Source organism: Vibrio sp. DNB22_10_4, assembly GCF_052879755.1.
The window spans coordinates 1-57,671 of sequence record NZ_JBNNXW010000003.1; the positions used below are offsets into that span (position 1 = coordinate 1).

The 57,671-nt window shown below is 45.3% G+C and carries 54 protein-coding genes (1 of these 54 running past the window's edge); 20 read left to right on the forward strand and 34 right to left on the reverse strand.

The genetic code is table 11. The features are described 5' to 3' along the window. Positions 1–282: 282 nt before the first annotated feature. The 3 genes from nrfD to nrfB are packed head-to-tail and all read right to left on the reverse strand — an operon-like array spanning position 283 to position 2,520. Positions 283–1,239 (reverse strand): cytochrome c nitrite reductase subunit NrfD, encoded by a 957-nt coding sequence (gene nrfD / locus ACVA6Q_RS10965; protein WP_353496095.1) that lies wholly within the window; start codon positions 1,237–1,239, stop codon positions 283–285. After that, a complete protein-coding gene (gene nrfC / locus ACVA6Q_RS10970) occupies positions 1,236–1,925 on the reverse strand; it encodes a cytochrome c nitrite reductase Fe-S protein (protein ID WP_353496094.1) in 690 nt (229 codons plus the stop codon). Before nrfC ends, nrfD begins: the two co-directional genes overlap by 4 nt. A 1-nt stretch (position 1,926) precedes the next feature. Then, on the reverse strand, positions 1,927–2,520 hold the full coding sequence (nrfB, locus tag ACVA6Q_RS10975) for a cytochrome c nitrite reductase pentaheme subunit (protein ID WP_353496093.1): 594 nt from the start codon (positions 2,518–2,520) through the stop codon (positions 1,927–1,929). Between the two features lie 504 nt (positions 2,521–3,024). On the opposite strand from nrfB, the gene nrfA reads away from it, so the two are divergent. Both nrfA and ACVA6Q_RS10985 read left to right on the forward strand, forming a co-directional pair. Beyond that, the gene (nrfA, locus tag ACVA6Q_RS10980; RefSeq protein WP_420884599.1) at positions 3,025–4,440 is read left to right on the forward strand and encodes an ammonia-forming nitrite reductase cytochrome c552 subunit; all 1,416 of its coding nucleotides are present in this window, start codon (positions 3,025–3,027) and stop codon (positions 4,438–4,440) included. A 146-nt stretch (positions 4,441–4,586) separates the two neighbouring features. Continuing rightward, positions 4,587–5,018, forward strand: coding sequence for a hypothetical protein (locus ACVA6Q_RS10985; RefSeq protein WP_418642249.1), 432 nt, complete (start codon positions 4,587–4,589; stop codon positions 5,016–5,018). Between the two features lie 20 nt (positions 5,019–5,038). On the opposite strand, the gene ACVA6Q_RS10990 is transcribed toward ACVA6Q_RS10985, so the two are convergent. After that, complete coding sequence (locus tag ACVA6Q_RS10990; protein ID WP_446647504.1) at positions 5,039–5,812, reverse strand: ferredoxin--NADP reductase; 774 nt, start codon at positions 5,810–5,812, stop codon at positions 5,039–5,041. A 184-nt stretch (positions 5,813–5,996) separates the two neighbouring features. On the opposite strand from ACVA6Q_RS10990, the gene ACVA6Q_RS10995 reads away from it, so the two are divergent. Together ACVA6Q_RS10995 and ACVA6Q_RS11000 are read left to right on the forward strand one after the other, a co-directional pair. Next, a complete protein-coding gene (locus ACVA6Q_RS10995; RefSeq protein WP_446647505.1) occupies positions 5,997–6,677 on the forward strand; it encodes a hypothetical protein in 681 nt (226 codons plus the stop codon). 1 nt (position 6,678) lies between these two features. Next, complete coding sequence (locus ACVA6Q_RS11000; RefSeq protein ID WP_446647506.1) at positions 6,679–7,737, forward strand: 3-oxoacyl-ACP synthase III family protein; 1,059 nt, start codon at positions 6,679–6,681, stop codon at positions 7,735–7,737. A gap of 70 nt (positions 7,738–7,807) precedes the next feature. Here ACVA6Q_RS11000 and ACVA6Q_RS11005 read toward each other — a convergent pair whose 3' ends face one another. Both ACVA6Q_RS11005 and ppsR read right to left on the reverse strand, forming a co-directional pair. Continuing rightward, entirely contained in the window at positions 7,808–8,428 is a 621-nt protein-coding gene (locus ACVA6Q_RS11005; protein WP_446647507.1) for a TPR domain-containing protein, read from the reverse strand. Positions 8,429–8,562: 134 nt separating this feature from the next. Then, positions 8,563–9,396, reverse strand: coding sequence for a posphoenolpyruvate synthetase regulatory kinase/phosphorylase PpsR (ppsR, locus tag ACVA6Q_RS11010; RefSeq protein ID WP_418642254.1), 834 nt, complete (start codon positions 9,394–9,396; stop codon positions 8,563–8,565). 154 nt (positions 9,397–9,550) lie between these two features. On the opposite strand from ppsR, the gene ppsA reads away from it, so the two are divergent. Next, complete coding sequence (gene ppsA, locus ACVA6Q_RS11015; RefSeq protein WP_446647508.1) at positions 9,551–11,938, forward strand: phosphoenolpyruvate synthase; 2,388 nt, start codon at positions 9,551–9,553, stop codon at positions 11,936–11,938. Between the two features lie 97 nt (positions 11,939–12,035). On the opposite strand, the gene ACVA6Q_RS11020 is transcribed toward ppsA, so the two are convergent. Beyond that, a complete protein-coding gene (locus tag ACVA6Q_RS11020; RefSeq protein ID WP_353496085.1) occupies positions 12,036–12,689 on the reverse strand; it encodes a thiopurine S-methyltransferase in 654 nt (217 codons plus the stop codon). Positions 12,690–12,920: 231 nt separating this feature from the next. Between ACVA6Q_RS11020 and ACVA6Q_RS11025 the strand changes: the two genes are divergently transcribed. Then, positions 12,921–13,697, forward strand: coding sequence for a RelA/SpoT domain-containing protein (locus tag ACVA6Q_RS11025; protein WP_353496084.1), 777 nt, complete (start codon positions 12,921–12,923; stop codon positions 13,695–13,697). 105 nt (positions 13,698–13,802) lie between these two features. On the opposite strand, the gene ihfA is transcribed toward ACVA6Q_RS11025, so the two are convergent. The 6 genes from ihfA to ACVA6Q_RS11055 form a co-directional block, all read right to left on the reverse strand. Beyond that, the gene (gene ihfA, locus ACVA6Q_RS11030; protein WP_006074250.1) at positions 13,803–14,096 is read right to left on the reverse strand and encodes an integration host factor subunit alpha; all 294 of its coding nucleotides are present in this window, start codon (positions 14,094–14,096) and stop codon (positions 13,803–13,805) included. 467 nt (positions 14,097–14,563) lie between these two features. Beyond that, entirely contained in the window at positions 14,564–16,951 is a 2,388-nt protein-coding gene (gene pheT, locus ACVA6Q_RS11035) for a phenylalanine--tRNA ligase subunit beta (RefSeq protein WP_446647509.1), read from the reverse strand. 18 nt (positions 16,952–16,969) lie between these two features. Continuing rightward, the gene (pheS, locus tag ACVA6Q_RS11040; RefSeq protein WP_112461716.1) at positions 16,970–17,953 is read right to left on the reverse strand and encodes a phenylalanine--tRNA ligase subunit alpha; all 984 of its coding nucleotides are present in this window, start codon (positions 17,951–17,953) and stop codon (positions 16,970–16,972) included. Positions 17,954–18,145: 192 nt separating this feature from the next. After that, positions 18,146–18,844 (reverse strand): class I SAM-dependent DNA methyltransferase, encoded by a 699-nt coding sequence (locus tag ACVA6Q_RS11045; RefSeq protein WP_446647510.1) that lies wholly within the window; start codon positions 18,842–18,844, stop codon positions 18,146–18,148. A gap of 98 nt (positions 18,845–18,942) precedes the next feature. Beyond that, positions 18,943–19,410 (reverse strand): GNAT family N-acetyltransferase, encoded by a 468-nt coding sequence (locus ACVA6Q_RS11050; protein WP_446647511.1) that lies wholly within the window; start codon positions 19,408–19,410, stop codon positions 18,943–18,945. Beyond that, complete coding sequence (locus ACVA6Q_RS11055) at positions 19,407–19,880, reverse strand: N-acetyltransferase family protein (protein ID WP_446647512.1); 474 nt, start codon at positions 19,878–19,880, stop codon at positions 19,407–19,409. The genes ACVA6Q_RS11050 and ACVA6Q_RS11055 overlap by 4 nt, the downstream gene beginning before the upstream one ends. Before the next feature lie 150 nt (positions 19,881–20,030). On the opposite strand from ACVA6Q_RS11055, the gene ACVA6Q_RS11060 reads away from it, so the two are divergent. The 6 genes from ACVA6Q_RS11060 to ACVA6Q_RS11085 all read left to right on the forward strand — a co-directional run bounded on the left by ACVA6Q_RS11060 (position 20,031) and on the right by ACVA6Q_RS11085 (position 28,560). Next, positions 20,031–20,669 carry an NAD(P)H-dependent oxidoreductase gene (locus ACVA6Q_RS11060; RefSeq protein ID WP_353496081.1) on the forward strand — a complete coding sequence of 213 codons (639 nt, stop codon included), beginning with the start codon at positions 20,031–20,033 and terminating at the stop codon, positions 20,667–20,669. After that, on the forward strand, positions 20,666–22,579 hold the full coding sequence (locus ACVA6Q_RS11065; protein WP_446647513.1) for a monovalent cation:proton antiporter-2 (CPA2) family protein: 1,914 nt from the start codon (positions 20,666–20,668) through the stop codon (positions 22,577–22,579). The genes ACVA6Q_RS11060 and ACVA6Q_RS11065 overlap by 4 nt, the downstream gene beginning before the upstream one ends. Before the next feature lie 147 nt (positions 22,580–22,726). Next, entirely contained in the window at positions 22,727–24,007 is a 1,281-nt protein-coding gene (locus tag ACVA6Q_RS11070) for an MATE family efflux transporter (RefSeq protein ID WP_446647765.1), read from the forward strand. A gap of 94 nt (positions 24,008–24,101) precedes the next feature. Continuing rightward, positions 24,102–24,398: a ribosome hibernation-promoting factor, HPF/YfiA family gene (hpf, locus tag ACVA6Q_RS11075; protein ID WP_353496079.1), complete on the forward strand. Its 297-nt coding sequence runs from the start codon at positions 24,102–24,104 to the stop codon at positions 24,396–24,398. Positions 24,399–25,073: 675 nt separating this feature from the next. Then, positions 25,074–26,282 carry a multidrug efflux MFS transporter EmrD gene (emrD, locus tag ACVA6Q_RS11080; RefSeq protein WP_446647514.1) on the forward strand — a complete coding sequence of 403 codons (1,209 nt, stop codon included), beginning with the start codon at positions 25,074–25,076 and terminating at the stop codon, positions 26,280–26,282. Positions 26,283–26,508: 226 nt separating this feature from the next. Further along, positions 26,509–28,560 (forward strand): diguanylate cyclase, encoded by a 2,052-nt coding sequence (locus ACVA6Q_RS11085; RefSeq protein WP_446647515.1) that lies wholly within the window; start codon positions 26,509–26,511, stop codon positions 28,558–28,560. A gap of 51 nt (positions 28,561–28,611) precedes the next feature. On the opposite strand, the gene ACVA6Q_RS11090 is transcribed toward ACVA6Q_RS11085, so the two are convergent. Further along, complete coding sequence (locus ACVA6Q_RS11090; RefSeq protein ID WP_446647516.1) at positions 28,612–30,702, reverse strand: methyl-accepting chemotaxis protein; 2,091 nt, start codon at positions 30,700–30,702, stop codon at positions 28,612–28,614. A 310-nt stretch (positions 30,703–31,012) separates the two neighbouring features. Here ACVA6Q_RS11090 and ACVA6Q_RS11095 point away from each other — a divergent pair, with 310 nt between their 5' ends. Beyond that, on the forward strand, positions 31,013–31,552 hold the full coding sequence (locus tag ACVA6Q_RS11095; RefSeq protein WP_446647517.1) for a DUF3124 domain-containing protein: 540 nt from the start codon (positions 31,013–31,015) through the stop codon (positions 31,550–31,552). 71 nt (positions 31,553–31,623) lie between these two features. Here the strand turns inward: ACVA6Q_RS11095 and ACVA6Q_RS11100 are convergent, their stop codons facing one another. Further along, positions 31,624–32,706 carry a TRAP transporter substrate-binding protein gene (locus tag ACVA6Q_RS11100; protein WP_353496072.1) on the reverse strand — a complete coding sequence of 361 codons (1,083 nt, stop codon included), beginning with the start codon at positions 32,704–32,706 and terminating at the stop codon, positions 31,624–31,626. 282 nt (positions 32,707–32,988) lie between these two features. On the opposite strand from ACVA6Q_RS11100, the gene ACVA6Q_RS11105 reads away from it, so the two are divergent. Further along, positions 32,989–33,609 carry a LysE family translocator gene (locus tag ACVA6Q_RS11105; protein ID WP_353496071.1) on the forward strand — a complete coding sequence of 207 codons (621 nt, stop codon included), beginning with the start codon at positions 32,989–32,991 and terminating at the stop codon, positions 33,607–33,609. A 31-nt stretch (positions 33,610–33,640) separates the two neighbouring features. On the opposite strand, the gene ACVA6Q_RS11110 is transcribed toward ACVA6Q_RS11105, so the two are convergent. Both ACVA6Q_RS11110 and ACVA6Q_RS11115 read right to left on the reverse strand, forming a co-directional pair. After that, positions 33,641–35,851 carry a hypothetical protein gene (locus tag ACVA6Q_RS11110; protein ID WP_446647518.1) on the reverse strand — a complete coding sequence of 737 codons (2,211 nt, stop codon included), beginning with the start codon at positions 35,849–35,851 and terminating at the stop codon, positions 33,641–33,643. Then, positions 35,838–36,008, reverse strand: coding sequence for a hypothetical protein (locus tag ACVA6Q_RS11115; RefSeq protein ID WP_446647519.1), 171 nt, complete (start codon positions 36,006–36,008; stop codon positions 35,838–35,840). Before ACVA6Q_RS11115 ends, ACVA6Q_RS11110 begins: the two co-directional genes overlap by 14 nt. Before the next feature lie 415 nt (positions 36,009–36,423). Between ACVA6Q_RS11115 and nirB the strand changes: the two genes are divergently transcribed. The 4 genes from nirB (at position 36,424) to cobA (ending at position 41,149) form a co-directional block, all read left to right on the forward strand. After that, the gene (nirB, locus tag ACVA6Q_RS11120) at positions 36,424–38,982 is read left to right on the forward strand and encodes a nitrite reductase large subunit NirB (protein ID WP_446647520.1); all 2,559 of its coding nucleotides are present in this window, start codon (positions 36,424–36,426) and stop codon (positions 38,980–38,982) included. A gap of 2 nt (positions 38,983–38,984) precedes the next feature. Beyond that, on the forward strand, positions 38,985–39,308 hold the full coding sequence (nirD, locus tag ACVA6Q_RS11125) for a nitrite reductase small subunit NirD (protein ID WP_446647521.1): 324 nt from the start codon (positions 38,985–38,987) through the stop codon (positions 39,306–39,308). 118 nt (positions 39,309–39,426) lie between these two features. Further along, a complete protein-coding gene (locus tag ACVA6Q_RS11130; RefSeq protein WP_446647766.1) occupies positions 39,427–40,284 on the forward strand; it encodes a formate/nitrite transporter family protein in 858 nt (285 codons plus the stop codon). A 112-nt stretch (positions 40,285–40,396) separates the two neighbouring features. Beyond that, the gene (cobA, locus tag ACVA6Q_RS11135; protein WP_446647522.1) at positions 40,397–41,149 is read left to right on the forward strand and encodes a uroporphyrinogen-III C-methyltransferase; all 753 of its coding nucleotides are present in this window, start codon (positions 40,397–40,399) and stop codon (positions 41,147–41,149) included. 26 nt (positions 41,150–41,175) lie between these two features. Here the strand turns inward: cobA and ACVA6Q_RS11140 are convergent, their stop codons facing one another. The 14 genes from ACVA6Q_RS11140 to ACVA6Q_RS11205 form a co-directional block, all read right to left on the reverse strand. After that, positions 41,176–41,856: an OmpA family protein gene (locus ACVA6Q_RS11140; protein WP_446647523.1), complete on the reverse strand. Its 681-nt coding sequence runs from the start codon at positions 41,854–41,856 to the stop codon at positions 41,176–41,178. A 20-nt stretch (positions 41,857–41,876) separates the two neighbouring features. Beyond that, positions 41,877–43,454, reverse strand: a complete 1,578-nt coding sequence (locus tag ACVA6Q_RS11145) for a TadE/TadG family type IV pilus assembly protein (RefSeq protein ID WP_446647524.1) — start codon at positions 43,452–43,454, stop codon at positions 41,877–41,879. 1 nt (position 43,455) lies between these two features. Further along, entirely contained in the window at positions 43,456–43,992 is a 537-nt protein-coding gene (gene tadF, locus ACVA6Q_RS11150; RefSeq protein ID WP_446647525.1) for a tight adherence pilus pseudopilin TadF, read from the reverse strand. 2 nt (positions 43,993–43,994) lie between these two features. After that, complete coding sequence (locus ACVA6Q_RS11155; protein ID WP_446647526.1) at positions 43,995–44,561, reverse strand: TadE/TadG family type IV pilus assembly protein; 567 nt, start codon at positions 44,559–44,561, stop codon at positions 43,995–43,997. A 5-nt stretch (positions 44,562–44,566) separates the two neighbouring features. After that, the gene (locus tag ACVA6Q_RS11160) at positions 44,567–45,280 is read right to left on the reverse strand and encodes a tetratricopeptide repeat protein (protein ID WP_446647527.1); all 714 of its coding nucleotides are present in this window, start codon (positions 45,278–45,280) and stop codon (positions 44,567–44,569) included. 2 nt (positions 45,281–45,282) lie between these two features. Next, a complete protein-coding gene (locus tag ACVA6Q_RS11165) occupies positions 45,283–46,134 on the reverse strand; it encodes a type II secretion system F family protein (RefSeq protein ID WP_446647528.1) in 852 nt (283 codons plus the stop codon). After that, positions 46,131–47,033 (reverse strand): type II secretion system F family protein, encoded by a 903-nt coding sequence (locus ACVA6Q_RS11170; RefSeq protein WP_446647529.1) that lies wholly within the window; start codon positions 47,031–47,033, stop codon positions 46,131–46,133. Before ACVA6Q_RS11170 ends, ACVA6Q_RS11165 begins: the two co-directional genes overlap by 4 nt. After that, positions 47,030–48,307 (reverse strand): CpaF family protein, encoded by a 1,278-nt coding sequence (locus ACVA6Q_RS11175; RefSeq protein ID WP_446647530.1) that lies wholly within the window; start codon positions 48,305–48,307, stop codon positions 47,030–47,032. The genes ACVA6Q_RS11170 and ACVA6Q_RS11175 overlap by 4 nt, the downstream gene beginning before the upstream one ends. Then, on the reverse strand, positions 48,304–49,542 hold the full coding sequence (locus ACVA6Q_RS11180) for an AAA family ATPase (RefSeq protein ID WP_446647531.1): 1,239 nt from the start codon (positions 49,540–49,542) through the stop codon (positions 48,304–48,306). The genes ACVA6Q_RS11175 and ACVA6Q_RS11180 overlap by 4 nt, the downstream gene beginning before the upstream one ends. Then, positions 49,542–50,021 carry a hypothetical protein gene (locus tag ACVA6Q_RS11185; protein ID WP_446647532.1) on the reverse strand — a complete coding sequence of 160 codons (480 nt, stop codon included), beginning with the start codon at positions 50,019–50,021 and terminating at the stop codon, positions 49,542–49,544. The genes ACVA6Q_RS11180 and ACVA6Q_RS11185 overlap by 1 nt, the downstream gene beginning before the upstream one ends. Continuing rightward, positions 50,018–51,310: a type II and III secretion system protein family protein gene (locus ACVA6Q_RS11190; protein ID WP_446647767.1), complete on the reverse strand. Its 1,293-nt coding sequence runs from the start codon at positions 51,308–51,310 to the stop codon at positions 50,018–50,020. Before ACVA6Q_RS11190 ends, ACVA6Q_RS11185 begins: the two co-directional genes overlap by 4 nt. A 68-nt stretch (positions 51,311–51,378) precedes the next feature. Then, positions 51,379–52,221, reverse strand: a complete 843-nt coding sequence (gene cpaB, locus ACVA6Q_RS11195; protein ID WP_446647533.1) for a Flp pilus assembly protein CpaB — start codon at positions 52,219–52,221, stop codon at positions 51,379–51,381. An 11-nt stretch (positions 52,222–52,232) separates the two neighbouring features. After that, positions 52,233–52,712, reverse strand: a complete 480-nt coding sequence (locus ACVA6Q_RS11200; protein ID WP_446647534.1) for an A24 family peptidase — start codon at positions 52,710–52,712, stop codon at positions 52,233–52,235. Positions 52,713–52,738: 26 nt separating this feature from the next. Continuing rightward, positions 52,739–52,990, reverse strand: a complete 252-nt coding sequence (locus tag ACVA6Q_RS11205) for a Flp family type IVb pilin (protein WP_446647535.1) — start codon at positions 52,988–52,990, stop codon at positions 52,739–52,741. Between the two features lie 314 nt (positions 52,991–53,304). Between ACVA6Q_RS11205 and ACVA6Q_RS11210 the strand changes: the two genes are divergently transcribed. Together ACVA6Q_RS11210 and ACVA6Q_RS11215 are read left to right on the forward strand one after the other, a co-directional pair. Further along, positions 53,305–54,156, forward strand: a complete 852-nt coding sequence (locus ACVA6Q_RS11210) for a LysR family transcriptional regulator (protein WP_446647536.1) — start codon at positions 53,305–53,307, stop codon at positions 54,154–54,156. 113 nt (positions 54,157–54,269) lie between these two features. Further along, entirely contained in the window at positions 54,270–55,037 is a 768-nt protein-coding gene (locus tag ACVA6Q_RS11215) for a transglycosylase SLT domain-containing protein (protein WP_446647537.1), read from the forward strand. A gap of 127 nt (positions 55,038–55,164) precedes the next feature. Here ACVA6Q_RS11215 and ACVA6Q_RS11220 read toward each other — a convergent pair whose 3' ends face one another. From ACVA6Q_RS11220 to ACVA6Q_RS11230, 3 genes are all read right to left on the reverse strand, one after another. After that, the gene (locus ACVA6Q_RS11220) at positions 55,165–56,613 is read right to left on the reverse strand and encodes a hypothetical protein (RefSeq protein WP_446647538.1); all 1,449 of its coding nucleotides are present in this window, start codon (positions 56,611–56,613) and stop codon (positions 55,165–55,167) included. Between the two features lie 192 nt (positions 56,614–56,805). After that, positions 56,806–57,426 (reverse strand): OmpA family protein, encoded by a 621-nt coding sequence (locus ACVA6Q_RS11225; protein ID WP_446647539.1) that lies wholly within the window; start codon positions 57,424–57,426, stop codon positions 56,806–56,808. An 8-nt stretch (positions 57,427–57,434) separates the two neighbouring features. Beyond that, positions 57,435–57,671: the 3' end of a pilus assembly protein TadG-related protein gene (locus ACVA6Q_RS11230; protein ID WP_446647540.1), read on the reverse strand. Its footprint extends 1,350 nt past the window's final position; 237 of the gene's 1,587 nt are visible here — the last part of the coding sequence; the start codon falls outside the window, past its right edge; the stop codon is at positions 57,435–57,437.

The following is a 57,671-nucleotide window of genomic DNA, read 5'->3' on the forward strand; positions in this document are numbered from 1 at the left end:
ACGGTTGTTGAGAGTCTTGTGCTCTCTACTCATTCCTATTAAAGAAGCCGTCACCCCTGCGTAGGCAGGGGTCTACTCAAAGCGTGCACCAAGCCTCCAGAAAATTCCTGTCTGCACAGGAATGACGGTTGTTGAGAGTCTTGTGCTCTCTACTCATTCCTATTAAAGAAGCCGTCACCCCTGCGTAGGCAGGGGTCTACTTAAAGCATGCACCAAGCCTCCGGTAGATTCCTGTCTGCGCAGGAATGACGGGGGTTAGGAGTCCGCATTAAACATCCCCCCCTAAACCACCGTCATCTGCCCCGCATACAAAACAAACGTACGCAGCATCAACACCCCAATCAAACTCAAAGTAGTGACCACAAGAATAAATCCGTGATTCAACTTCACTTCTCCTGGGCTAAAGTAGTTTAGCGCCAATGGCAACAACATCCCGATACCAATCACGCCATACCAGAACCAGCTAGACCAAAAACCACCGCCGATGGCACTCCATGCAGCGACTTCGTTTTGACCACCGCTGAAGATAAGGCCAGTAAAGAAGGTCACGATCACAAACAGCTCAAACAACACCACTGGACGCTCAAAGCTGTGCACCCACTTCACACTTGGGCTATGTGAATCTTCTTTGAACACTAGAATGCCGAACAGCAAACTCGCTGCAGCACCCGAAGACAAGCTCGAGAACAAGAACAAGATTGGCAGTACTGGGTTATTTAGCATCGGATACGTTTTTAGTGCGGACAGTAAGAAGCCCGTATACGCCGCCAATACGATAGCCAGAAAACCCAAAAACAGCTCTAGTCCGTTTTCAATTTTCTCAAGCTTGAGCAAAATGGTTTCAACAAAATCGAATTTGCTTCCCAACACATCCATGATTGGCTTTCTGAAGATCATACCAATCCAGACAAACAACACCGCCATATAAACTTGGAATAAGATGACACCCATCGACATCACCGAGGATGGGTTGTAGTAAATCATGATTTTCCAGAACTCTAACGGTTTGGTCAGGTGGAATACCAAAATAAGCAAACCAACAATGATGCCAAAAGGCGCGAGCCAAGCCATCGCCTTCATAATGCCGTTTTGCGCTGGGTCGCCTTCGATAACCTTACGCTTGAGGTAAATGGCAATTAGAGCGGAGCCTGCAGACATGCCTGCCAAGAAAAGATAGATCGCAATGATCCAGTCCCAAACAAGGGAGTCGAAATGAAAGGCTGTTTCCCACGTACTCATACTACACCTCCCTTATGGAATGCGGCTTTGAACAACTTAGGTTTCGTGCCTAGATGCTCCTTATCGCGATAAATCACTTTAATGCTCAGCATTTTGTTGATATCGCTATTGGGATCATTCAAATCACCGAACACCAATGCCTTGGTTGGACAGCTCTCTACACATGCCGGCAGTTTGCCCTGCGCCAAATTAGTATCACGGCAGAAATTACATTTGTCTGCAGAGTGATCCTCAGGGTGGAAAAAGCGCACTTGATAAGGGCAAGCTGCTAAACAGTAACCACAACCCACGCACTTCTCTTTGTGTACGTCGATAATGCCTGTCTTCTCATCTTTGTATGCAGCGCCCGTTGGACACACATAAACACAAGGAGGGTTCTCACAATGCTGGCAGGACTCACGAGTGAATCGGTACTCCACATCAGGGTACTCGCCGATAGGCTCTGAGCGGTGGATTTCCAGTCTGGATACCCCTTCAGGCACTTTATTGACCTCACGACAGGCATCGGTACAAGCAGTACAGCCAATACAAGCATTTTCGTCATGAAGCATGCCATAACGCACTGCTTTCTCAGTTTCTTCACTTGCCACTGAACTACGTGCAGTGATGACTGAAGTTGTTGCCACACCCGTGGTGAATATCACAGCGCCCGTGCCGGCAAGGAAATTTCGTCTTGAACAACTCATATTACTTGCCCTCCTCTTCACGTTTTTCGTTGAAGTCTTTATGGCAATCGACACACATCTTAATTTTTGCTTTGTGGTCGTAAGAGAGCACTTTGGCTTTCTCAGCATGAACTGAATGACAATTGGTACAGGTTAGATTCTTTGCGTGAACGTCATGCGTCCAACTATCTTTTTGTAGATATTGCGGTTGATGACAATCCGTACATCGACTGTTTGCTTTGAGAATGGCTTCTGGATCTAACCAGGTTTTATCTGTGCCAGGTTGAGACTGTGCAGCATGATATTTAATCACCGTCGACGCGCCATCACGATGGTCTGGGCCGATATTACTATGACAGTCTGTACAGCTTGGCGCCGTACCTCTGATCTCGATAACATTCTCTCCATGAGAGCCTGCCAGAGTTTGTTTCGAGTCTTTGTGACATTGAATACATTTGTAGTCCTTATCACGTATCAACTCCACCTTATGCCGTGTAGAGTCCCCTTCTTGCACGAGGGCTGCATCGTCGGCAAAGGCATTGAGTGAATAACCACAGAGAGTAAATGCTAGGAGGGCCTGAAGCATTATCACCATGGTCAATTTAACATTGCCCATTGTATCCTTTCCTTAAACCCAATATTGCGAACCTAAACATTCACTTATCGGATTAATAACCAATGACTTTTCCTTTCAATCAGCGAACTATTTAAAATAAGTCCGAAATTACTCAGAAATGAAATCAATTCTTATTTAGGATGAGCCACAACGCTTCACGAATATATAATAGTACGACTATCTGTATTCCCCTAACAGCCAACGTTTAATTAGTGAGCAATATCACTATTATTGCTGTGTGAATTTTTACATAACCCATTGTTTTTAATGGATATGAAATTCATCCCCGAACCAAAAAACACTAACCCTTTAGGGTTAGATGGATGTAGATGTGAGCTTCATCACCTAGTTAAATTGATCTAAAACAGTAAATAGGTCGAGCTGTAATAAAATATTTCTATCTATGAGTTAATATGAATACGTCTATCATTAGACATCTCCAAATCTTGTTTGGGAAATTTGCCCCACAACGCATTTCAAAAATTAGAATATGGAGATACCATCGTGAACAAGCACTGGATTATAAGTTCCGTTGCTGCATTAGCAATATTAGGCACCGCAAGTGTGCCCGCTTTTGCTGCCTCTGAAAAAGAGTTAATGGATCCAAGAAATCAGGCCTACGAACAAGACCATCCTGACCAATACCACTCTTGGAAACAAACGAGCGAGAGTGTCGAAATCGAAGACGCCCTTGCCCACGATCCTAACATGGTGATCTTATGGGCAGGCTACGGCTTTGCCAAAGATTACAACAAAGCTCGTGGACACTTCTATGCACTTGATGATGTACGTCAAACACTTAGAACGGGTGGCCCAACCGACCCTAAATCAGGCCCAATGCCAATGGCCTGTTGGAGCTGTAAAAGCCCGGATGTTGCGCGTGTTATCGATGAGCGCGGCGAAGACGGATACTTTGAAGGAAAATGGGCACGTTTAGGCGCTGAAATTTCAAACCCTATCGGCTGTGCAGATTGCCACGACACCCGCAGTGAAAAATTCAAGAACGGCGAACCTGAACTCGCGCTGACCCGCCCTTACGTTGAACGCGCCTTTGAAGCAATTGGTAAAAAATTTGATGAGCAATCGCGTTTAGATAAACAAGCTTCGGTTTGTGCTCAGTGCCACGTTGAGTATTACTTCACAGGGCCAACGAAAGCCGTGAAATTCCCTTGGGATATGGGCACCACCGTTGGAGAGATGGAACAGTATTACGACGCGCTCAACTTTAAAGACTGGCAACACGCCGTCTCTAAAGCACCTATGCTAAAAGCTCAGCACCCAGGCTATGAAACTTGGCGTGACGGCATCCATGGCAAAAACGGCGTTGTTTGTGTCGACTGTCATATGCCGAAAGTAACCAAAGAAGATGGTACTGTTTATACTGATCATAAAGTCGGTAACCCGTTTGACCGCTTCGAAGACACCTGTGCAAACTGCCATACTCAGAGCAAAGATCAGCTACAAGGCATCGTATCGACTCGAAAAGCACAAGTACTGAACATGAAACTCACAGCAGAAAAGCAAATCGTAGCCGCTCACTTTGAAGCTGGAGCTGCATGGGATGCAGGTGCAACCGAGGAAGAGATGAAGCCAATCCTAACGGATATTCGTCATGCGCAGTGGCGTTGGGACTACGCAATCGCATCTCACGGCGTGCACATGCATGCACCGGAAATGGCGCTAGAAATTCTAGGTACATCAGTCGACAAAGCGGCTGACGCTCGTGCAAAACTGATTCGCTTACTCGCGAAAAAAGGCATCACCGACCCTGTCGAGATCCCAGACATTTCCACTAAAGAGAAAGCGCAAGCGGCGTTAGGGATGGATATGGATAAGATGAACGCAGAGAAAAAGCACTTCTTAGAAACAGTAGTGCCAGAATGGGATAAAGAAGCGGCTGAGCGTGAGGCGAACTACTAGGTTTACTCACTATTGAATGTGTGATCCATTCGAGATTAACGTAAGCCCCAACCCATCGGTTGGGGCTTTTTGCTAGAATCGTAAGTAGCTGAAACTACATTGTGTTTCCAAAAACACAAACGGCACACATACACAAAAGGGATCTCATGAAAAAACGTCTTCTGCTTGGTCTATGTTTAGCCTCTACTTTCTCATTCGCCGGTACCTACAATAGTGTTTCGGTCGGTACCACCAGCGAAGGTGGCTTTGGTGTGGGCCTGTATTACGATAGAAATCTTAGTTATGGTTTCTACGCTAACTTGGCTGGAGGGACTGGGCCGAATAATGATGATTTTGGCCTTAATGTTGGATTGGTTAAATCGCTCAGCGATAACTTTGTTGGTTATGCTGGTATAGGCGTAGCGAATCGAAGTGAAGAAAAAATTACAGACGCGCCATTTAGAACCTATGAATCGGATTTGCGATTCAACGGTAATGTAGGCTTGCTGTTTAAAACTAGCGTTACAGGCTTCACCGCAGATATCGGTTACAACACCGGCTTAGAAGCGGCCTACTTTGGCCTTGGTTATACCTACTAGTTGTCACCAACAATTAATTATCACCAATAGTTTTCACTTGAAAAATGCCCTGGTTTTCTTCGCAAATGTTTTGTTAAACCAAGCTCTGTTAGCGCAGAGCTTGTGTCTTTTACCATGGCAGGGTTACCACACATAAAGACAAAGCTATGAGGTGCATTAAGTTCCATCTCCACATGCTTTTGTAACCTACCTTCCAGCAACAATTGAGGAATGCGCCCAGACAAGCTGGTTTGGTGATTTTCTCTGGAAACTACCGAGATAAACTCAAACTGCTTTCCCATCCGAGCCTGTGCATCTTGAACGGTCTTAGCATAAACAAGCTCTTCCGCTCGTCTCACTGCATGAACCAATACAATCTTATCAAACCGATCTACCAAACTGTCATCATCTAACATCGATAGAAATGGGCCAACGGCAGTGCCCGTCGACAACATCCACAAGTCACGCGCGTGCTCCGGTACCTCTTCGAGTGTCATAAAGCCGGAAGGTTGTTTACCTACATAAATAGTGTCTCCTGAAACAAGCTGATTAAGCTTCGGTGATAACTGACCATCACTATCTGCAATAATCAAAAACTCCAAATGTTGATGACCATAATCATGATTGGGATGATTGACCATCGAATAGGCTCGGCGTACCCACTCCCCGTTAGCATTGAGCAAACCGAGTTTAGTAAATTGCCCAGCCACGTACTCCTCAATTGGAGCGGTTACTTCAAGACTGAACAAGTTCTGAGTCCACTGCTTCTTTGCCAAAACTCGTCCTTCTATCAGTCCATTTGGAACGTCTGTCATGTCTCATCTCCGATAAGTAATGCAATTTGACACTTTCAGCATAGAAGTAAATTCATCAGGATATAAACTAAGATTTAGATAAGAAGAATATGAATTTCGTAAAAAACTTTACGTAAAAGAAAGGAATTCGGCTTTACCTCGGTCTTGGTATGGTGTGTGTTGTAAAAGGATTTTGAGAGTGCCCATGAAACCATGTTTTCCCGCTGTTCCTTTTGAAGGTGTCAGTGAAAGTCCGGTTAAATACTGGCTTCACGAATATCGAAATACGATATTCGAATTTACACAGCCACAGCAAATTGCGCTGTCTAGACTACTCCCTTTATTGGTGTGTGGAGAACAAAGCTCGCAATGGGTGTTCTACAACGAGTCACAACGTGAACTTCCACAAACACTCTCGTCAGCCCAAAGTGACTTTGAACGCATTGTCGCTGATGAGCAATACCATGAAGATGCACTTGAGTTTGTACAATCTCAATTGGCGCAACCTTCTGATGTCGTCGCGATAAAACGCCGTAGTCAGCGCTTTTTTGCTTCACTGGGTTCTAGAAACACTTTCGAAGAGCATTTTGCTCAAATCGCATGTCTTGACGCTTTGGTTTGTAAAATCATGCTGAACCTGGAGAAAGGTCGACTTGACCCGCATCATCCGTTTGTTTTGTTATGCCGCTCCATCAAACAAGACGAAGCACGTCATGTTACTGCCGCAAAAAAGCATGCTCTCGCTCTAGGATACGACCGTGCAAGATGGCAAGCACTCAACACACTGATTTCACAAAAGCTGTTTAAATTACTCAATACTGAACGAGAAGCGTTTGAAACGCTTGGTATTACGCTTGAGCACATCTTTGAAGCCAGGGAGAGCTAATATGAATGCAACGTTTCTGCCCGGTAGCGTATCACTGCTCGCCGCACACCATTTATTCCCAGAACAACATCTGAACAACGCACAACTGTTAGATGCGTTGGAAAGATTAGCAGGAAAACGCTACGCAAAAATCGCGTCTCGAATCGCACCATTTTTAGGTATTGAGGGACGCCATTTCTCGCGCAGCATCTATTCCCATACCAGCGCACCGACGCCAAGTAACTCTGATCTTGTGGTTAGTGTGGCGACACAACTGCTTGAACAATCGAACACTAGTTTAGACGCCGTCGACTACTTAATTGGCCACACCACGACACCGGACACTCAACTCCCCCCTAGCATCGCTTGGGTAGCAGAGAAGCTTCGCTATCACGGTCCTTTCATGGAGTTAAGACAAGCCTGTACTGGGTTTTCAAGCGGCTTACAAATCGCCATCCCACGAATGGCGATGCTAAACAAGCCTGTAATGATTGTCGGCAGTGAAACAGGGTCCGTGTACTTTGATTATCACCCAGAGTTTCTCGACCAATCACAGTTGGTCAATTACATGCAAATGGGTGATGGTGCCGGCGGGGTCATCATCGCTCCAGAAGACGTACCGGGAGTAGGTAAGATTTCAGACTGCTTTACAGGTCAAATTGGGGTTGAACAGTCACCGGGGTTATCGCTAGATGGCGGCTCAATGTCAGTATATACCCAAGACGGTAAAGCACGTTTTCACCATGATGCCAGCAACGTCAGAAAAAGCGGCGAAGCGTTATTTCAAGCCAGTATTCTAGCTTTGAGAAGCCGTGGCTATGAGCTCAACGACTTTGACTACATCATTCCCCATCAAGCAAGCGGCCACATCGACACCATGCTGGCCGAAGCACTAGACATTGATCCAGCCAAGATCATTAACGACGCCAAACACTGGGGAAACCTAGGTTCTGCTGCTATTTGGTGCAGTTTTTCTAAACTCGTTAATAGCGGAGCGCTATCAAAAGGAAGCAAGGTGGTAATTCTCGGCGCCGAAGCAACCAAGTACATGTATGGTGGGTTTGTATATACGCACGCTTAGAAACGAAACCAACTTTATTAGCCGCTAGCGCCTTTAGCGGCTGTCGTTTATGGCCTTAAGTGATGAACTATCACATGCCTTTAGCTTGGTTAATTTTTTCAATAATCGCCGCTCTATCTATCCCCACTCTATTCGAATCTAAGATTTGAGTCCAAACGCGAATAGCCTCATCGTATTCTGCATTTAAGAAATAGTCCGAAGCAATAAGTTGCAATGCCGTGTCATTGTCACTGTCGAGCTCTAGCGCTTTGTCTAGGTAGCGCTGAATGTCAGGCGTTATCGTTTGTGAGGTTTGATAGTAAAGCGCTGTCGCTAAGGCGGCATACTGCCCTGCATACGGCATGTTCGATAGGCGAATCGAGTAATTAAAACACGTTGCGGCGGAATCAAACTCCAGACTCTGCATATACAGCTGACCTAGCTTAAACCAAGACTCGGCATCGTTTGGAGATTCTGCTAGTGAATTTTGAAGATCAAGCATGACGCTTTGATGGTCTTGTACATTACTGAGAGCTGCTGGCTCTGGTAACGGTGTGCGAAACTGGCTCCATAGCAATAATGATATGCCAACAATGCTCGCACTCAACGCCGTGGAGTATCCAACTCTTTTTTTAAGTTCAGATACTTTGCTCAAACTCGCATAAGCGACAACAAAAACGACAGTGATGCTTAGCAACACGAAAATCAACATAGTAGGGCTGGGTTCTTATTCGAATGAGGTTAAGCACTATTGTAACGGCTAGCCGCAAACAGCGCTGTGAGTCAGAGCGCTGTTTGAAGTCTTGTCATCGGTAACTTTTGGGGTTGGAAATGGGTCCTCTATTCCTAGAACACCCGGCGCTTCAATCCCGCTCGCTCTAATACCCGTGTTGAGATCTCCTCCACCGACAGTGACGTCGTATTGATATAAGGGATCGCTTCGCGTCTAAACAGCGCTTCTACACTCGCAAGTTCCTGCAAGCACTGTTCAGTACTAGCGTATTCACTGCCTGCTAAACGGTTTTCACGAATCTCAGTTAGGCGCTCTGGGTTGATAGTCAGGCCAAACAACTTATGACGGTGGATTTCAAACTCCGGCATTAGACGCAAGCGTTTAATATCGTCATCGATAAATGGATAGTTCACGACTCGCAAACCAAACTGCATAGCGAGATATAGGCTGGTTGGTGTTTTACCACTGCGAGACACGCCGAGTAAAATTAGGTCGGCTTCCTCAAGATTTTTGAGCGAGACGCCATCATCATGCGCAAGGGTATATTCAACCGCCGCGATACGATCAAAGTACTTCGCAGAATCTTTGCCAACACTGTGTGAGCGCTGAAGTTTTGGCTTAGGTTCCAATTGTAAATCGGTTTTAACCTGAGCCACTAAACTTTCTAACACATCGTAACAAAACGCTTGTGACTCCAGTAATCCTGCACGAATTTCAGGCACAACAATGGAGAAAAAAACCAAAGGTTTTACTCCATTACGTTCATAGGATTGATTAATTTCCCTAATGAGTTCATCGAGCTTATGAGCGCTCTCTACAAAGGGAAATGTCTTTTCTTTGGCTTTGAATGGAAATTGACCGAGCACCACGTGCCCCAATGTCTCACAAGTAATCGCTGTACCGTCAGAAACGTAGAATACGTCACGACTTTGACCTAAAATATTCATTTTCTATTTAATTTTTCAAATTAATTTAAGTAGGATGCTTTACATAATATCGATAACAAACCCTAGCATTCAATCACGTTCCCCCACAGTTTGTAAAAATAGTTAAATATTTTTTCACTGAATACGTAATCGTTTGCTATATCCTACAGCTGCAATGTTTCTGGAGAAAGACATGCAAAACAACACCCTTTGGTTCAATGGTCTGTCAATGGACGATGTCGATAAGGTCGGCGGCAAAAATGCTTCGCTTGGCGAGATGGTATCTAATCTTGCTAACGCGGGTGTTTCCGTGCCAAACGGCTTTGCGACAACATCCCATGCCTTCAACCAATTCCTCGATTTCGAAGGATTGGATGAGCGCATTCACGGGCTATTAGACGAACTTGATGTTGATGATGTTGACGCACTGCGTAAGACAGGCGCGACCATCCGTCAATGGGTATTAGAAGCCCCCTTCCCTGCTGATTTAGAGCAGGACATTCGAACTAACTATCAAGAACTCATTGAAGGCAATGAAGAGCTTTCTGTGGCAGTGCGCTCCTCCGCAACTGCTGAAGATCTTCCTGATGCCTCCTTTGCGGGTCAACAAGAAACCTTTTTGAACGTAAAAGGCATCGATGCGGTTCTAGAAGCCACTAAGCATGTCTACGCGTCTCTGTTTAACGACAGAGCGATTTCCTATCGTGTGCACCAAGGGTTTGACCATCGCGGTATCTCGCTATCTGCGGGCATTCAACGTATGGTTCGATCGGACAAAGCGTCTTCAGGCGTTATGTTTACTCTGGACACGGAATCTGGCTTCGACCAAGTGGTATTTATCACTTCGGCTTGGGGTCTAGGTGAGATGGTAGTACAAGGTGCCGTGAACCCAGACGAGTTCTATGTTCACAAGCCACTACTAGAACAAGGTCAAGCGCCTATCGTTAAGAAGACGTTTGGTTCTAAGCAAATCAAGATGGTTTACTCTGACAACCAAGAGATTGGCAAACAGGTAGATATCATTGATACGTCTGATGAGGAGCGCAACCAGTTCTCTCTAAACGACGAAGAAATCAAAGAGCTTGCGAAACAGGCGATGATCATCGAGAAGCACTATCAACGTCCAATGGACATTGAGTGGGCAAAAGATGGCATCGACGGCAAGCTGTACATTGTTCAGGCTCGTCCTGAAACCGTGTGCTCTCAAAGCGAACAAAACGTCATTGAACGCTTCCAACTGAACAACAAAGCAGATGTGTTGGTTGAAGGCCGTGCTATCGGTCAGCGCATTGGTACTGGTAAAGTGCGTCTTGTTGATTCATTGGATCAAATGTCGCTTGTTCAAGAAGGCGACGTCCTAGTAACAGATATGACCGACCCTGATTGGGAACCGGTAATGAAGAAAGCAGCGGCGATTGTGACCAACCGTGGCGGCCGTACTTGTCACGCAGCGATCATCGCTCGTGAACTTGGTATTCCAGCTATCGTAGGCTGTGGTAACGCAACCGACAGCTTGGAAGATGGCGCTGTTGTTACTGTGTCGTGTTCTGAAGGTGAAACGGGCTATGTGTATCAAGGTGAGCTGGACTTTGAGATCCGCCGCTCTGCTGTCGATGAACTGCCACTGCTGCCAACGAAAGTCATGATGAACGTGGGTAACCCAGATCGTGCGTTCGACTTCGCTCAGATTCCTAACGAAGGTGTGGGTCTTGCGCGTCTTGAGTTCATCATTAACAAGATGATTGGTATTCACCCGAAAGCGCTACTGAACTTTGACCAGCAGTCTCCGGAGCTACAAGCCGAAATCACTCAGCGCATTCGAGGCTATAAAGATCCAATCGACTTCTATGTGAGCAAGCTTACTGAAGGCATTTCAACCATCGCTGCGGCATTCTGGCCTAAGCGTGTAATTGTTCGTATGTCGGACTTTAAATCAAACGAGTACAGCAACCTAGTGGGCGGTAAAGAGTTTGAACCACACGAAGAAAACCCAATGCTTGGTTTCCGTGGTGCGTCTCGTTACATCTCACCGGTGTTTGAAGACTGTTTTGAACTTGAAACGCAAGCGATTAAGCGCGTTCGTGATGAAATGGGTCTGAAAAACGTTGAAATTATGATCCCGTTTGTTCGTACGCCAAGCGAAGCGGCACAAGTTATCGACCTACTTGCTAAGTTCGACCTTCGTCGTGGTGAGCAAGGCCTTAAAGTCATTATGATGTGTGAACTGCCATCAAACGCCGTTCTTGCTGAAGAATTCTTGAAGTACTTCGATGGATTCTCGATTGGCTCAAACGACATGACTCAGCTAACGCTTGGTCTTGACCGTGACTCTGGCGACGTAGCTCACCTATTTGATGAGCGTAACCCTGCTGTGAAAGCGATGCTGAAAATGGCGATAGACGCTGCAACCAAAGCCGGCAAATACGTTGGTATATGTGGTCAAGGACCATCGGATCACGATGATCTAGCAGAATGGCTGATGGAGCAAGGCATTAGCTCTGTATCACTTAACCCAGATACAGTGATCGATACATGGCTGAAGCTTGGTAACGTCGCTAAGTAACGACTGAATATCACCACTGTGGTAAAGAAAATGCCAGAGCACTCGCTCTGGCATTTTTATATTCATTTATTGGAATGACATCCCGTGTCTACTTTTATTAACCTTTATGGCTAATAAGCCAAGCTTCTTCTGCAAAACGAGTTAACCCTTGCTGAATTCGGCGGTGATTGCTGTCTGCATCATCACGCTCTAACAGGGTTACATCAAAGTCCTCTCCAAAATACTTTATCACTTCTGTGCTCGGAACGCTGTATGGTGGTCCTGTCATCTCACTTTGAACGTAATCCAACGTGATAAGAAGAATACGGCCGCCCGGTTTCAGCGTTTGTTTTAGCTTTTCAACGTAGAGCTCTCTCACCTCTTTAGGCATGGCAATCATCGCCGCGCGATCGTAAATCAACTCTACGGGCTGAATTGGCGCGGTAAAATAGTCACCGACATAAATGTTCAGCTCATCAAATTGATACAACTCAAACTGACCATTGATTGGAGTGACCATTGGCGTGTAAAAATGCTCTGAGAAAAATGAACGCACCGCGATTTGACTAAGCTCGACGCCTTGTACGTCATCGTGACGCTGCGCCAACCAAACGAGATCTTCTGACTTACCACAAAGGGGCACAAAGACCTTTTCGTCACGGCTTGGAGATATTCGCTCCCAATACTTAATAAGCAACGGGTTCACATCTTCCAAGTGAAAACCTATTTTGTTTGCAGCCCACTTATCGTGCCAAAGTTCAAAATCGTTCATTTATCGTTCATATTCGCTGTGGATAATGGTTAACGTAGAGTTTACAGAGTGCAGACAAAATGTCACACCTATTCACGTAGATTTTATTACGCGATAGGTATCACAGTTTACAAACTCTGTTGCACAGTTTGTGTTGGGTTTTCCATAAGGAACCCCATATCATTGTTAGCAACACTCCTGCGCGTTAACGCCTTTTTTGTACCCGTTTTTATAACGTAACTAGGAGAGAGAATGAGCACGTTTCTTCGTACTGCAGCACTAATGCTATTGGTACTCAGCCGCGCACCTGCATTTGCGGCCACGCTTAATCAATCCGATTCCACCCCAACAAAAGGAAAGCAAGAGCAAAACGAAGTTTGTCCATCTGTATTCAAACACAGTCTTAGTGGCTTGTACGGCATTGATGCTGTTCAAGGCGCTGCCTTCCAACCCCATAACGATTTTGACATCTTGTACAGCAAAGCCCACCAGGCTCAACATGAGCTAGAAGCGCTTTGTAAAACCACCACCCTACTGACTGACACCGATGCGTACTTTGCAGGCGTAAAATCTGCTGAGCGAGCGAAAGTGAAGATTGACACCGAGCTCAACGGTCAGGTTAATCAGATCACAGACCTAGCTCGAGGCACTATCGTCGCCAAGGACGTAGAGAGCCTTGTAGGCGCTTATGAAGCGCTTAGCCGTGAAGCTCAGGTAGTAAGGGTTAAAAACCGCTTTAAAAGCCCAGCAGCGTCTGGATATCGTGACCTAAACATCTTGGTTAAATTACCTAAGACCGGAATTATCGCTGAAGTACAACTGCACCTTAAAGACATCGCAGATGTTAAGAGTGGACCTGAACACGATTTGTATGAAATTGTTCAGGGAATTGAGCGCAGAGCAGCCGCTGAAAACCGTGCTCTTAACGAGTTTGAGACAGCACAAATTGCCAGTCTGCGACGTCAATCAATGGAGCTGTATCAAAACGCTTGGCAACCTTACATTACCACCAACATTCGAGCGGCCTAGGTCGCTCTATAAGGGCAATGGCTTAGCGTTCGATACCCTCTAACACCTAGCCCCTAAAACACAAAAAGACCACACTAGGTGGTCTTTTTGTTTAACAGTAGGACATTAATCTACTTTGATATTTTCGACTCGAGCCTTCAGTTTCTGACCCGGACGGAATGTCACTACGCGTCGAGCGGAAATGGGAATGTCTTCACCAGTTTTGGGATTTCGACCCGGGCGTTCATTTTTGTCACGCAAGTCAAAATTACCAAAACCCGACAGTTTTACCTGTTCGCCACTTTCAAGTGATTTTCTAATTTCTTCGAAAAACACTTCTACCGTTTCCTTGGCATCCCTTTTACTGAATCCGAGTTTCTCAAATAGGTTCTCAGCCAGATCGGCTTTTGTGAGCGCCATAAAACTCCCCTCAAAGCTAATTCATACCTTGCTATCACAGTGATAACGCTTAAGATTTCGTTCGACCAATCAACAACATAACAGGCCAACTTTGAAAAGTGTAAGCCAACCTTCTGATTTTCGCCAACTTTTTTATTTCAGAACTATGTCAGGATTTTGCTTTAAGTTTTAGCAAGTTATCGTGTTTTTAGCATAATTTAGAGATATAGATTACCCAAAAACGATCGAGCAGCGTATTATTCTAAAAATTAAAACAAAAACAGGCTTTAATAAAATTATAAACAAAATTGAAAATAGTGACCTTGATGCAGATGAGTTGTAATTTATTGTGTAAAAACAGAGAGTTGCAATATACATTCGATATGAAACTGGTTTTTTCTTCCCCATTATATCGAGGTATAAAAAAAGCGAGTTACTTTTCAGCAACTCGCTTTTTCAGGTAATTCACGTTGATACGCTAATCGCGATTAGTCACGCAGTGATGCACCAAATTTCTCAGAAATATGAGCAACAATTGCATCTACCGCACCTGCGATATCAGCATCTTCAAGCGTGCGCTCTAGAGACTGTAGAGTCAGAGCAATTGCTAGGCTCTTCTTGCCTTCTTCAACGCCCTTACCAACGTATACGTCGAATAGCTTCGCATCTTTTAGGAACTCGCCCCCTTGCTCTAGGCAAGCAGCAACGATGTCACCAGAAGCTACCGCTTCATCAACAACAACGGCGATGTCACGACGGTTTGCAGGGAACTTAGAAAGCCCTGCCGCTTCTGGAATCACTTTCGTGTTGATCGCAGACCATTCAACTTCGAATACGATAGTACGACCGTTTAGACCGAACTTACGCTCTAGCTCTGGGTGAATAGTACCAATGACACCAACCTCTTTGCCATCTACAACGATTGCTGCAGATTGACCTGGGTGAAGTGCTGGATGTTTCGCCGCAGCAAATGAGTATGCTTTCTCGTTTGCAGACAGTTCTAGAATTGCTTCTAGGTCGCCTTTAAGGTCAAAGAAGTCAACCGTATTGGTTTCAATATCCCAATGCTCTTCGCTGCGAGTACCCGCAATCACACCAGCAAGCATAGGCTCTTGGCGCATGCCATTTTCAGCGTTCTCGCATGGAATGAAACGCAAACCGTATTCGAATAAACGAACGCGTGGTTGCTGACGCTTCTGGTTGTGAACAACCGTGTTTAGAAGACCTTGGATAAGACCAAGACGCATTGCTGACATGTCCGCAGAGATTGGGAATGGCAGAATCAGCGGCTCAACGTCTGGCACAACAAGCTTTTGCTGTTCTGGCTCAACGAAGCTGTATGTAATCGCTTCATGGTAGCCACGATCAACAAGTAGGTCACGTACGCGTTTAAGCGGAAGATTCGCTTCAACGTGGTTGTGCATCTTAAGTGTTGCGGCAGGGTGTTGATTTGGAATGTTGTCGTAACCGTAGATACGACCCACTTCTTCAATCAGGTCTTGTTCGATTGCGATGTCAAAACGCCATGTTGGTGCAACACCAGTCCAACCAGTACCAGTCGTCGTTACTGTTAGACCTAGACGTTCTAGGATCTCAACAACTTCAGCATCAGCGATGTGGTGACCCAGAAGTGAATCTAGCTTAGTACGGCGTAGTTCAACAGTGTTTGGCTTAGGAAGATCAGCGTCAGATTCAACAGCAACAACAGGTGCTACTTCACCGCCACAGATTTCAACCAGAAGCTCCGTTGCACGTTCCATTGCGCTTACTTGCAATGCATAGTCCACACCACGCTCGAAGCGCATTGAAGAATCAGTGTGCAGACCGTAGCTACGAGCACGACCACGGATATGGTCAGGTGCGAAGAACGCACACTCTAGAAGTACATCTTTGGTCTCAGTAGTTACACCAGACTCTTCACCACCAAAGATACCCGCGATAGCGAGTGCTTTGTTGTGGTCTGCAACAACCAGTGTATCTGCGTTTAGTTCAGCTTCAGTACCGTCTAGAAGAGTCAGTTTCTCGCCCTGCTCTGCCATACGAACAACGATGCCACCTTCAATCTTAGCAAGATCGAACGCGTGCATTGGCTGGCCTTGCTCTAGAAGTACATAGTTAGTAATGTCTACAACAGGGTCGATAGAGCGAATTCCACAACGACGCAATTTCTCTTGCATCCATAGTGGCGTTTCCGCTTGAACGTTCACGTTCTTAACGATACGACCTAGGTAACGTGGACACGCTTCCGTTGCTTTAACTTCAATAGAAGCTACATCAGCAATAGATGCTTCAACAGGGTTAACCGCTGGTGCTGTTACATCAGCACGGTTTAGAACGCCAACTTCACGAGCAAGACCACGGATGCTGAAACAGTCAGCGCGGTTTGCTGTTAGGTCTACGTCAACAGTCACGTCATCAAGACCTAGGAAGTCACGGAAATCAGTACCGATTACTGCGTCTTCAGCCAGTTCCATGATGCCGTCAGATTCAACATCGATACCTAGCTCAGTAAATGAGCACAGCATACCGTGTGAAGGTTGACCGCGTAGTTTTGCTTTCTTGATTTTGAAATCGCCCGGAAGAACAGCACCAACTGTTGCTACTGCTACTTTCAGACCTTCACGGCAGTTAGGCGCGCCACAAACGATGTCTAGCAGTTCTTCTGCGCCAACATCAACTTTAGTTACGCGTAGTTTGTCTGCGTCTGGGTGCTGACCGCACTCAACCACTTTACCTACTTTAACGCCAGTGAAAGAACCAGCCACAGGTAGTACGTCGTCTACCTCTAGACCAGCCATTGTAATTTGGTGCGTAAGTTCGTCAGTAGATACTGAAGGGTTTACCCACTCACGAAGCCATGATTCGCTGAATTTCATTGTGATGAACCCTCTGGATTACTTGAACTGTTTTAGGAAACGTAGGTCGTTCTCGAAGAACGAACGTAGGTCATTTACACCGTAACGAAGCATCGCTAGACGCTCGATACCGATGCCGAATGCAAAACCAGAGTATTTTTCAGGGTCGATGCCTACGCTGCGAAGTACATTTGGGTGCACCATGCCACAGCCTAAGATTTCTAACCATTTGCCGTCTTTACGCTTAACGTCCACTTCCATTGAAGGTTCAGTGAATGGGAAATATGACGGACGGTAACGAACTTCAAGGTCTTCTTCGAAGAAGTTAGTTAGGAAGTCGTGCAGGATACCTTTCAGCTGTGCGAAGTTAACATTCTCGTCAACAAGCATGCCTTCCACTTGGTGGAACATCGGCGTGTGTGTTTGGTCGTAGTCGTTACGGTATACACGGCCAGGTGCGATGAAACGGAATGGTGGTTTGCCATTTTCCATCGTACGGATCTGTACACCAGACGTGTGGGTACGTAGCATCAGATCTGGATTGAAGAAAAAGGTGTCGTGGTCAGTACGAGCTGGGTGATCTTCTGCAATGTTCAGTGCATCAAAGTTATGAAATGCATCTTCAATTTCAGGACCAGACTCAGTGCTAAAGCCTAACTCACCAAAGAACTTTTCAATACGCTCAACAGTACGAGTAACTGGGTGTAAACCGCCGTTCTCGATACGACGACCTGGTAGGGTTACGTCGATAGTTTCTGCCGCTAGCTTCGCTTCAAGCTCTGCACGTTGTAGTGCATCTTTACGTGCCGCGATAGCTTGCTGAACCACGCCTTTTGCTTTGTTGATCTCTTGACCAGCACTGCGGCGCTCTTCTGGTGGTAGTTTACCTAGGCTTTGAAGTTGAGCCGTTAGCTCACCTTTCTTTCCTAGATACTGAACACGCACTTCGTCAAGTGCGACTAGCGAGTCTGCAGCGTCAATCGCTGTGCCCGCGTTAGCAATGATCTCTTCTAGATGTTGCATCGTTTCCTCGTCTACCGTCCGGTAGTATCCATAAGGGTGTTTTTTGATAGCTGTACATACTAATAAAACCCGCCGCTAATGCCAAATTGATTTGTAAATTGAACGGGTTATTGGGCAAAAAAAACACGTTTTTTGCCCTTTTGATGAAAAACTAGCAGGAAACGATGAGTAATCGCGGTTTTCTAGAGGCGATTATTTGGCTTGAGCTCGGATGAAGATGAAGTTTGGACGACGAGATAGTCGCTCAAATGTCTCAGGTGCCACCGCTTGCATCTCTGGTGCCGGCTTACCTTCAGAAAACTTATCTAAAATAAAACCGGTTTCAGATAAGCTATCAAATAAGTTAGTCAATGAGCGTCTAAAAAACGAAACCTCCACTGGCTCACCGACGGTATCCCAGTGCTCAGTAATACGTTCTACATCAAAATAGTTATTGAAGGCATCATCTTCAAAATCAATGATCGGATGGTGAGTTGAAAACACAAAGGTTCCCCCCGTTTTCAGAACACGCTGAACTTCTGTAAACAAAGGAACCAAATCTTCTAAGTAATGAATCATCAGGGGGCAGACAACGACGTCGTACTGATCGCTGGATTCTTTGGGTAAGCCTTCTGTTAAATCTTGCGAATAACATGTGACAGCGTCACCCAGACGACGTTGAGTCAACTCTACCATTTCCTCTGATAGATCAATCGCTGTGACAGTTGCGCCTTGCTTGACGAAGTGTTCCGCGTAGACGCCTGGGCCACAGCCTAAGTCAAGCACCCGTTTATTGTTCACATCACCAACGAGCGCAAGCGTAGATGGGCGTTCATAGAGTGCATTATATGCATTGTTTTCAATCGCTTCGGCATATTTGTCCGCATGCTTGGTGTACATCTCACCCATCAAAGCCTCCAACTTTCATATTTATCAACTTTGGCAATCGCAGGCAATCTACCTTTCGCATTTTTACTCGTCAATGGCTAACGAAACGATATTACTTAATCTTAACCGCACCACACTAAACGAAGCATATCCTTGTGTTGAATACCCTTCTCAAATATGGGCTCATCGTAATTATCTAGAAAGAAGTCTTTTACAACACTGTCGACTCGAAAACCATGTTTTTGGTAAAAGGATAATTGATAACCAAAAGTGCCGGTACCAAGTTCAACCTTTAGAATTCCGCTTGCGGCGAGCATTTTCAATGCTTCATCCAGCAACACCCCACCAAAACCTTTACCTTGATGCTCATCATAAACAGCGATGTTATACAGCTCAGCTCTCTGGCCTTTATGGTCAATCTCTACCAATAATGCCCCGACTATCTTACCTTGTAGAAAAGCCGCGTATGCTTCGCATCGCTGACGATAAACGTTAATGGCAGCCTCTTCAGGGTCGGCTATCAGTAGTAGATCTAACGGTAACACATCATGTGTTAGTGATTTAACTTCAAACATTGAGTCCATCATCATCCAATCTCTTTTTCCATCAAAAAGTTTTTTAACCCTACACCACGAACATTTGCTTCATTTTCTCTAACGATATTAAACCCAAAATGAAGATAAAACGGCTTGGCCGTGATGCTTACAAAAGAGTAAAGCTTGGGTAAGGACATCTCATTTGCCTTTTCATGAATGACATTCATCAAAGCACGGCCAACACCTTGCCCTTGAGATTGATGATGACAATAAAAATGATCAATAAGACCATCCGGCTGTATATCGCTGTAACCAAGGATACGTTCACCGTCAGTAGCGACAAATGGCTGCTTTAAATCAATATAGCGCTCAAATACCTCTATTTCCATGTCTAACGGAGCCCAGCAATTCACCTGCATCTTATTGTAATCTTTGCGATTTACAGTGCGAATTGTTTGTTGATAGAGTTTCAGTAGCCACCGAGCATCATGGGTTGTTGCTGGTCGGATAGTAATTTTGCTCAAAACAACTCCTTATCACCTAAACTGTCATGAATACATCCAGCCATTGATAGGTAAAAGTATTACCGTGGTCACTAGATGGTAACCAATTGAAAAATAGCTTGTTGTGTACTAAATATTAAGACTCATAGAAAACGTCAAGCGGAAGCTATTATGCCCGAAGATAACAAAAAAGTTCTTGTGCTTTACGCTCATCCTTCACAACGCCGCTCTGAAGTCAACGCTCCCATGTTTCGAGACGCAACATCCGTCAAAGGCGTGACTGCAGTGGATCTCTATTACGAGTACCCTACGTACAACATCAACATTGATAAAGAGCAACAACGACTCATTGATCATGACATCATCATCTTCCAATTTCCTCTCTACTGGTATTCAACACCCTCTATTCTGAAAGAATGGCAAGACTTAGTCCTAGAATATGGATTTGCTTATGGTCAAGACGGTACTGCCCTGCATGGAAAAACATTTTTCTGCGCTATCTCCGCAGGCGGTAGAGCGGAAGCGTATCAAACTGACGGCTATAACCATTTCACAATCAGAGAGTTGCTCCAACCATTAGAACAGACTGCAACGTTGACGGGCATGATCTACCTTCCTCCATTTTGTCTGTTTGGCTCTCGTACGGCACAAGAAGAGCGACGCATACCAGAGCATCGGGAACGCTGGCGTGAGTTACTCACCCTACTCGTCGAAGATAAATTCGATATCCAACAAGCTATGCCAATGGAAAAACTCAATCACTATTGGCCTCAAGAGCAAACCGCTAAATCTGATGAGGGTACATCATGACCGAGTATTTTTTACAAGCATTCGTCTATTTGGTTGCCGCCGTCATTGCCGTACCTATTGCTAAACGACTTGGCCTTGGCTCTGTTCTCGGCTACTTGATTGCAGGCGTTGTCATAGGGCCGATTATCGGACTGGTTGGCGAAGAAACGACGACAATTCAACACTTTGCTGAATTTGGTGTCGTGATGATGCTATTTTTAGTTGGCCTTGAGTTAGAACCCAAAATGCTATGGGGGATGCGCCACAAGCTTATTGGCCTAGGTGGCATTCAAGTGGGTGGTACGGCCGCTGCTGTCATGGGTATTGCATTGGCACTTGGACAAACATGGAGTGTTTCGTTAACCATTGGTCTTATTTTTGCGCTCTCTTCCACCGCTATTGTGCTGCAAACCTTTAATGAAAAGGGGTTAGCAAAAACGGAAGGCGGCCAAAGCTCATTTTCTGTGTTGCTGTTCCAAGACATTGCCGTCATTCCAATGCTCGCCTTCATTCCACTTTTAGCTATCCCGGAGTTGGTTGAGCAAGCCCAAAATGCAGTTGATCAAGCCGCAGAACATCATGAGCAGATTAGTTTGGTCGCAGGCTTGCCTGGCTGGGTCTATGGCCTAGTGATTACTGCGTCTATCGCCGTGGTTGTGGTTGGTGGGCACTTCTTAAGTCGGCCGCTATTCCGCTTTGTTGCGTCTTCAGGTCTTAGAGAGATTTTTACCGCTACAGCGTTAATGTTAGTGATTGGGATTGCCGCATTAATGAGCTTAGTGGGGCTATCCCCTGCTCTGGGTACGTTCCTTGCGGGTGTTGTTCTAGCAAACAGTGAGTTCAGGCACGAGCTTGAGTCTAATATCGACCCATTTAAAGGTTTATTGTTGGGGCTTTTCTTCATCACTGTTGGTGCAGGCATCAGCTTCGAAATATTGTTTAACGACTTCTTTGTTATCATTGGCTTAACTCTCGGTGTCATGATGTTGAAAGCAGCAGTGCTCTACATTCTGGCCATGATATTCAAAATACAAAACAGCGCTCGCTGGTTATTTACATTGAGTTTGGCGCAGGCGGGTGAGTTTGGTTTTGTACTATTGAGCTTCTCGGTTCAAAACCATGTATTGCCAAATGACATTGCACAAACGCTTTCACTGGTCGTCGCGCTCTCCATGTTCCTAACACCTGGCCTATTTATCTTATTTGATAAAGTCATCTTACCCCGCTTTGAGAAAGAGAGTAACGATAGAGAAGCAGACACCGTTGACGAACGTGGTAGCGTGCTAATCGCGGGTATGGGTCGCTTCGGACAAATCGTTAACCGACTGCTCGTCGCCAATCATGTAAGGACGGTGGCATTGGATGTCCGAGCTGACCAGGTGGATAACATGCGCCAAATTGGCACCAAAGCCTTCTTTGGTGATGCCTCCAAACCCGACATTCTTCATACTGCAGGAATCGAAGAAGTAAAACTGCTCGTCGTCGCCATTGACAATCAAGAAGCCAGTATCGAACTTGTAAAGTACGTTAAACATACGTACCCTCACGTTAAAATTCTCGCTAGGGCATTCGACCGTGGGCACGGCTATCAGCTCAGACAAGCTGGTGCGGACTACATTGAATCAGAAACCTACCATTCTGCACTAGAACTTGGTGCTAAAACGATGAATTGTTTGGGCTTCCATCCTTTCTTTGTGGAACAACAAAAAACCACTTATAAAGTCATTGAAGACAAGCAATCAGACCGTCTTTATGAAGGTTGGAAAGGTGGCGCCGAAGGTGAGCGCTTTGATAACAATTACCGTGATCTATTTATAGAACTGGAAAGCTTGATTAAGGACGCGATGCAAATCGATCGCAACGACAAGCACTCTCGCGAGCGTGGCTGGACACCACCTCCAAAAGGCTACGCCGACAAATTTGAAGAGTAGCAATTAAAGGTCTGGTAAATAAAGGGACGGGCACATTGCTCGTCCTTATTGTTTATTTGCCCTAGTCTTTGCTCGCAGCATTAGAAACAAAACAAAGAGAACAACGTGGATAAAGATTCAAAGCAGCTCGCTAAGCAACTGTTTAATATGACACTACCCATGGTGCTAGGTGTCCTATCACTCATGAGTTTTCAACTGGTAGATAGTGCATTTATTGGCCAGCTAGGCGTACTGCCACTCGCTGCACAAGGCTTTACCCTGCCGATGCAAATGGTGATCATTGGTATACAAGTCGGCCTTGGCATTGCGACGACAGCCATCATTTCCAGAGCACTTGGCGCTAACAAGGACGAGTATGCGAAGCAGTTAGGTGGGTTGATATTGGTGTTTGGCAGTGCTGGCGTGGCAATCATCGGCGTGCTGATCTGGTTTATCCGCCACCCAATTCTTGCCCTGTTAAGCGCCCCGGAAAGCGTTTATCCGGTCATTGATAGCTATTGGCCATATTGGCTATTGAGCTCATGGGTGGGTGCTGTACTCTATTTTTACTACAGCGTCTGCCGAGCCAATGGCAATACTGTGTTGCCGGGAATGATGATGGTCATTACCAGCATTATCAACCTTGCGCTTGACCCTCTATTTATTTTTACTTTTGACATGGGCATCAACGGCGCTGCCATTGCGACTATCGTTGCCTTTGGTATTGGCATTGCAGTCGTCGCCCCGAAAGTAGTATCAAAAAACTGGGCGTCATTTAATTGGTCTAATGTGGATATCGGCGAGAGTTTGCGCTCGATTTGGAAAATCATGGCACCCGCCATGGTCAGCCAATTACTACCACCGCTATCCTCTATGCTGGCAACAAAGTTGCTCGCGACTTTCGGCACTGCAGCCGTTGCAGCTTGGGCTCTTGGCTCACGTTACGAGTTTTTTGCCATTGTGACCGTGCTTGCCTTAACCATGTCGATGCCGCCTATGGTGGGCAAACTGCTTGGCGCAAAAAATCTCGAGGACATCAAAAAGCTGGTTAACATCGCGGTTGCCTACATTTTAGGATTTCAGTTGTTAGTCGCCGTCATTACTTGGCTATTTGCCACTCAGCTTTCCTCTCTCATGACCAGTGAAGACAATGTCTTTCAGATCTTGAACTATCACCTGATTTTAGTGCCATTCAGTTTAGGGCCACTTGGCGTATGTATGCTTATGGTGTCCATCTCAAATGCTCTAGGTAAAGCTAAAACAGCCCTAGCCATTTCGACCCTTCGATTATTCGCATTTTTCTTGCCTTGTTTGTGGCTCGGTGCACAATTTGGGGGAATTCAAGGGCTCTTTTATGGTGCGCTAATTGGCAACGTCCTAGCAGGAATAAGTGCCTGGTTCACATACAGTTATTCGGTCAAACAACTAGAGAAAACACTGTCTCAGTAACCCCTTGCACTCAAAGTGGTAACGGTAACGACTTTGTCAAACGCCCTCTCCTTTGCTAGGTTTAAAATACGTAGTGAAAGGAGAGGTGCAATTAATGAAAATAAACATTCAGACCCATCACGTATCGATCGGCGACGACTCAAGAGAAGAAATAGAAAGCAAGTTCGAAAAAATTGCGGATCACTTCCCACAGCTCATTAGTAGCGACATCATCATTAGAAAAGAGCATGACCAACATGAGGTGGAAGTATTCACCAACTACGAAGGCGTACGAGTCTCAGCTAAAGCTACTCACGACATCATGTACCCCGCTATCGCGGCATCGTTAAAAAAACTGGAAGCTGGGCTGCGCACCCGCAAGGGTCAGCTTAAATCGGACATCCACTCTTAAATCAATTACCACGATATCACTGACGTGGTTTATGCCTAACCAAGATTCCAAAGCCGACAGTACGTCGGCTTTTTTGGTACTAAACCCTCCTAAGGGAATCCATGCTTATTACTTAATTCGAATACTACCTGCAACATTTTCTTATTCTGATATTGAGTAAGAAAATACCTGCTTTATCGCCAGCACTATCGTTCATCATGTGCCTCTCAGATAGTCTCTTCGACTTTTGAAAGCCTGTGGCACAAAATGACAACTTTACAATTTTTATCCCGCTACTATGTGCTCCAAACAACGTGGAGCAGACATCATGACCTATAGAGAATTTCAACATACCGACGCATACAAACTTATGGTGGGCACGGGTGACCTTATCACTTCCATTGCCAACTTTAGCTTTACAGTCATCAAATCCGTAGCTAGAGCCGGCTACTGGATTGTACGAAAAACTTACTCATGGATCGTCCAGTGATAGAGCTAAAACCAAATAGCGAGTATCCACACCCTGGATTTTCGCATTATTTTTTCTAATTAATAACAGAAATATTTATCGTGATTAACATCACATTTTGTTATTGATGAAAACTAAAACTGACACTAATATCTGCGCCCTAACACTGACAGGGCAAATCCTAGGCAGGTTTCATCACTCCCTATTGTTTACGAGATATTTGAGAAATGTCATCCAAATTTCCATTAGCAAAGCTGACCTTTTTAATCGCTATTCTGACCGCAGTTGGTCAAATGACTCAAACTATGTACGTCCCATCTATTGGGCAAATGGCGCAAGAGTTTCGTGTCAACCCTGCCATGCTACAAGCTGTGATGGCGTGTTACCTGATCCCTTATGGTTTATCGCAGTTCGTATATGGCCCTCTATCAGATAAATTGGGTCGTAAACCTATCATTCTAGTTGGATTAGCTATATACCTTGTCGGCGCTGTGATGAGTCTGTTCGCACACTCCTTCGAGTTGTTTTTACTAGGCAGTTTTATTCAAGGTGCTGGCATCGGTAGCGGCGGAGCGATGTCTCGTACACTCTCTCGTGACTGTTTCTCCGGGGAAGAACTACACCGCGCAAACAGCATCATTAGTATGTGCGTCATTTTTTCACCACTGCTTGCACCCGTGCTTGGTGGCGTGTTTACAGAAACTCTGGGCTGGCGTTCAAGCTACCTGTTCTTAACTTTGTTTGCCGTTGCCGTGGTGATTGTAATGGCATCGAAGCTGATGGAAACGCTGCCTCAAGAACGTAGAAGTAAAAGCTCAGCAATGGACAACTACCGCTTTGTACTAGCAGATCGTCGCTTTCAAGGTTACGTGATTTGTCTTGTAGCGACTTTCGCTGGAGTTGCTGTATTCGAAGCAGCGGCTGGCGTACTGTTTGGTGGTGTACTTAAACTATCCGCGCTGACTGTTAGCATTCTGTTTGTAATGCCAATCCCAGGCTATTTACTGGGCGCTGGTTTCTCCTCCATGCTGGCCAAACGTTACGGAACACAAGCGGCATTCAAGTTTGGCTTGGCTGCTATTGTACTTGGCTCTGTGGTGGTGTTACTTCCAGGTCTACAAGGTGCAACCGACGCTTGGACACTGACATTTGGATCCACAATCTATTTTCTAGGTGCTGGTGTCTTATTCCCAGCGGCGACAACAGGCGCGTTAACGCCATTCCCAAATCATGCGGGTACAGGTGGCGCAGTATTGGGTGGCATGCAGAACCTTGGAGCTGGACTTGCTACACTTGGGGCCTCAGTTATCCCTGCTAGCAGCCAACTTCCACTCGGAGTAATTATGCTTATCATGGCACTGTTGGCGATGTGGGGACTTCATATTGCCAATCGTGATCGAGGTCATGACAACAGCAATGATGCCGTCATGGTATAGAACATTCATTGACAGAATTACCTCACAAGGCGACGTTTCACGTCGCCTTTTTGCCGCCAAAATTAGACTCAACTCGACATATCGTTGCGTTTCAATACCATTTCTCGACTTCTATTTTGTTTTCAGTTGGTTAACATTGCAATATGGCATACAGCGGCTAGAATGGTGACTTACCCTCTACCCAATAATGCCATGGAAGGAGTCACTGGAGTTGAGAGTTCGCTGTATGCATCACCTTGTTGTCATTGTTATCTCCACTGCTCTAGTCGCCATTAATGCCTTTCAAAGTGCACATGCCGCCAGCACGGAAAATAAAACCTTTCTAGTCTCCGCCCATGAGCGGGACTTCTTAGCGAGGTTTATTTTTTCGACCATAGAGAGTCAATCAAACTTTCGCTTTGAATATGTTACTGCATCAGATTTTACTGAACGACTGAATGCTGTTGAAAATCACAATCTCGATTTTGTCGCCAATATCACTTTTACCAAGGCTCGCTCTCAGCGATTTATTTTTTCGCAGCCGATCAATATAGAACCCACCTATTTATTTACTCAATCCGGTCAAAGCTTTGACGATCTGTCTGTCATTGGCACCACCATGGGGACTGCGTTTAATGATATTATTCAACGCTACTACCCCGAGAAGCGGGTCTTAAGCTTTAACGACAATGAAGTCGCATTTGAAAGCATGCGCAGCGGCGATATTGATGGCTACATCGGCACATTTTTACAGCTAGAATGGTTTTTAAACGCTGGATTCAAAGCGGCTCTTATTAATGACAGAGTCTCAATACCGCCTGTCTCTATCATTACTAATAAACATGGGAACGCGCCTTTGTTGGCGAAGTTCAGTCAAATCATCTCACAAGATTCTGTTCAAAAGCAGATACGTAGTTATATAGAAAGCTACATCACCAACATAGCAATCAAGCAGTTAAAAAGTGACATTGAGTCTTCCGCCTTAGACCTTAGGGCGCCTCTAGAGGTGCACCTCAACCACAGAAAGCCTTATGTCTATCAATCCAAAGATGGTGATGTAAAAGGCGTTGCCGTCGAACTGGTTAAAGAAATCTGTCGTCTCGGTTCTTTGCAATGTGAACTTATTTACGAGCCAAACATGGCCTGGGCGGCATCGCTGCAAAAACTCATGCTAGCCGAACACGACGTCATGACCCCTATTGCTGATCTCCGGCATCGCAAAAAGCATATGATCTTCAGTCGACCTTTTGCTTCAATTGATGGCGTGATTGCTAAACGTGTAGGGTTTAAGGAAGAAGTCTACAGGCATATCTCTGAGCTTTTTGCTGAACGTGTAGGCGTCGTAGAAAATGATGTTTTTGCCACTATCACCAGACGATTGCTACCGAATAAAGAATTAGTCTATTTCAAAGACACCGAAGCCATGGTACGAGGTCTAATTGCCGGAACTATTGATTACGCGGTCACTAACCGCGTCACACTCAATACTTTGCTCTACGAGCAAGTACTGTCGGAAATTACTGAAGACCACTACTTTAAGCCTTTTTATCAGTCTCAGTTGAGTTTTGGCTTTCCGAAAACAGAACGTGGTGAAACACTGGCAAAACTGTTCAACCGTACGTTGGATTTTGTTGATACAGAAGCGATCCATCAGAAATATCAACCACCTGCGAACTGGCGAGAGCTCAATAAAAAAGAGCTAGATAAAAAGCGCCTTAATATAATCAATGTACTGCTCGGCCTGTTTATTTTAGTGACCATCGTATTTGGCTATCTGACTAATCATAGAGCAAACCATGACGCCCTAACTAAGCTGAAGAATCGATACGCGTTGAACCGTATTCGCAAGCAATCATTAGGAAAAGGAAACGGGCTTATTTATATTGACCTTAATGGGTTTAAACAAATTAACGACACTTACGGCCACACTGTCGGCGACCAAGTACTAAGATGCTACGCCAAGCTACTGCGCCAAACGGTAAATGGGACGAGTTATCGAATTGGAGGTGATGAGTTTGTTGCTATTACGCCAATAAGCAGAAGGAAATTGTCTGAACTGCTACCACAACTCGAAAGTTTTGAGTTTAAGCTTCGTGGCAAAGATGAAACACTGCAGCTTCACGCAGCAATAGGGGTGTTCTTACCAGACAGCAGCGAGCTAAGTATTAAGCAGCTACTCATCTATACTGACTTTGCCATGTATGAAGCGAAAAGAAACAAAGATCTTCGCAGCGTTATCGTAGACAAAGCTAAGTTGGCAGAGCTAATAGAAGCTAACGGTATTCATAAAGCGGCTTAAAGAGCCCAAAAACAGAAAAGGAGGCTTAGGCCTCCTTTGTCATTATGGTACCTACACTTCGAATCGGCCAACCAATTGATCTAGCCTTGAGATAGAGTTTTGCATAAGTGATGTACGACGCGCCAACTGCTTGGATTGATATTGCAGGGAACTTGTCGACTCAGCAGCATGCTCCGCTGTCTTTGAGTTGGTGTTGCTCATGTCCGCAAGTCCAGTAATTGCAGCAAACAATGAATTTACCGATTGTTGTAACTGTTCGTTCTGCCTCGATGTATCAGCTAGGTAAGCATTGCTTTCTACATTTTCAATCCCCGCACGCATGGTATTCACGGCTTTCTCAGACTGCTGCCTTAGCTGTTCCATCAAGTCGCCAATATCCTTCGCTGCAGCGGCGGTTCTATCTGCTAAGGTCCTCACTTCATCAGCGACGACAGAAAAGCCTCTACCGTGCTCGCCCGCCCTCGCCGCTTCGATGGCCGCATTCAGTGCCAATAGATTGGTTTGCGCCGTAATGTCTGTGATAAGTGTGACGATGTCACTTATCTTTTCCATTTCATTATTCACGTCATTTACACTGGTAGACGAGGATTGAACAATCTCTTTAATGTTATCGGCGCTACTACGAGCCGTTTCATACTCCTGATGCGCACGTTCAACAGACTCCGTCATCAACACATGCATTTCTCTCGCATTATCATTAGCAGAACGGATTTCTTCAACTTGCTGCTCGGAAAGATCAATAAGCTGAGAGATGGATCCAGACGTATCCTCACTGGACTTGGACAATCGCTGACTACAACGAAACATAGATTCAGAGACATTGTTCACTTCACGACTCGCAAACACCAACTCTGATACAACTGTTTCTAAGTTATCAATGAAGCTGTTTGTCCACCTGCCTAAATCCCCTGTCTCGTCCGCTTTAAACTTGGAGGCATCAAGCCGCTGCTTTAGATTTCCATCTCCTTCGGCCAATACTTTCATCACACCTGTCATCTGTTCAAGGCTTCGCGACAAAGGTTTCGCTGTCCGTGATCGAAACAGTAGCGTTAATGCACCAGCACTTAGCAGTGATATGCCCGCACTCGAATACGGATCCCAACCCAAAAAGTGCTGAAGCGCCACTGGCAATAGTGTGACCAACATGGCTGAAGCCATAAAGCGACGAGTTAAGCGCCCCACCAGCGACCGATGGCGGTGCACTTCTTCCAAATCCGACTCACACATCATGCCCCATCGATCAATGGAGCCAGGCAACTGAAATGTCACGCCCTTACCAATCACCGGAATATGGCGATAGTCCGAGTATCCAGGGTAATCAACATATACATTACTGCCATTTTTGATCGTTTCGCGCACACCCGGGTGGAGTTGATTGGTCGCGGGATCATTAAACACCACTTCAAATTCGGTGTGATGACGAATTTGCACCCCTTGCTTTAAGTTCTCTCCATGAGAAAAGGTATTATCTTCAAATCTAGAACGCGACAGTGCAACACCTTGTGCGATGGTTGGATCGAACTTCGACTCAACCATAAATAAGTAGTTATCCCCTGACTCACTATAGATATGCCCCGCCTCTCGCTGTATCAAATCTCCTAGAACATCATTTGGCACACGCCCGCAGAGCACCGGAGAGTTAGGCTGGCTGGCATCAAGGGGTTGATAGAACATCAGGGTAACAGCATCATGAAACTTGGATGATGACGCCCCTATCGTTAGCGTTTTCTGATCAACGTAAGGGCCATGTAAAAATGGCCTCACTTGACCCAGTTCTAATGCTTTCGGAGCGGCTAGTTTTTGTCCATTGTGCTCACGATAACTTGAGCAGGTCGTCACACCGGTGCTATCAACCAAGAAAAGCTCTGTGAAGTCTTTGCTGCGTTTAAGCAATAAATCGAGCGCCTCAGCTTGTTCATCTTGCGTCTTCGAGGAGAGATAGAAAGCGGCATCTTCTAAGAACCGCCATTGATTAAGCGTCCATGTTTCTAACAGCTTCACCCGAGTTTGAGCAATGCTCTCGAACGTTTGCTCAAGCTCATTAATGCGACTGCGATTGGCAAAACAAGCCAGACGCATCGCGATTTTCCCCGTGCTTCCAAACCATGGTAGCCAGCGTTTTTCTGTTGTTGTTAAGTTCATGTTCAATCCCTTGAATCTAGTTTATTGATAATAAAGCAATTTATATACCCGTATTCTGTAGGGTTTAAACACTCGCAATTGCAGGGAATGGGAAAATGAAAACAGTCCTCATCGCACCAAATGGCTTTGATTAGCACCAAGTCTGTGCATTACTAGCACCAAATGAGTGAATTGCCTTTTCGAGGGGCAAGACATATCTACTAACAATAAAGTTGCCAAGTTAACACTATGATCTTGATAACAAATAGCCCATTTCCGGACGTAAATAGTACACTGTAAGCATTACTTCAATGCCTTGTTGGGAGACCACATGACTGAAAATCGTAAAGCCAGCCAAATTGTTTCCATTCTCTCTACTGTCCTTGCCATCGGCTTAGCCATTTATCTTGGGTCACTGATCAAATCAGTCGATACCATTGAAGAAAAGCTGAGCCATCAAGCACAGCAAATCGAACGAACAACCATTGCTGCAAGTGGCAATGCAGATCGCAGTAGTTACGTCCCTGCTTACTCTCATATCTACACCGATGGAGGTAAACCCGTACTGCTAGAGACCACGTTAGTTGTGAGAAACACAGATCCAAAGCAGAGCATTCAAATCCATAGCATTGATTACTTTGACACGGAAGGAAAACTGATTAGAAAGTTCCTAGACAAAGGTTATGTACTCGAACCACTTTCAAGCTCTGAGTATCTAGTAGAAAAACGAGAAGTGAGCGGTGGGGTCGGTGCCAATTTTATTGTTAATTGGTCAAATCCGAATGACGCATCGGAGCCGATATTTGAGGCCGTGATGATAGGCTCCGGCCACGGAAAAGACATCTCGTTTACCAGTCGAGCCACGAACTAATACAAAACGGCCCATTTCAACCAGTGAAATGGGCCGTTTTTAATGCGTAATTAGATACGCTTCAATCAGACTTAATTTGTTTGCTCGTTCAAGTAAGCTTGCAGTGAGATGGTCGTCCATTCACGCATTTTATTTAAATATGACGCTTGTGAATCCAAGATTTCTTTTGCCAGTTCATCGTTAGCCGCTTGTTGCTTAAGCAGTTCACCGTTCGCTTGTTTTAGAGCATTAATCACTTCAGGTGGGAAGCTACGAACTTTAATGTCTGGGTACTCTGAACTCATCTTAGACCAGCTATTCGCATTTTCATGGAGCGCTTGAGTATACATATCAAACGCCGCGACGCGGAACGAGGTTTCTAGAATGATTTTTAGATCGTCAGGTAGCTCTTGCCAGACTTTTTTGTTTACTAGGAACTGTGTCTCGGATCCTGGCTCATGCCATGCGGTGTAGTAATATGGCGCAATTTTCTGAAAGCCCATTCGTAAATCAAACGCAGGTCCAACCCACTCTAGAGCATCAATAGTGCCACGCTCTAACGATGTATAAAGCTCTCCTGGAGCGATGTTCGTAGGTTTAGCACCAACCTGAGCCAACACTTCACCAGCGAAACCCGGGATACGCATTTTTAACCCTTTCAAATCATCGATGGTGTTGATTTCTTTTTTAAACCAACCACCCATCTGGATATCAGAGTTACCGCCCGGAAATGACAATAGGTTATGCGGTGAATACACCTGTTGCATCAACTCTAAACCGCCACCGTGATAAAACCACGAATATTGCTCCATGGTTGTCATACCAAATGGCATCGATGAGAAATACAGCGTGTTTGGAACCTTGCCTTTCCAGTAGTAAGAGCTGGAATGGCCAAGATCGTATTGTCCCGATTTCACCATATCAAAGACGCCAAGTGGTGCTTTGTGCTTGTTGGCCGAATCGATACGAATGATCAAACGTCCGTTCGACATTTCTTTCGCAAGCTTAGCCATATTCTTACTCGCATCCCCTAAGATGGGCGTGTTAGGTCCCCAGGTTTCTGCAAGTTTTAGACGATACACTTTGTCATCTGCTTGAACATGAGTTGCGGCAAGAGTGGTTAGAGATGCGACGATAAGAGTACTGACTCGACGAATGGTTTTTTTGAAGTCCATTTCTTAGATTCCTGTGTACGTTATTGGGTAGCTCACCAACAATGAATGTAAACACCTTGTATGTCAAAGTGTTATCATTTGGCTTCATTCTGATCGCACAGGCAGTCTGTCTATTATTTAACCACTGAGCCTTATTTTATCCTTTACGCCGCACTAACCCTTTATTTATCTCCAAGCCGGAGGCCGCTAAAAATATTCCATTCTGTTTAACAAAGTGATAGTTCTGTCACGGATTCTCTGATATTAATAGCCGAATTGTTCAATATTTTGAAAAGTAACACTATGGACTGGGCTACACTGACAATATTCATCCCCACCTTTTTCTTTGTATCTATTACTCCAGGTATGTGCATGACGCTCGCCCTTACTATGGGTATGAGCATCGGTTATCGTCGCACCTTGTGGATGATGATTGGTGAGCTTTTGGGCGTTGCGGTTGTTGCTTTAGCGGCTATTTTAGGTATCGCGGCAGTAATGCTGAGATATCCAGAAGTGTTCACTATTTTCAAAGCAGTAGGTGCGACTTACCTCTTCTATCTAGGCATTCAAATGTGGCGTTCACGCGGCAAACTCGCCATCACATCCGAAGTTGAGCAATCGTCACGTCACAACGATTGGGATCTTGTTGTACAAGGCTTTGTCACGGCCATCGCCAACCCTAAAGGCTGGGCTTTCATGATTTCACTGCTTCCACCCTTTATCGATCAATCCAAGTCAATGTTTGGCCAGGTCTCCATGATGCTTGCGATTATCTTAGTCAGCGAATTCGTCTGCATGACAATATATGCAACCGGAGGCAAAGGTTTAAAACGCACCCTGGGCAACGCCAACAATGTGCGAACCATGAATCGCATCGCAGGCACGCTCATGTGTGGCGTTGGTGTTTGGCTGTTTTTCGGCTAAATAATGGGCTCCTGGTAGGAGCCCATTTTCTTTACTGAGTGACACCAGCAATGACTGCCGGCTCTCCGGTCACCGCAGGCATGGAGCCTATATCTGCGCTGCCTGTTACTGACGTTGGCACTGCGACGGCAGGGTCTTGAAGCGTTAACAAACTACACTCAGAGCTCGCTAAAGGCTTCATGAGTTCTTCAATTTCTCTTGCTTTAATAACATATTGGCTGTCTCCGCCCATCACCACACCATCGCGAATTGAGAACGCCGCTCTGTAGTGACTATTATCGCTATGTTTGATACTCGGGAGCCCCCATAGGTCACCATTGCCCCCGTAGTTCAGCATGAAGGTTTGATTTGCATACTCTCCAGCATCACCGCTTCGATCACTATCGCTAGTATGCACATAGCTAAACTGAATAGGACGCTCGAAGCTTACAATGTCTCCAGATTCATCTCGCACCGTGGTTAGTCGATTCCATTCATTCACCCCAGTTTCCCAAACGTAAAACTCTTGCACTAGGTTGGAGTCATAAATATCCCATGGATTCGAAATGGATTGCGTCGACAAAACCATCGGGCCTGTCCTGACACCCCAATGGTGAGGGCTAGATTCAAGAGTGGATGAAGTGATTGAAGAGTCAAACTGAACCGGTTCACCACTTGTCACACTGACGAGTGTGAGCGCATTATCGCCGCTAATCGAGAAAGTAAACGCATAGGCGTTACCATGCTGCGTTTCAAAAGGACTGTTCTCGCCCCAATATTGAGCGATGTGCTGAGCATCAATAGTTCCGATTGGACAGTTGTCATAACAGTTCAGAGTAATTGTACCGTTATTAGGAAGTGCCGCATCACCACTTTGAGAACCGTCGATAAAGGTTTGTTGATAGTAAGTGATACTGTCTTCGCCACTTAGATACTTAACTTCACCACCAAGCTGTTCGGAGTACATGTAAAGACTTTCATGGTCATTCAAAGCAATAGCAATCGGAGTATCGAGCTGAGTAACCGTTGGACCACTTTCCCCCCACTTTAGCTTCCCAACTTTTACAAATTGCTGACTACTATAATTCACGACCCACTGGTCAAAGTTACCATCTTGATAGACAGCATCATCCCAATAGTGGAAATCAATGCCTGCTAACTCAGTAAGCGCCAATTCGTTTACGGTGTTTTTAATCAAACGTCCTGGTGCCGTCACGATAGTTAATGACTCTTGCTGAGAATCATTGTCTCTAACCACAGTATCGCCATTACTAAACTGCTCACCGCTTTCAGTCCAAAGCCCCCAATAGCCGACAAACCCATAACTGTCTTTGTTCCCGTCGTCACTTGAGTCGTAGCGAATTGGAAAACCGCTATTGAGTTCAATCGCAGCTCCGGTGGTCGAGTCATATAAATCATAACGATGAACATGAGCGGTAAACTCTGTGCGGCTCAAACACTGTGTGCCCGTTGTATGATCCCCAGACTTGTATGGAAGATCGTCAAAGTCACCATTGGTGCTTTGGATCAACACACGGCTATCATCAAACGCTAAAGCAAAGGTCTGTCCACCGCTGCCATCAGCACCAGAGTACTCCATTCCCGTTAGCGCAACACCCGCAGAGCGATCTTCGGACATGACAACACTGGCGCACTGTTTATAGCTCTCATTTCCACCATGACTTCCTTGCTCATAGAGAGTAAAACCAATTTGGCCTTCAAGGTCTGAGATGGTTTTCACCTCGCCACCACCTGACTGGTTGTTTTGCTCAAAATTGTCAAAAAAATCGAAGTTAAAGGTAAAGTCACCAAACGGATTGGTATCGGTAGCACCATCACGAATCGTTGCTTTGAACTTGATTGCTTGCTCACCTTGCTCGTCTTGTCCCATATCCGGCAGCCAAACGCTAACAACCAAGGGTTCTGTCTCAGAGTCCCTTTCTACGGTACTTACTGCTTTCATTAATTGAGTTTGGTTATTCGCACCCGACGATTGACCGCCCTCTCCGGATTTGTCTTCATCAAAGCAAACGGATTCATCTGCCAATACTAGGTAGGGGCCTTGATTGGCAAATTCCACGCTATTGAACTGCGCAGTAAAACAAAGAATGCTGTTAACCAGTTCAATCGGTTCTAACGCTTCATTCCATACATGAGTGCGTTGCTCTGCCAATGTATAGTCGCTTTCTGCGTCATTATAGGCCGCATGAATACTGAGAGGCAGCAGCGCGATTACAAGAGGGATTAAATTAATCGTTTTCATTGGTCACTACCTCCAATTGTTCAGGCAGCGAAAGCTGAGAGGTTGGGATGGTTTGAGTTTGATCACCTGTGCTAGAGTCCCCTCCATCTCCATTACAACCGAAGAGTAGTCCTAGAGCTAAGGTAGCGATTACTGCTTGGATATGAAGTCGTATCATATCTCCTCCTTGTCATTTGCTAACGAAAGTAGTTCGCGCCAACTAACCTTATTTATATTGTGGTTACTAGTAACCTAGGACAATGTGAACGAAGGTTTATAGAACAAAATTCTATATAGAAGTTTCTTTTTCTTATAAACCACAAAAAATATATGGAATATGTAGGTAAGTTACATAATATGTAATTAAAGAACCCTTATGTAACAACACGTATATATCACTATCCGTCGAATCCCTCTCCTATATCGAAACTATAGATAGCTATGGCTTGCTCCCATGCCATTGTCGATTAGTTAATCACTCTTTCTACCCCTTTAGAGTAGTTTGAATCCGTAATTGATTTACATCATGTATTAATTTGCTTTCACAAATAACAATGCAAACAGATTTGAAGAACTAACACTTAGGTATAATCATGAGCAAGATGAAGCTTGTCGTCGTAGGAAACGGCATGGTCGGTCATCGCTATCTCGAGGACTTAGTCGAGAAAGCAGATATGGCTAACTATGAAGTGACTGTCTTCTGCGAAGAACCCCGCGTTGCGTACGACCGTGTACACCTTTCCTCTTATTTTTCGCACCACACTGCTGACGAGCTCTCTCTCGTTAAAGAAGGTTTTTACCAAAAGCACGGCATTAACGTATTGATTGGCGAGCGCGCTATCAATATCAACCGTGAAAACCACATCGTTTACTCCAGCACTGGTCGTGAAATCAAATACGACAAACTCATCCTCGCTACTGGCTCTTTCCCATTTGTTCCGTCTATCAAAGGCAACGAAAGCAAAGACTGCTTTGTTTACCGCACTATCGAAGATCTGAAAGCTATCGAAGCGACCGCGAAGAAAAGCAAGAGCGGTGTTGTCATCGGTGGTGGTCTGCTAGGTCTAGAAGCTGCCGGTGCACTTAAAGCACTAGGTGTAGAAACTCACGTTGTTGAGTTCGCACCAAAGCTAATGGCAGAGCAGCTTGATCAAGCTGGCGGTAATCAGCTTCGTTCAAAAATTGAAAGCATGGGCGTGAATGTACACACCAGCAAGAACACCCTAGAAATCGCTCCTGAAGGCAAAACAGCACGTAACGTGATGCGCTTTGCCGACGGTACTGAGCTAGAAACTGACTTCATCGTGTTCTCTGCAGGTATCCGCCCTCAAGACAAACTTGCGCGTGAAATGAAGCTAGATATTGCACCTCGTGGCGGTATTGCTATCAACGACTTCTGCCAAACCTCAGATGAAAACATCTACGCAATTGGTGAGTGTGCGTCTTGGAACGAAACGTTCTACGGCCTAGTAGCGCCTGGCTACAAGATGGCAACGGTTGCGGTTGACCACGTTGTAGGTAACGACAGCAAATTTGAAGGCGCTGACATGTCTGCGAAGCTTAAGCTTCTTGGCGTGAAAGTAGGTTCAATTGGTGACGCTAACGGTCGCACTCCTGGCTGTAAGAGCTACGTTTACCAAAACGAAGAGCAAGAAGTTTACAAGCGTCTTATCGTTTCTGAAGACAACAAGAAGCTTCTTGGTGCGGTAATGGTTGGTGATACCTCCGACTACGGCGACCTACTTCAGCTAATGCTGAACGAAATCGACCTACCAGAGCACCCGGACGCACTTATCCTTCCAGCACACGCTGGCGCAGAAAAGCCGACGCTAGGTGCAGATTCGCTTCCTGAGTCCGCGGTTATCTGTTCTTGTTTCGACGTAACAAAAGGCAAGATTGCAGAGGCGGTTGCTCAAGGTCATCACACTATTGGCGACATTAAAGCGGTGACTGGTGCAGGCACTGGCTGTGGTGGTTGTATCCCTCTTGTGACTTCAGTTCTGAATGCTGAACTTGCCAAATCTGGTATTGAAGTTAAGAACGATGTGTGTGAGCACTTTGCTTACTCTCGTCAAGAGCTATTCCACCTAGTACGTATCGGCGAGATCAAGACGTTCGAAGAACTACTTGAGAAACACGGTACAGGCTACGGCTGTGAAGTATGTAAGCCACTAGCAGGCTCTCTCTTAGCGTCTTGCTGGGGTGACCACATTCTTAAGCCTGAGCTAGTGAAGCTGCACGATACCAACGATAACTTCCTAGGTAACATCCAAAAAGACGGTACTTACTCAGTTATCCCGCGTATGGCTGGCGGTGAAGTCACACCTCAAGCACTAAAAGTGCTGGCTGAAGTAGCTGCAGAATACAACCTTTACACTAAGGTGACGGGTGCACAACGTATCGGCCTATTCGGCGCTCAAAAAGACGATCTTCCAGCTATCTGGAAAAAGCTGATTGAAGCGGGTTACGAGACCGGTCAAGCGTATGCGAAAGCACTGCGTATGGCGAAAACGTGTGTGGGCTCTACATGGTGTCGTTACGGCGTTCAAGACTCTGTTGGTCTGGGCTCTCGCATCGAGAACCGTTACAAAGGCATCCGTACTCCTCATAAGATGAAGTTTGGTGTGTCTGGCTGTACTCGTGAGTGTGCGGAAGCGCAAGGTAAAGACCTTGGCATCATCGCGACTGACGCAGGTTGGAACATGTACGTATGTGGTAACGGTGGTATGAAACCTCGTCACGCAGACCTACTGGCTTCTGACCTAGATGAAGCAACCCTAATTCAATACATCGACCGCTTTATGATGTTCTATATCCGTACTGCTGCGCCACTACAACGCACCTCAGTTTGGATGGAAAACATGGAAGGTGGTGTGGACTACCTACGTGAAGTTATCGTGGATAACAAGCTTGGCATCAACGAACAACTTGAGGCTGACGTACAGCGTCTAGTGGGCGATTACAGCTGTGAATGGAAAAACACGATTGAAGACGAGTCTCAGCTTACACGCTTTGCTCACTTCATTAACAGTGACCTGCGTGATGACAATGTGGTTTTCGTTCAAGAGCGTGATCAACACCGTCCAGCGACATTCACAGAGAAACACCCTGAAGCGAAAGGCGACATCCTACACGTTGAGCTGGAGAAGTAATCATGGCATTTCAAAAAGTATGTGACATCCAAGATATCGTCCCTGGCACAGGTGTTTGTGCATTGATTGACGGTCAGCAAGTAGCGGTTTTCCGCCCAAGTGCTACAGAAGAAGTCCTCGCTATCAGCAACTTGGATCCGTTCTATCAATCTAACGTGCTATCACGTGGCTTGATTGTTGAACACCAAGGTGAGCTTTGGGTTGCAAGCCCACTCAAGAAGCAGCGCTTTAACCTAACTACTGGCGCGTGCATGGAAGATGAGCGCTTTAGCGTGAAAGCTTACAAAGCTCGCGTAACTAAAGGTGCGGTAGAGATTTCTGCATAAGCCTACTCTAGACCAAGTATCAACTAGAGAATGAATAGCCTATAGGGGTTAGCCACCCTAGCCCCTATCACTATTCAATCTTAACTTTTTTATTTTTACACTTTGTTGGAGAGACATGATGTCTACTGATTTTAAACCTGCACAATTCGTTCAAACTATGATCGACGTTGGCGAAGCGAAGACCAAAACCAGCACTCGCGATCTACTTTTGCGCGGTACTATGGCAGGTATCATTCTGTCATTGGCGGTTGTTGTAGCGATCACGACCATTGTTCAAACTGGTATGGGCGTAGTGGGCGCGCTCGTGTTCCCAGTTGGTTTCGTTATTTTGAGCGTAATGGGCTATGACCTGGTTACAGGTGTTTTCGGTCTTGCGCCTTTAGCAAAATTTGAAAACCGCCCAGGTATCACTTGGGGTCGTATCATGCGCTGTTGGGGTCTAGTAGGTCTTGGTAACCTTATCGGTTCACTGATTGTTGCTTACCTAGTGGCGGTATCACTAACGGGTAACTTCTCTCTTGAGCTAAACGCGGTAGCGAAGAAGTTTGTTGCGGTTTCTACAGCTCGTAGCCTTGGCTTTGAGAACATGGGTATGGACGGATGGATCACTTGTTTCGTTCGCGGCATCTTCTGTAACCTAATGGTTTGTCTAGGCGTAATCGGCAACATGACAGCACGTACTGTTGCTGGTCGTGTGGCTATGATGTGGTTCCCAATCTTCATCTTCTTCGCTCTAGTATTCGAGCACACCGTAGTAAACATGTTCCTATTCCCACTAGGTATGATTCTAGGTGCTGATTTTGGTATCGCGACTTGGTTGAACTTCAACCTTATCCCTACCATCCTAGGCAACATCGTTGGCGGTCTAGTTATGACTTGTATCCCGCTTTACCTAACTCACGCTAAAACTGCACCTTCAATCTCTGCTGAGACAGAAGAGCAAGTGCAAGCTGAACCAGCGCTAAGCGCGAAATAATCTCGATAAGACCTCACCTTCGTGGTGAGGTCTTTTCACTCTTTGGTTATAAAAAGTCGCATTGCAGAGTGTCACTCTTTATACCCAAATTTAGATTTGATAGGCGTAGCTTATGACCACTAATCACACATCTTTAAATGCCGGCTTTGTTTCATTAGTCGGTGCGGGGCCTGGAGACCCTGATCTTTTGACAGTGAAAGGATATCGCGTGATTCAGTCTGCGGATGTAGTCGTTTTCGATAGACTCGTATCCAGAGATATCCTTTCGCTGGCAAAACCAGATGCAGAGATGATTTATGTGGGTAAGAAGCTCGACTATCACTGCGTTCCACAAGATCAGATCAACCAAATCTTGGTAGAAAAGGCGAAAGAGGGCCACAAAGTCGTTCGCCTTAAAGGTGGAGATTCATTTATCTTTGGGCGTGGCGGTGAAGAATTAGAAACGCTGGCAGAAAACGGCATCAGCTTTGAGGTTGTACCGGGAATCACAGCAGCCGCAGGAGCGACTGCGTATGCAGGCATTCCTCTTACCCACCGCGACCACGCGCAGAGCGTGCAGTTTATTACTGGTCATGTGCAAAAAGATGGACGTGAGATTGAATGGAGCTCGCTTGCTCAGTCCAACAATACACTCGTGTTCTACATGGGTCTGAAGCAAAGTGGTCGTATTACTGACAAGCTTATTACTCACGGTCTTGATGAAAACACGCCGTGTGCGGTCATAGAGAATGGAACGCGCAAAGAACAACGTGTTTTCCAAGGTGCGCTAAACACGCTACCTCAAATGGCTAGCGAAGCAGAAAGCCCTGCTTTAATTGTTGTTGGTAGCGTCACGCAGCTACACGACAAGCTGAAATGGTTTTAAACCGAACTCCAGTTTGTCGTTAACTTTTACTCACTCTGAGGCTGTTGATTTTCGACCTCAGAGTCGATTGGAATATATACATCCGAACGACGATTCTGCGAACGTCCATCTGCAGTACCGTTCGAAGCAATGGGCTCGGACTCACCAAACGACTTGATGGTTGTATTTTGCTTGGTGACACCGTAACCCCGAAGCTGTCCAGCGGTACTCTCTGCTCGGCGCATACCTAACGCCTGATTGTAAGCCTCCGATCCTACCCAATCGGTATGCCCTTCTACAGTGACTTGAAAGTTGTTCGCAGCAAGCTGCTGCGCAACACCGGCAAGTACTTTCTTAGCAAGTGGTGTAATGTTGTATTTGTCGAACGCAAAGTGGACTCGTGCAACTAAGTAGCCTTTCTCGGTAGGCTCACCAAATTTGGCAATCCCAAGGTTGGAGATGTAAGTTAGGCACTCCTCGGGGTTGGTTATCAAGGCTGACAACTTAAGTAGCTCCCACTTAAGGGCATCGTCATTACTTGAGTCATTCACCTGTAAGTAACCGTCACGATGAGTCGCAATGCCCTGCACTTCCCCTATGGTGATGTTGTGTGAGTACTCATAATGCTTAGCTCCGCAGTACTCGGTGATGTAGGCACTTTGCTCATTGGCGTTCGCACTCAGGCTAAAAGCTGTGCCCAGTGCTAATACTGTGGTTATCTTTGACATTCTATTCACCCATTCCTTAGTTAACCATAGAGTCGTGTCTCACCCGTACCACGTGACCCTTTGCGGATAAGCTCTTCAATTTTTTCAATAAATTCGTCGGTGTCCGTAACATCAACGATATCTTCATCAACATTAAGCACACAGTCTTGGAAGCCGCTCTGCTCCGAAGCAGCGAAATCGATACCGATCACAGCGATGTACAAACCAGGAATTTCTTCACGGGCTTTATCACACATGCCCGCATCCACCAGCCCTTTTAGAATTCCGTTGTTCGGGCTTTCCACACCGTCGCTAAGTACCAGTACCATTTTGATCTTGTCGCTGTACTCGGTTAACTCCTCTTCATTCTCGGTATCCGGCCTGCCTGATGCCATGTGTTGAAAACCACGGATCATGCCTTGAAATGAAGCCGTATTACCGGACGCCCACATATCCTCAATTACATCGATATCAGCACGGTTTCTGGTTAGTCCTATAGTGTAAAACTGATTCTCTGTGGTACTTCCGTAACCACGATACAACTCCATGTTGTTTAAGCGATATTTAGTTTTGGCATCAGGAAAAGTGCTAGTCAGCATTTCCTCAACGGTGAGATCAAAGTCAACATAGTTGTAGACATCGACCAAAAATGAATCATCGTCATCATCGCTATCAATATCGAAGATACTCACCAAACGCTGAGCCTGATAGCGCTCACCGTTTCTACCATTGGGGCAGTCATCCCTATCTTGAGCACAGTCATACACATCACCCGAAGAATACTGTCGCCATTTGTTCCATGACACCTGTTCATAGGAACGCGGAGAGTCAGATTCATCAACATCATCACGATAACGAAGTTGGCTAACGGCAAAAACATTCGAACCATTCGTCTCTCGAGTTCGCACATTAAACGGCACTATCGCAACACGATTGCCAAGTTTGTCTGCTAATGCGGCTTGATCTTCATCAACGCAAGTTTCTTCTCCGGTTGAAGCATCAGTTTCCACTTCAGAGCACAATAGTTTGTCGGTTAAATCCGCTACGGCGTCCTTTAGATCCTCTATTTTACAACTGCTTGCTGAGCACGCGTTACGACTGCCCCACTGCCAACCCATGGAACCGGAAAAGTCGGTGACGAGAACTAAATCAATGTTTTTATCACCCAAGTAGAAAGGCAACTTCCGCGCCATCGCCTGACCTTTCAGGTCTTGCGTAGTATCAAAAGAGGGAATGAGATTATTCGCAAACCATGAAGAGTGGTTCGTCGTGGCATCGACAGTGTATTGGATGATCTCTTGCTGATCGATGCTTGGGTCAAACTCTTGGTAGAAGCGTGTTGCTTCAACGTTGGCTGAATTTTCACCGTGTATGTAATCACGAATGTAAAGAGAAGCGAACTCGTCAGCAGTCAAAGATTTGTCTGCAATGGTCACCGCACTCGCGGCGGCTTGTGCAGCGTCTCTCAAGCGATTCGTGTCTTGAATATAACGTGTTCCCTCAACTGCCCAAAACGTCATCCCCAGTACCGGCACCATGGTCAATGCCATCCAAACTGCGGCGACGCCTTTCTGTGATTGAGGGGTGGATTGATTTCGTCTACCTATTGCGCTGTTCATACTACCTCCCCGGTACTACGGAGCTAGAAGTGAGTGTGAATGTAGGCGTTCCTGAATCTCCCCAAAAATTTGCGAACCACGAATCCCTTTGCTCGCATAAGGTCACTTGATACAGTGAGTAAATCTTCCCGTCTTCTACAGGAACAAGGTTAGTTTTCTGATTAATGTCTGTTGATTGGCATCCAAGCGTATTGAAGCGGTCGCTAGTGTATGCTTCCATTGTGAGGCTATCATGCAGGGCTTCAATTTTGATTGCGACGGCATTGCTATCTCTTTCTAAAAGTCGAGAAGCTAGTGCCACCATATCGTCTCTATCATTGTCGTTAAGCGTTTGCCGCTCACCATAAAAGCGAGTACGTTCTTTTAAGATGTTTGCCAACGCAAAACTGGTTCTATCGAGCTGAGCTCTAACGAGTATCTTGTGACTAATATCGGTCATAAACAGATAAATCCCTAGGAAGATCACTAGAACTATCGTTAGTTCAATCGCAAACGCGCCACGTTGGTGTCGAGGAAAAGTAGAGTTTGTCATGCGCATCACTACTCCCCCCAACCTTCATGCTCTAAGTTGAGCACTGTGGTTCTTTCAATTGTACCGCCATCGCTTCCCGTTACATTGACAAATGGCGTGTAGTCGTAAGAGAGTGTTATCTCAGCTAGGGTATAGCCTTCTGTAAAATCATCATCTTGATCGGAGTAACCCGCGTTATTGACAAAGTCTTGGTACGAACCAAAATATTTACCAGTCAGGCGAAAATTCTCTTCCGATACCAAGTAATGCCACACCTTCCCTTCGCCCGCAATCAAGTTTCCGAGTTGTGTTTTATAGTTATCGTGAACACTGCCACCTTCAAAGACATTGGTGCTTCTAACAGTCTCACGCAACGCATATTCAACCAGATTGGTCACATAAATGCGGTAACTAGCCTCAAAGATAAGTAGTGTTGTCAGTATTAGCGCAACCGCTCCGATGGCAAACTCAATGGTTGTGACACCCTTAATACGTCGTTTTGATTGACAACCAATAGCGACGGAAACCTTCCTTCTCTGCTTACTAAGCACCGATGTTGGAGGTTTGATCTCGCGGCGATAAATACATACACACATAACAACTACCCATCAAAGTTATACAACTGCCTTGATATAGCGATAACCTGGGAGTCGGTGAAGTCATCATTGACCAATTCACGTGCCTGTTCAAAATCACCTAACTTAAAAAACGCTATCGCTAAATTAGCTTTCACTACTTGATTGCTCGGATTTTCTTTAAACACTGGTGTGAGCATTTCAGTCACGTGTCGATATTTGCCCTGAGCAAGGTATATCACTGCTAAGTTATTCTTTATCACTACGTCGTTATGTCCTTTCAGACGTGCTTTATTAAACTCTGATTCTGCGTCCATGAAGCGGTCTTGTTTGCAATAAGCAACGCCCAGCATGACATGTACGTCACTGGTTCGATTACCGGCTTCAATGGACTGAGTGTATCTTTGAACAGCACGCTCTCCTTCGCCCTGCTTATCGTGAATCTGTCCTCTGAGTTGATATAACTGCCAGTTCTTGACCCCTTTGTTTAACAGGTGATCACTGTAGAATTTCGCAGACTCAATATCGCCTTTGTCGAAATAGACTTGAGCGAGCGACTGTGTCACTTGCACATCCTCAGGATCATTTTGTAGATGTCCTTTGTAGTGCTGTATCAGGCCGTCATGATTGTCGACCCGCTCCATACTAGAGACCATATCTTGAGTGGTTGGCTGAGAGTTGGATACACAACCAACAATCCAGGGAACAACCAATACCGAAAGCATCCATTTTTTCTGCATGACTATTGTCCTACGTTGAAGTCCACTTGCATTACACCAGGTGCAAGTATCAGTATGACGATCGGGAACATGATTAGCAGAATCAAAGGCACACTCATTTTCGCGGCGAGTTTACCCACTTTCTCTTCTACTTTGAGCAACTGAATCCTTCGCATGTCCTCTGCCAAATCACTCAAGATGTTGGCAACCGATGTCCCGTAGTGAAGGTTCTGAATGATGGTTAATACAAAGCTCTGTACTTCTGGTGCTGGCAAGCGGGTATTGAGGTCATTAAGCGCCTTCTCGATTCCGTGAATCTTGCTCGAGTCCGATGTTTTCTTCACTTGGTAACAGAGATCTTTATCGAATGCGGCAAGTTCTTTATGAAGATAGGCAAAGGAAGCTTCAATCGTCATCCCGGTTTGAACACAAACTGACATCATGTCCAACAAATAAGGCAGGTTCCTTGATATTTTACGTACCATGTAGCGCTTACGTGCCTCAAGCAAGAAATCAGGCAAAATCATCGCAAGTACCACAGAAGCGAATGCCGCAACGAGTTTGCTCACCAAGTCTGTATCCAAAAACAGAAAAAGAAGAGATCCAACTGCGACCGCGACCGCTATCTTAAACGGAACGTAATAACGTGCTAAGTTCTTATTGTAGTAACCGGCATCGAGCAGCTTTTGCTCCAACTCTTTGCGTTGCTCTTTAGCAAACCCGATGATGATACGGTTAGTTTTGATGGGCGCTACGGGTTGGTTTTTCATTATGTAGCTTTCTAGTTTGCGCTTACGCTTTGTGGCTGCAAACAGCTCGAAAGTCATTAAACCTACCGCGATAATGACAAATGCGATACTTAAAGGAAGAATCATAAGCGCACCGCCTTAACAAGCAGCCATACAATAAACAACCCAAGTAGTTCACTGCCGACCACATAGTAGAGGATCCATATTCCCTCTGGGTCGTATAAAATGAAGTTTATGTTATCAGGGTTAACACGATATAGAATGATGGCAAAAATGAGCGGAATTGCGGCCACTACTTTGGCAGAAATACGCGCCTCAGAGGTCATCGCCATCTTCTTCGTTTCCATTGTCCGAGAGTCCACCAGCACTCGAATTAGGCGAGCTAAAACGCCTTTGAGTTGACCACCTCGGCTTATGTTTGCGCGTAGCGTTACTGTGAAAAAGATAAACTCCGGATAAGCAAAGCGCTTAACCGCACGTTGGAACACCACATCTGGATCTTCACCCAGTTTGAGTCTGTCGCCCATGTGTTTGAACTCGCGACCAATCTCGTTATCGAGGTTACGCCCTACAAAACTTATCGCCTGCATCAAGCTTTCACCCGCAGTCACAGCACTCATCAGAATATTGAGTGCATCAGGAAAAGTTTGTTGAAATATTTTCCGGCGTCGAGTCAGCATCCATTGATAACCCATAAACAGCAATACGATGAAGCTAAAAAGCATCACAAATACGGCATGATTAGTAAGCACTTTAAAGCCTAAATACCAAGACAATGCCAGTGCGCCAATCATATAAACCAATATCAAAAGATTTGCTTTTGGGCCTAATGATTGAGCAGAAAAGCGAAACGACTCTTTCGCCCTTTTAATCCCCTTTTTCGGAACCAGACTACCTACGTTAATGGCCGCGGTAGACTCTTCGCTTAGATCAACTTCAGGGAAGTATTTTTCGACTCGTCGCGTTTTGGTCGTTAGCAGCAATAAAGCCGCAATACCAAATAAAACCAATGATAGCCAAATCATTTTCTCACCTCGCTAAATGAGCTCATTAACTCATCATAAAGGCCATAGAAATGAGACTTCTTAACCAGCTCTGAGCGCTGCATAATACCTTGGGTAACAAACTCACCCTTCACCACCCCCCCAAAGTCTGAATCATGAAAATCAAAGCGATAGATTTCTTCCATCACCACACTCTCACCTTCAAGACCGACAATTTCGGAGATACTGGTGACTTTTCTCGACCCGTCACGAAGGCGGTTTACTTGTACCACCAGCTGTATTGCGCTCACAATAGAGCGACGAATCGCATCAAGCGGCTGATTAAGGTTAGCCATCATTATCATTGACTCAACACGGCTAATGGCATCACGAGGGGAGTTGGCATGAAGTGTCGACATAGAGCCATCATGGCCAGTGTTCATTGCTTGGAGCATTTCGAATGCTTCCGGGCCACGACACTCCCCGAGGATGATTCTATCCGGACGCATCCTTAGAGCATTTATCACCAGGTCACGCTGATTCACGACGCCGGTTTGCTCAATACTGGCGGAGCGGGTTTCAAGTCGCACTAAGTTAGGTTGTTCTAACCTCAGCTCTGCAGCATCTTCTATGGTGACAATACGCTCATCTTCAGAGATATAGTGGGACAAGGCATTTAGTAAGGTGGTTTTACCCGAACCAGTACCACCAGAGATAAGGATGTTGATACGACATCGAGAAGCGATTGAGAGTAGCCTTGCCATATCGATGTTCATCGATCCAAAGTCAATCAAGTCTTCAACACCGATGTTTTGCTCGCGAAACTTACGAATCGAAATTGCCGTACCATCTAATGCAATAGGCGGGATAACGATGTTTACACGACTGCCGTCTTCTAATCGTGCATCAACAGTGGGGGAAAGTTCATCAACACGACGTCCAACCCGTGCGGCAATTTGCTTGGCTATGGAGAGAACTTGCTCCTCGTTAACAAAACGTATATCCGATTTACTGAGTTTGCCGTTTCGCTCGTAAAACACTTCGGAAGGACCATTAACCAAAATATCAGTAATGCTATTGTCATCGACCAAAGGTTGGATTGGACCAAGACCAAACAGCTCATCCATCATGCTTTTAACGAGGCTGCTTTTCATCATTGCAGTAATAGGACGTTCATAGCTGTTGGCCAGCAAGTCCACTGCCGTTCGAATTTGATTTTCAACCTCCAACTGACTCAAAGATTGAATGGCTTCCGCGTCCAGTGCTTCAAAAATTTGAGTCCGAAACGCAACATACACTTCACTGTGAGAGCTCATCGGATACCTAACCTTTGTAGAAGACTTTTATTTTGTATTGGCTGACCATTTACAAGTCTGACCAACTGTTCAACCGAACGATTGACACTACGGTCGTGTTTATAGGCACGCTTTCCATCGACATGGATATGAGACAAGTTCTTGCAATATTCGATATCAAGATCGACACTCGAACCTAAGAACTTACTAAGCTCATCACGTTTCACGACAAAGCTGTTTTCAGGACGATGGTGGTTCACGACTGTGATAATACGAGTGCGCTTACGCTGCGCTTCCCTAATAGTGTCGAGCGAACTAATCATCGCCTTGGCATTACGAACCGCTGCAATTGATGGTTCAACGACGATGGCAACCACATCATAATGGCGAATGAGCATCTCACCATCGACATGAAAGTCGACACTTCCAGAAAAGTCTTCAACAATGAAATTGGTATTCCGACTCAGTAGATGACACAGCGCTTGGTTGTAATTGAGGATATCTTCTTGATCAGTATCCCCATTGATAGAAAGCAAGCGAAGGTCTTTGTTAATAGGCGTTAAGTAGTTTTGTGCGCCTTCAAAATCCAACTCATGCGCTGGTACTGATAATTCGTCCAAGCGACGAGCCGTATGGTCGGTTAACCCCAACATGACATCAATATTACTGTCATGATATTGATGATCGACCAATATGGTATCTACGCCCTGTCCGGACATTTTTGAGCTTAACTCCGCCGCGATAAATGAGGTGCCGATACCACCTTTAGTCCCCACTACTGCTACGCGTTTTGCCCTGCGCTCTTTACTCACGCCAGTTTGCGCTTTGAGATCACGATGAACATGCATCACGAATTCAGCAAACTCATACTTATTGATCGGCCAGAAAATGTAGTAAAAACCCATTTCCTTGAGCGTTCTCAACGTCGATATTGCATCTTCTTTACCAATAATAATGACGCCTTTGTGCGTGGGAAGTTTAGCCGCAAACTCTTGTGCATCTTTGACCACACTCTCCGACTCATTCAGTTCAAGCAATATCAAGTTACTCTCTTGCTTTGCAAAGAAATCGCTATCGGCTTTTTCTTGGCGCACACCGTTAGGAGCATCCCAACCTTCGAATTCAAACAGCTCCTCAACAAGAGATTTGCACTCCTCGGTCTGATAGACCAACGCGCAACCAGTCGGCCCTGAGGCTACTGTCGCTTTCGAAGCGCTCTTTTTGCTCTCAGGGAGCTTTTTGGTAATATCAAACATCAGATTCCCTCCACCAAACGCTCTTTATGTGCGATTTGTCTGTTTCTTGCATTCTCAGAGAAACAATCGCGACTATCGAGATCTTGCTCAATTGAAACAGGCTTGCACTGCTTGTTCGCCATATTGTGGAAAGTCACTGTGATACGAAGATCACTGATTAAGCCGCTGTTTCGTTTCCATTCAAAAACGTCTGCTCTGTATTGCACAAAAGGCAGGCTTTCAAACGATTTAGAGACGATTTTTTTAGCCGTATTATTCTTGTATTCGATGATATAGCTGGGACCCGAATCGATATCATCGATTGTTGTGAATATCTCCTTGAGCTTCTCCTGGGCTTCAATTTCTGACTTCACGGTAAACTCGTACACATGGGTCTCTGGATATATAAGTGTCTCTGCGCCTTTACCGTTGAAATATCGCTCTGAACAACCAGTCATCAGCACTACCAAAAGGATGAACGTTCCTTGTAATAACCTCATTGGATGAATCCTCCTTTAGAAAGCAGCTCAATCGTTGGATCGGAACCGCGATTTGTTTCTTCCGGCTCAGAAATATTCAGCCAACGACGCAACGTATTGGTTTTCGAGATGTAAGGAAGCTGGATGTCTTTTTTCTTCATTGGCTGCACCAGGTTTACGGTGGCGACAATGATTAATTCGGTACGTCTTCTGTCAGTGGAGGATTTTCGAAACGCCGCTCCAAGGACTGGGATATCGCCTAAGATCGGCGTTTTTTGGATCTCTTCAAGATCAGCACTACTCATCAGTCCACCAAGAACAAAACTATCACCATCACCCAGTTCAATAGTGGTCATAGCTCTGCGGGTTGCTATCTGTGGTACTTCAATACCAGCCGCGCGGATATAACGCTCAATTTCACTCACTTCAGGGAAAAGCTGCATGCGAATTTTCTTCTCGTTTAAGACTTTCGCGGTGAGATCGAGCCTGATACCAAATTCTTTAAAGGTAATATTGACGTTATTATTGGTAGAGACGACAACGGGTACTTCACCACCGACAAGAAAACTGGCTGATTCACCTGAGATAACGGTGAGATTAGGCTCAGCCAATACCTGAGCGACGTTTTCATTCCCGAGCGCGGTAATCAAAGTGGTTAAATCCGCCGCTTCAAATTGCTGGAATAAGAACTGCCCAACGTTTGCGCCGACTGACGACCAGTCAACACCTACGGTTTCAGCAAAACGCTCGGTAACCTGAGCAACAGAGATTTTAACGTTGACTTGCTGAACAGTAGCCACTTGAAGACGTTCAATGATGCCTTCCCATGTCATGTTTCGTTCAAAGATCATCGATTCAGGCTCTTCGAGTGATACGTAACTGGTTTGAAAAGTCAGGTTTTGTGCCTTGTTATACTTTTCAACTTTGTCACGACCTAATAGCGTCGCAACCATACGGTAGATATCGTCACGGATCTGCTCTGACTCAACCACACCACTTACGGCAACTTGGCTACCAACTGATTCAATTTTCACGTCACTGTCGGGAAAATGCAGACCAATCTGCCGACGCACTTGAGATAAGTCTATATCAGCAATGATACGATCTGACATCAGTAACTTCTCTGACGCTCCGTATACCATTAGCCTGGCTTGCCCGACCGACTTCGCAAAAACGACAATGGTATTTTCATTAATGACGTTGTAATCGATGATGTCTGGATCACTAATAAAAACCTTAGTGATACGCTCACCAAGCTCGATATGTTTTGCGTCATTAACAGTGATATATTGCTGCCCTGCTTGTGCCATTTGTAATGAAATCAGCACAGCAAACACGGCAATGAGCAAATTCCATTTTTGACGAATAAGGTAATCCATTACAGCTCTCCTCTGCTTCCAGCTCGACTGCTCGAACCACGCATTTCCTGGATGCCGAAATAGTTGTCGATTACGTTACTCACATCGGCGTAAACTGGCTCTACATACTCTCGGCTGCGGTAGACCTCTAAATGCATGGTTCTTTGTGCAAGTGCCAGACGTGCGACCTCCGTAGGTGGGATTTCAATGATGATGGTAGTGAAACCTTCATCATTTTTTCCGGCTACTGGACGAATCTTCTCTTTCTCATCCACACTGCCCATGTTGAGAACTTTGACATTTTTAAGGAACAAGCTCGCGGTTACCCCTCTGAAACGAATTGGCTTCTCAATCGCGCCGGACAAGTTTGAGCTTGGAGAGCTCACCGTTAAAATATCGATATACTCACCAGGGCGTATAAAATCGCTGATGAGGTTTTTGTTACTGACCACAAGGGGATATAGCGTCATACCATCAGAAACCAGCAAATCGATATAGCCTGGGTCGTTCTCTTTAGTGAGATGTTGGGGCATAACAAGCTGGCCAGCCGCGAGATCTGAGTTGAAGAGCGTAGAAGGGCTAAAATCCAGTTCCACGTCTGAGCGAACACCTTCATCTAGAGCCTGTGTCAACTCCATCTGTTCTCTTTTAACTAGGTTACTTGAGATAGGCATTCCGCGTTCGGTCGCTTGCTCTAAACGCCAAACAGTAATGTATTCGGGGGATTCAGATTTAGGCTGTGCTTCGGGTTGCTGCGAGATTACAGGGCTGCCATCCTTGGTATTGGTGAGGCTGTCATATACACCGTAGCCACCAACCAATATCGCCAACAGAGCCACGAACACAATAATTCGAGATCTCATAATATTTCCCGCTATAGATAGTAGCTAAGTATCACGGTGCAAAAACCAGCTGATATCGCTATTCCATACGGAAGCCCTATGGTGCCTTCACTTGGCACAAGCTTGAGTAATCGATACTTAACTAAGTAAAAGACGGCAAGCACACCTCCAGAGATGGCCATAAGAAAGAGCGCGTCGTCAATCAATGAAAGTGGAAGCGAGAGTGAAAACGCGACCATCAGCTTCGCGTCGCCGCCACCTATTACATTTGTGAAAAACAGAACCAAAGCGATAATCGCTATTACGGAAAAGGAGAGTACATGTGGCGCGATATCAGCTTGTTGTAATGTTGCTGCCAGCACTGACAAGCAAAAGACGGTCAAACAGACCCTGTTGCTGATACGCCTAAACATGATGTCACTGATTATAACAATAGCGCCGGCCACGCACATCGCGACCAGCACTAACTCCAATAATCCCATAGCTTCAAAAGTGTTAGCGAAGATGCTCACAAAGCTACGCCCCGGTCATTGTGTCGTTACGGTGTACCACCGCCGCCGCCACCACCGCCGCCACCGCCATCACCGGCGCTGAGGTCAGAAACTGTGGTGCTGACATTATCAAATGCTGTTTCGAGGTTACCAATAAAACCGTCTGAACCAAGCGCAGCAGCGAGAAGCACTGCCATGGCGACAGCAATCAAGCCATACTCGATCGCAGTCACCCCGCTCTCATCGTTCTTCAAACGATTCAGCGACGAAACAATTCGAACATAGAGTTTTGTCATCATCGTCCTATTCCCTTTGTTGTTTTGCTAAATGCCCCATAACTGTAGGTGGCGGATCAACGTCTCAAAAGTGAACACTATCGGTTTGACCGATACCTTCTCCGATGCGGCTACCCAAACACTCAACCGTCGATCGCACAATATTCGCTGAAACAAACTTTTATTACCGAACTCCATACTTTACGAAGAAAATTAAATTAGCAATTCCTTAACTTGATATGTGATATTCGTCACACTATATTCTATTTAACGTTTGAAACAGGCTCTTGCCGGGCTGAGAAATAGTCGTTTCAAATGTGAGATAATGGAGAAGCACTATGAAGTTGCAATTTGACAACTTGCTTTCGTTTCACTCTGTGGTCACGCACGGATCGTTTAGTAACGGGGCGCGTAAACTAGGCAAGTCACAATCGACGGTGAGTGGTGCAGTGAAAAGCTTGGAAAACGAACTTGGTTATGAGCTCATTGACCGATCCGAAACAGGCATAACACTGACATCTAGAGGCAAGAAAATCTATCAGCTCACAATCCCCATAGTTTCTCGATATGTGGAGCTGAAATATATTGCGGAGTCTTTGGGACAAAAGGAAAGAAGTAAACTTCGTGTTGGTATTGATCCTTTGGTTTTCAATCAGCAAGTGAAGCAATCGTTGTTTGATTTTTCCGAACGCTTTCCTGAAACTGAATTGACCATTCTCACCAAGCCTAGTCATATACTTGGCCAATACCTACACCACCATAAAGTCGATATAGCCATTGGCAATCCGTATCACAAAACTGACTACGCATTTAATGTTGACGAACTGTTTTTAGTCAATTGTCTTTGGGTGGCGCATCAAGATATGCTCCAGTCACCTCTCTCTTCAAGCACTCGAATACTGCTTCTTGATGGCTGTGAGGATACCGTCGATTTATCGAATATTGCACATCACAATATTTGGATACTAGATGACTCACGAACCATCCTAGATATGTGCGTCGCTCAAAAAGGGATTGCGTTTCTACCCCAACATTTACTTGATAATCAGACAACTGCAACCAAATTAGCACCAATTTTAGGTGAAACATACCTGTTTGGTAAGCAAATCTACGCGTCATTGATGTGGCCTCAGCATGCAGACTTCACTCACCAACACCAATGGATTCACGATAGGTTGAGAAAGAGGTAACCCACAGCACGCAAGCAGCAATAAATTCACTTTCGTGTCAAATCTGGAACATCCAAACACGAAGCCTCTGTTCTACACTACAGCTTAAAAGAAACGATGCATCAAGGTGCGATATGAGTATTGAACATAAAACACACAGCATGTTTATAGTACTCTTACTGTCTTGCCTCGTTTCCCCTTTCGCAGCCAGCGACAATAAACACATTGGATTAAAGGCACCGCTGTCATCGATTAACACGCACTCTTCAATAAAACGAAACCAATCTGCTAAGTCAGGTGTGATTGAACTACGCGGTGGAAAGTCCACCAAACCATTCCAACCTCAAATCTCGCCACTACCCGCCTTTCAAAAAAGTAAGCCCTATCAGCACCTAATATCCGAAGCCGCGCTCAAATGGAATGTAGAGCAAAGCCTTATCTACGCGGTCATGCACGTAGAATCCTACTTCAATCCAACTGCGGTCAGTTCTGCGCAAGCTCTTGGACTTATGCAAGTGACAGAAAATGGTGCAGTCTTAGAATTTTCAAAGCGTTATCTCGGTGGTAAAGCGCTTGGGAGAGAAGAAGTATTTGTACCAAGAACGAACATAGATATCGGCACTGCCTATCTCTACCTTCTTGATGCCACCTACCTAAACCAGATACGCTCGCCTAAGACAAGACAACTCGCCACAATAGCTGCCTACAATTGTGGGCTAACAAACCTAATGAAATACACATTCGACACAAAGTCTTTGGACTATTTTGTCTATCGAGTTAACCAGACCACAACGGAAGAATGGCGAGATATGTTGACTCAACGGTTTCCCATCGCGGAAACACGGGCTTATGTCGCTAAAGTACTTGAGAAAAAAGCTCACTATCTGCAACTCGTGCACTAATTGGCCTGTTTCTCTAACGTTTCAAACTGAACATCATTAGTGCGCCGATGTAATGAAAGCCCTGAGTTTTAAAATAAAAAAGCCCTCAATAGAGGGCTTTCAAAAATAAGTCATTGCAACATGATGATTAATTCATGCTCACCATACAAATAAAGCGGTTAGTATCAAACGTCTTGTCAAATACATCTTTCTTCTGCGAAGAGTAAACGCGCCCTTCTGCTGTCCAATAATCACCCGGCTTTAGATCTGTATACAGCTCTAGGTACTTGTAAGCGGCTTTAGTTGGCAACTTAGACGACAGTTTTTGCTCACAATATTGTGTTGCGTCATCACGGCTCAAGAACACTTCTGCTGATTTATTATTACCGCGATACACTGGGTACAAATAGGTAAAGACTTCGTCTTTGTATACGACGGTATTAGAAAACGTGCCAACTTCCTGCTTTGGTAGTTTTTTCATTTCGGCCGATTTAGGATCATTTAGCACTTTCTTCGTGATTTGTGCCGCCTGGTTGTTTTTTGCACTATTGGCAGCAGGAGTAGCCTTTTTTACCGCAGGTGCTGATGATTTAGCGACAGCTTTTTTCTGAGTTTTCTTTGCAAACGGGAAGAAATAATCCCCGTCGTTTTTCAAATTCAGACGCAGTGATTGTGTCTTACCATTATTCACGGCTTTGACACTATAAACACCGACGTAGTTACCGGACAGCTCAATCACGTCACCGCTGCCCACTTTTTCATCATTAATGTAATAATCTGTTTTTGCAGAGTTAGAGCGAAATACAAATCTGATTTTATCAAGATTCAGAGCCTTGCGAATTTCACCTTCTAAGTTCGAGTTAAAGGCATTCTTATACTCAGCTGAGACAGTATAAGTCAGGTCACCATTCAACTTTTGCGTTGCATCGACCACTTTGTATGACGTCAGGTTAATACGCTCAGAACCGCCCTTTTCAAGTGCAAAAGCGTTTTTCATATAAGGCAGGTTTCGGTTCACACACGCAGACAAACTTTCAGTCACTTTACACTCAAGTTTGCCTGAGTAATTTTCTTGATGAACCACATTGGCTTCTTTTAAATGACGGTCTTTGATACTGCGATAAAGTGCCAATAATTGGTCATTTTTATCACGCTCAATTTGCGTCACGCTAGCTTGATTAGAAGCGATGGTTTTATTGAGTTCTTTAAGCTTGGTTTCAGCATCCGCTAGCTCAGTGTTGAGCTTATTGATGGAGGTCGATACGCCACGTAATGCTAAAGCAATACCTTCATCGTATTCACCTTGCAGAAGCTTCTCTTGGAATACTTGAGAGTCCGCTTTGACGATATCAATACTGTTCAGCAGCTTAATTTTATTTGCTTCGATGCTTGAAGAGGTCTTGTTGTAAAGAGAGATGGTGTCATCTAGGCCAACTTCGCCGTAACGAGACGAATATTCAGTGTTAATAGTGTCTAATTCCGACTGCTCACTACTATTAACCAGTTCAGAAGCCCAAGCGCCTGACATCATCGTCACGCCTGCTAACGTGATCAATGTTTTCGCTCTAAAATGTGGTAATAATTTTTTTAGATTCACAACAACCTCATAATCCTTCTTAACCGCCTGAACATTTCCATATTCCGCTTATTTTTATAAAATGAAGGGTTTCTTACTGATATAATTTTCTATTCTATCAAAGCCCCAAAGCAGTGTCGCTACAATGAAGCGCAATTGTGTGATCTTATTCATCAATTAAGAGGGAGTTCAAGAATTGCGTGAACGCCGTCATTAATTCTCCGATACAGCATAGATCTCAGCGCGGCGATTTTGAGCGCGGTTGTCAGCACTATTATTCGGCACCAATGGCTCTCTTTCGCCTAATGACTTAACAGTAATACTGTCTCGCTCAACACCTTGGAACAGCAACACATCATGTACCGATAAAGCACGACGCAGTCCCAACCCTTGGTTGTATTGTTCAGACCCTTTACTATCCGTATGCCCTTCTATAATCAGGTCATAGGAAGCCTCTGACAAAGTCGCGCTAGTTTTATTGAGTGAAGTTCTCGCCATAGGTGTTAAACCATAGCTATCAAAGCCAAAGTTCACGCGCACGACTGGATTCTCCGTACCTGCCTGAGCAACTGACATTATCGAGGTACAATCCGAACTGTCTAAAATCGCGCTGCTTTTCTTTGCCAACATCGAAGCGAACTCATCACTAAAACCGGATTGCTCAATGCTGAGTTTACCTTCTCTGTGTTGAGCAATAGCCCTTACATCAGAGACTGATACTGAGTACTGCTGTTCACCAGCACTGTTTTGACAGTATGCCTGAAACTGCTCTTCACTCGCGTGACTACTCAGAGCAATAACGGATAGCGCGGCGGCGCTCATTAAATATTTCATGATTTCTCCTAGTACAACTTAGTTACGCCGCTGCTCTTGGAGCCTTTGCGGATTAGCTCTTCTATTTTGTCTATCAGATCATCGAGGTCTTTAACGTCGATAATGTCTTCATCTTTGTCAGCGACGCACTGTTGAAAACCTTTACTGTGTGAGGCTCTAAAATCGATGCCGATAACACCTATATAAAGACCAGGTATCACTTCTCGTGCTTTGTCACAAATACCCTTTTTATTACCACCTGGCGA

Coding starts and splice junctions, on each gene's coding strand:
- nrfD (WP_353496095.1), bottom strand. CDS start 1,239: ATGAGTACGTGGGAAACAGCCTTTCATTTCGACTCCCTTGTTTGGGAC.
- nrfC (WP_353496094.1), bottom strand. CDS start 1,925: ATGAGTTGTTCAAGACGAAATTTCCTTGCCGGCACGGGCGCTGTGATA.
- nrfB (WP_353496093.1), bottom strand. CDS start 2,520: ATGGGCAATGTTAAATTGACCATGGTGATAATGCTTCAGGCCCTCCTA.
- ACVA6Q_RS10985 (WP_418642249.1), top strand. CDS start 4,587: ATGAAAAAACGTCTTCTGCTTGGTCTATGTTTAGCCTCTACTTTCTCA.
- ACVA6Q_RS10990 (WP_446647504.1), bottom strand. CDS start 5,812: ATGACAGACGTTCCAAATGGACTGATAGAAGGACGAGTTTTGGCAAAG.
- ACVA6Q_RS10995 (WP_446647505.1), top strand. CDS start 5,997: ATGAAACCATGTTTTCCCGCTGTTCCTTTTGAAGGTGTCAGTGAAAGT.
- ACVA6Q_RS11000 (WP_446647506.1), top strand. CDS start 6,679: ATGAATGCAACGTTTCTGCCCGGTAGCGTATCACTGCTCGCCGCACAC.
- ACVA6Q_RS11005 (WP_446647507.1), bottom strand. CDS start 8,428: ATGTTGATTTTCGTGTTGCTAAGCATCACTGTCGTTTTTGTTGTCGCT.
- ppsR (WP_418642254.1), bottom strand. CDS start 9,396: ATGAATATTTTAGGTCAAAGTCGTGACGTATTCTACGTTTCTGACGGT.
- ppsA (WP_446647508.1), top strand. CDS start 9,551: ATGTTTCTGGAGAAAGACATGCAAAACAACACCCTTTGGTTCAATGGT.
- ACVA6Q_RS11020 (WP_353496085.1), bottom strand. CDS start 12,689: ATGAACGATTTTGAACTTTGGCACGATAAGTGGGCTGCAAACAAAATA.
- ACVA6Q_RS11025 (WP_353496084.1), top strand. CDS start 12,921: ATGAGCACGTTTCTTCGTACTGCAGCACTAATGCTATTGGTACTCAGC.
- ihfA (WP_006074250.1), bottom strand. CDS start 14,096: ATGGCGCTCACAAAAGCCGATCTGGCTGAGAACCTATTTGAGAAACTC.
- pheT (WP_446647509.1), bottom strand. CDS start 16,951: ATGAAATTCAGCGAATCATGGCTTCGTGAGTGGGTAAACCCTTCAGTA.
- pheS (WP_112461716.1), bottom strand. CDS start 17,953: ATGCAACATCTAGAAGAGATCATTGCTAACGCGGGCACAGCGATTGAC.
- ACVA6Q_RS11050 (WP_446647511.1), bottom strand. CDS start 19,410: ATGATGATGGACTCAATGTTTGAAGTTAAATCACTAACACATGATGTG.
- ACVA6Q_RS11060 (WP_353496081.1), top strand. CDS start 20,031: ATGCCCGAAGATAACAAAAAAGTTCTTGTGCTTTACGCTCATCCTTCA.
- ACVA6Q_RS11065 (WP_446647513.1), top strand. CDS start 20,666: ATGACCGAGTATTTTTTACAAGCATTCGTCTATTTGGTTGCCGCCGTC.
- ACVA6Q_RS11070 (WP_446647765.1), top strand. CDS start 22,727: ATGACACTACCCATGGTGCTAGGTGTCCTATCACTCATGAGTTTTCAA.
- hpf (WP_353496079.1), top strand. CDS start 24,102: ATGAAAATAAACATTCAGACCCATCACGTATCGATCGGCGACGACTCA.
- emrD (WP_446647514.1), top strand. CDS start 25,074: ATGTCATCCAAATTTCCATTAGCAAAGCTGACCTTTTTAATCGCTATT.
- ACVA6Q_RS11085 (WP_446647515.1), top strand. CDS start 26,509: ATGCATCACCTTGTTGTCATTGTTATCTCCACTGCTCTAGTCGCCATT.
- ACVA6Q_RS11090 (WP_446647516.1), bottom strand. CDS start 30,702: ATGAACTTAACAACAACAGAAAAACGCTGGCTACCATGGTTTGGAAGC.
- ACVA6Q_RS11095 (WP_446647517.1), top strand. CDS start 31,013: ATGACTGAAAATCGTAAAGCCAGCCAAATTGTTTCCATTCTCTCTACT.
- ACVA6Q_RS11100 (WP_353496072.1), bottom strand. CDS start 32,706: ATGGACTTCAAAAAAACCATTCGTCGAGTCAGTACTCTTATCGTCGCA.
- ACVA6Q_RS11105 (WP_353496071.1), top strand. CDS start 32,989: ATGGACTGGGCTACACTGACAATATTCATCCCCACCTTTTTCTTTGTA.
- ACVA6Q_RS11110 (WP_446647518.1), bottom strand. CDS start 35,851: ATGAAAACGATTAATTTAATCCCTCTTGTAATCGCGCTGCTGCCTCTC.
- ACVA6Q_RS11115 (WP_446647519.1), bottom strand. CDS start 36,008: ATGATACGACTTCATATCCAAGCAGTAATCGCTACCTTAGCTCTAGGA.
- nirB (WP_446647520.1), top strand. CDS start 36,424: ATGAGCAAGATGAAGCTTGTCGTCGTAGGAAACGGCATGGTCGGTCAT.
- nirD (WP_446647521.1), top strand. CDS start 38,985: ATGGCATTTCAAAAAGTATGTGACATCCAAGATATCGTCCCTGGCACA.
- ACVA6Q_RS11130 (WP_446647766.1), top strand. CDS start 39,427: ATGTCTACTGATTTTAAACCTGCACAATTCGTTCAAACTATGATCGAC.
- cobA (WP_446647522.1), top strand. CDS start 40,397: ATGACCACTAATCACACATCTTTAAATGCCGGCTTTGTTTCATTAGTC.
- ACVA6Q_RS11140 (WP_446647523.1), bottom strand. CDS start 41,856: ATGTCAAAGATAACCACAGTATTAGCACTGGGCACAGCTTTTAGCCTG.
- ACVA6Q_RS11145 (WP_446647524.1), bottom strand. CDS start 43,454: ATGAACAGCGCAATAGGTAGACGAAATCAATCCACCCCTCAATCACAG.
- tadF (WP_446647525.1), bottom strand. CDS start 43,992: ATGCGCATGACAAACTCTACTTTTCCTCGACACCAACGTGGCGCGTTT.
- ACVA6Q_RS11155 (WP_446647526.1), bottom strand. CDS start 44,561: ATGTGTGTATGTATTTATCGCCGCGAGATCAAACCTCCAACATCGGTG.
- ACVA6Q_RS11160 (WP_446647527.1), bottom strand. CDS start 45,280: ATGCAGAAAAAATGGATGCTTTCGGTATTGGTTGTTCCCTGGATTGTT.
- ACVA6Q_RS11165 (WP_446647528.1), bottom strand. CDS start 46,134: ATGATTCTTCCTTTAAGTATCGCATTTGTCATTATCGCGGTAGGTTTA.
- ACVA6Q_RS11170 (WP_446647529.1), bottom strand. CDS start 47,033: ATGATTTGGCTATCATTGGTTTTATTTGGTATTGCGGCTTTATTGCTG.
- ACVA6Q_RS11175 (WP_446647530.1), bottom strand. CDS start 48,307: ATGAGCTCTCACAGTGAAGTGTATGTTGCGTTTCGGACTCAAATTTTT.
- ACVA6Q_RS11180 (WP_446647531.1), bottom strand. CDS start 49,542: ATGTTTGATATTACCAAAAAGCTCCCTGAGAGCAAAAAGAGCGCTTCG.
- ACVA6Q_RS11185 (WP_446647532.1), bottom strand. CDS start 50,021: ATGAGGTTATTACAAGGAACGTTCATCCTTTTGGTAGTGCTGATGACT.
- ACVA6Q_RS11190 (WP_446647767.1), bottom strand. CDS start 51,310: ATGGCACAAGCAGGGCAGCAATATATCACTGTTAATGACGCAAAACAT.
- cpaB (WP_446647533.1), bottom strand. CDS start 52,221: ATGAGATCTCGAATTATTGTGTTCGTGGCTCTGTTGGCGATATTGGTT.
- ACVA6Q_RS11205 (WP_446647535.1), bottom strand. CDS start 52,990: ATGATGACAAAACTCTATGTTCGAATTGTTTCGTCGCTGAATCGTTTG.
- ACVA6Q_RS11210 (WP_446647536.1), top strand. CDS start 53,305: ATGAAGTTGCAATTTGACAACTTGCTTTCGTTTCACTCTGTGGTCACG.
- ACVA6Q_RS11215 (WP_446647537.1), top strand. CDS start 54,270: ATGAGTATTGAACATAAAACACACAGCATGTTTATAGTACTCTTACTG.
- ACVA6Q_RS11225 (WP_446647539.1), bottom strand. CDS start 57,426: ATGAAATATTTAATGAGCGCCGCCGCGCTATCCGTTATTGCTCTGAGT.